We start from the raw sequence: 57,150 nt of genomic DNA on the forward strand, positions 1-57,150 counted from the left end.
GGGCCAGCGCCGGCGCATCGTGCAGGTGCTGAGCGGCCACCCGCCCCAGAAAGTGCAGGAAGTCGGCAAAGGCCTGGTCCATCAGCAGCGGCACGTGCCCGAAGATACCGTGGAACAGATCCGGCTCCTGGATAAAGTCGAACTGCTCCATCGAGCGAATCCAGACGGTGGCGGGAAACTTACGCTGGGCCAGCAGGCCAAAGAAGGTAGCATCGTCGAGCATGCCGTTGACGGGCTCCAGCTGCCAGCCGGTGGCTTTCTGCAGGCGCTTGCTAATCTCCTCGAACCGAGGCAACGCGTTGCGGTGCAGGCCGGCCTTTTGCAGGCCCACGCTGAATGCAGCCGCGGCGCGCTTGTGCAGCAAAGCCGTTTGGCGGTCAAACAATACCTTCCAAACCAAATGGTCCTGGGTGGTGTACCGGTCGTAGTGTTGCGTTACCATGACGTGAGGCATAAAAAAAGGCCCGGCTCCTGGGAGGAGTCGGGCCTTGACGATTTTCAGAGGGTTAGTAGCATGTGCTTCTAGCTTCCGTACCGGCAATACAGCCCAACTCCGTCCACGACGGGACGAATATTTAGGCAGAAGCATTTCGCGGTTTGGTTCATCATACTGGAAGCAAATATAGGAAAATAAAAATAAGTTGTATCCGTAACAGGGCTCTTTTTTTCATACCCCCTTACCCATACTTACTCTATTGTTAACCATATACCCCTTTTCGGTAAGGCCATTACAACAAAAAACTAACAAATATTGTCTTTACCCCCTTCATTTTTGCAGTCACCAATCAATCAATTTTATCTAAATCAAAGAATGCTGGCTTGCAAAAAGGGGCCGGAAGAAATATTTGCCAAAATTGCCCGACCGGACTTTTCTGCTCTGTAGCGAGTTGATCAGTAGTCGACCTGCTTACAGAGGATAATCTTGTTAAGGCCGTAGCATGCGGTTACAACTGCCCGTTGGGCTCGTAGGTCATGCTCAGCTTGGTGTCGCCGGTGACGTGCAGCCGCACATTGGCCGTTTGGGCGGAAGGGTTCAGCAGCACGGCCGAGGAGCCGGCCAGGTAGCGGAGCGTGGCCGTTTGCCCGGGCTGGAGCGTGGCGCGGCCAAAAATACCGCCGCCCCGGGGCCGCTCCTTGAACTCGACGGGGACCTTGCCCACATTGCGGGCCACAACTTTGAAGGCCCCGGGCTGCCCGCCACCCAGGATGAACTGCTTGCCCGGCTCAATGAACAGGTTGGAGTCGAGGCCGGCGCGGCAGAAGGTGAAGGCCGCGCTCAGGCCAAGCAGCAGGCACAGCGCGGACAAAGCCCGCCGGATAGAAGAGAAACGCATGGCAATGAGGCTGAGTGAAACGATGTCTCAAAGGAACCGGCTCTTGCGGCCCCAAACGCCCCGATTTACCGTTTGGGACGTCCCACCTTATAGTTTGGCACCTGCTTCCCTGCTACCGGGGCCGCTCCACCTCGCCGGGGGTAATGCCGCGCAGCTTTTTAAAGACCCGGTTGAAGGTCGACTTGGAATTAAAACCTGCTTCGAGAGCCACGGCCAGCAGCGTGTAGTGCCGAAACTGCGGGTCGCGCAGGCGCTGCTCGGCCTCGCGCACCCGGTACTCGTTGATGAAGTCGTTGAAGTTCTGCCCGCAGCCCGTGTTAATTACTCTTGACAGCCAGGAGGTGTTGGTCCGCAGCTGGGCGGCCAGCTCCCCCAGGGTCAGCTCGGGGGCCAGGTAGGGCCGGGCGGTTTCCAGGTGGCGCAGCAGGCGCGTGGTCCAGCGGGACAGCTCGGTATCGGCGGCAGGATCTGGCGCGGGTTCAGCGGCGGGCAGCGCTGCCCCGGCAACCGCCGCGGCACTTTCGGAAACAGAAGCTAGCACCGATTCCGGCGTGGGCTCCACCACGGCTGCTTCGGAGACGGGCTGAAACCGCAGGCCGGCCAGCTGGTGGCCGGTAAGCAGGCCGGCAATACTCAGGTAATAAATGAGCAGGCCGGTGAACAGGTAGTCGTACCAGGCCTCGTAGTAGCTGAGCGGGCTCACAAACGCGTTGATCAGCCCAAATCCCAGCATTACGCCCGTGCCGACCAGCACGGCCACCAGCACGTTGCGCAGCCAACGGAAGCGAATCTGGTCGGTATCGGAGAAGTTGTCGTTGAGGTAGCGGGCGTAGGCGCGGTATTCGCGCAGGGTGCGCAGGGCGTAGAAGCCGATGAGTAGGTAAGCCGCCACGCCAAGGCAGTATTCCAGCGGTAGTTGGTCGAGCTGCTGCGCCAGGGGGCCTTTGGTACCGAAGTGGGCCGGCAAGGGCCGGCCGCGCAGGCCGTGCCACCAGCCGATGTCGTAGAGAAACACGCCCAGCCGCCCGGCCAGATACGCCGCCGCCGGGGCCAGATGCCCCCAGTACTGCCGCGTAAAGCGAAACTCCTGGTTGGTCAGGCTGCGGAAGTAGAAGTACAGCGCCGGGCCCACCGCCAGCCAGTTGCTGAACGGGAAGTAAAACATGAAGGTGCTGTAGGCATCGTGCGAATCGTACCAGCCGGCGAAGCCCAGCATCCACTGAGCCAGCCGCAGCGCGTGCAGCACCAGCAGCACGGCCAGCCAGAGGTCGGCCGCGCTGCCGTAGCGCCGGCCGCGGCCCAGCAGCACTGCGCCGACCACCACGCCCTGCACGAAAAACGGCAGCAGCAAAGCACTGTAGACGTTAAAAATGAATGACATAGCGGTGAGTCTGGCAGGGCAAAAAAAGGCTCAGCCCCCGCCCACAGGCAGAAGCTGAGTCAATAACCAACAACGGTTGCTCAAAACCAACCCGCTACTCCAGCTCCTGACGCAGGGCGTACACCTTGCGCAGGTTCCGGATCAGGCGCTCCGACTCGGCGAAGTTCAGGGTTTGCTGGCCGTCGGAAGCGGCCTGCTCGGGGGTTTCGTGGGCTTCGTAGAGGATGCCGTCGGCGCCGGCCATTACGCCGGCCAGGGCCATCGGAGCCACAAACTCCCGGATGCCGATGCCGTGCGAGGGGTCGACGACGACGGGCAGGTGAGTTTTCTCCTTGAGAATTGGTACGGCGTTCAGGTCCAGCGTATTGCGCGAAGCCGTTTCGAAAGTCCGGATGCCCCGCTCGCAGAGAATCAGCTTTTCGTTGCCGCCCGAAAACACGTACTCGGCCGAAGAGAGCAGCTCCTCAATCGTGCCCGAAATACCGCGCTTGATCATCACGGGCTTATCCACGCCGCCCAGCGCATCGAGCAGGTTGAAGTTCTGGGTGTTGCGGGCCCCCACCTGGAACACGTCCACGTAGTCGTGCATCTCCTCGACCTGCGACACCTGCATGACCTCGGTCACGATTTTGATGCCGCGGGCCCGGGCCATCTGGTGAAACACTTTCAGGCCATCCATGCCCAGGCCGCGAAACGAGTAGGGCGACGAGCGGGGCTTGAACACGCCGCCGCGCATCAGGCGCACGTCGTTTTCCACGAGGTGGTCCATAATTTTTTCCATCTGGGCCTCGCTCTCAATGCTGCACGGGCCGGCGGCAATGCTCAGGGAGCCTTCCCCGATGTAGACGCCGTCGCCGAGGTCGAGTACGGTGGGGCGCACTCTCCACTTGCGGCTCACCAGCTTGTAGTCGTCCGACACGCGGTGAATGTCCAGAATGCCGGGCAGCTGGCCCAGGGTGCGCAGGTCCACGTCGGCCTTGCCGATGCCCACCAGGTAGCTGGCGCGCTGCGTGTCGACCTCCGTCACTTTGAACTTGGCGTCCTGGACGTGGGAAATGATGTCGGCTTTCTGTTCGGCCGAGGTGTTTTTTTCGAGTTGAATAATCATGGGTAGGTGAAACGGGTCAGCTGAAAGAAATAACGGCTAACTGATTTAGGATAAAATAGATGAAACAAAATTTTTGGCTGCTGCCGGCGCGTCGGCGGTGTCTTCCAGGGCCCGAATAAAGGCCGAGCCGATGATGGCCCCGTGGGCGTACTGCGAAGCCCGCTGAAAGGAAGCCTTGTCGCCGATGCCGAAGCCAATGAGGCGGGGGTTGCGCAGATTCATGGCCGCAATCCGCTCGAAGTACGCCTCCTGGGTGCCGGCGTCCTGGGTGTTGGCGCTGCCCGTGGTGCCCGGCCCCGACACCAGGTACAGGAAGGCATCAGTGAGGGTATCCATGTGGCGGATGCGCTCCGGCGCCGTCTGGGGCGTAATCAGGAACACGGGCTGCAGGCCGTACTGCTTGAAAATGGCCTGGTACTCTTCCTCGTACTCCACCAGCGGCAGGTCGGGCAGAATCAGGCCGTCGACGCCGGCGGCGGCAGCTTCGCGGCAGAAGTTTTCCATGCCGAACTGCATCAGCGGGTTCAGGTAGCCCATCAGCAGCAGGGGCGTGTCAGGCACCTGCCGACGGATGTCCTTGAGCTGCTCGAACAGCACGTACAGGTTCATGCCGTTGGCCAGAGCCACCGAGCTGCTCTGCTGGATAACCGGCCCGTCGGCCAGCGGATCGGAAAACGGCATGCCGATTTCAATCAAATCGGCGCCGGCGGCGGTGAGGGCCTGAATCAGGGGCACGGTGTCCTGCAGCTTGGGGTAGCCGGCCGTGAAGTATACGTTGAGCAGGTTCTGGCCTTTTTTGGCAAAGGCCTGTTGAATACGGTTCGTCATGTTACTTAAGCTGGTCGGCGTACTTCATGTAAGTTTCCAGGTCTTTGTCGCCGCGGCCGGAGAGGTTTACCACTACTACGTCGTAGGGGGCGGCACCCAGCTGCCCCAGCGCGGCCAGGGCGTGGGCCGTTTCGAGGGCCGGAATAATGCCTTCCAGGCGGCTCAGCTCGGCCACGGCCCGCAGCGCCTCGTCGTCTTCGATGCTGATGAACCGGGCCCGGCCCGAAGCGCCCAGGTGGGCATGCAGCGGCCCGATGCCGGGGTAGTCGAGGCCGGCCGACAACGAATACGGCTCCGTAATCTGCCCGTGCTCGTCCTGCATCAGCAGCGTGCGGCTGCCGTGAATGATGCCCGGCGTACCCAGCACCGAGGTGGCGGCCGAGTGCCCGGAGTGAATGCCGTGGCCGGCGGCTTCCACGGCTACCAGCTGCACCGAGGGCTCGTCGAGGAAGTGGTAGAACGCGCCGGCCGCGTTGGAGCCGCCGCCCACGCAGGCTACCACGTAGTCGGGCAGCTCAGTGCCGACTTTCTCCAGCAGCTGCTTGCGCATTTCCTCGCTGATAACCGACTGCAGCCGCGCCACCAAGTCGGGGTACGGGTGCGGGCCCACCACCGAGCCGATGATGTAGTGCGTGTCCACGGGGTTGCTGATCCAGTCGCGGATGGCCTCGTTGGTGGCATCTTTCAGGGTCTGGCTGCCGCTGGTTACGGCCACCACCTTGGCCCCGAGCAGGCGCATGCGCTCCACGTTGGGCCGCTGCCGCTCGGTGTCGGTTTTGCCCATGTACACGATGCACTCCATGCCCATCAGCGCGCAGACGGTGGCCGTGGCCACGCCGTGCTGGCCGGCGCCGGTTTCGGCAATGATGCGCGTTTTGCCCAGCCGCCGGGCCAGCAGAATCTGACCGACGGTGTTGTTGACTTTGTGGGCGCCGGTGTGGCACAGGTCTTCGCGCTTGAGGAAAATGCGGGTGTTGTAGCGCGCCGACAGCCGTTTGGCTTCGAACAGCGGCGTGGGCCGGCCCACGTAGTCGCGCAGCAGCTGCTGCAGCTCCTGCTGGTAGCCGGGGTCGGCCATGATCTGCACGTACTGCTCGCGCAGCTCCTCCACGTTGGGGTAGAGCATTTCCGGAATGAAAGCTCCCCCAAATTCGCCGTAGTAGCCGCGGGCATTGGGTTGAAAGGTCGTATTCATGTTGGGTTTGCAGGGGTTGCGCAGCAGGTTCTGCCGCGAGGATGCGTAAGAAAGAAGAGAAATCAGGTGCGGAGCTGCCGGAGCATGGGCGCCAGGCGGGCGGCGTCTTTCAGGCCGGGCTGGGTTTCAAACCGGCTGTTCAGATCCACGGCGTACAGGCCCGGCAGGTTCAGCTCCCGCAAGGCCGGCGCGTGCTCCAGATCCAGGCCGCCGGCCAGAAAGTAGGGCACCGGCAGGGTGTAGCCGCGCAGAATATTCCAGTCGAAGGCCGTGCCGTTGCCGCCGGGCTGCTCCCCTTTCGTGTCAAACAGAAAGAAGGAGCAGCTGGGCACGTAGGGCAGCAGCGCGGCGAAATCGAAGGCGGCATCCACCGAAAACGCTTTGATAACCGGAATGCCCGCCGCTTGCAGCTCAGCGCACTGGGCCGGGGTTTCGTGGCCGTGCAGCTGCACCAGATCCAGGCCCAGCTGCGCTACTTTCGCCCGGATATTCGCCGTCGACTCATCCACGAACACGCCCACCGTGCGGCAGCCGGCCGGCAGCGCCGGCAGCTCGGTAAGCGTGGCGGGCACCTGCCGCTTCGACTTCGGGTAGAAGATAAAGCCCAGGAAATCCGGTTCCAGCGCCCCGACGGCCGCAATGTTTTCCGGCTGCCGCATCCCGCACACCTTGATTCGCAGGGGGGCGGCGGAAAAGTTCATGGCTGGCAAGGCGGTAAACCCGATTAAATCAGCGTGATGGGCTCGGTGGCGTGCAGCTCCTGCACCAGCGCGTAGCAGGCTTTTTCGGGGCGGCTGCTGCGCATGAAGGCTTCCCCGATCAGGAAACCCCGGTAGCCGAAAGCCCGCAGCTCGGTGATGGCCGCCGCCGACGTCAGGCCGCTTTCCGTCACTTTCACGAACTCGGCCGGAATCTGCTCGGCCAGCTCCTTGGAAGTGTCGAGGCTCACGCTGAAGTCGTGCAGGTTGCGGTTGTTTACACCCACCAGGTTCACCGCGTCGGGGTGCAGGGTGCGGGCCAGCTCCTCGCCGTCGTGCACTTCCAGCAGCACTTCCAGGCCGAGCGAGCGGGCCAGCTGGCCAAAGCGCAGCACCTCTTCGGGCGTCAGCACGGCGGCAATCAGCAGAATGGCGTCGGCCCCGATGCTCTTGGCTTCCAGAATCTGGTACTCGTCCACTACGAAATCCTTGCGCAGAATCGGGCAGTAGTTAAAGCGGCGGGCAACAATCAGGTCCTCGTTTTTACCGGCAAAAAACTCGGCGTCGGTCAGCACCGACAGGGCCGAGGCGCCGGCCTGCATGTAGCCCAGCGTGGTGCGCTCCACCGGCGCGTGCTGGTTGATCCAGCCTTTGGAGGGCGACTTGCGCTTGAACTCGGCAATGATGCCGCTCAGGTCGTCGCGCTGCAGGTATTTGCGCAGCGACAAAGGCTGGCTGTTGAAGTACAGGCTGCGCTCAAGCAGCTTGGCGGGCACCAGGCTCTGGCGCTCGGCTACTTCACGGCGCTTGTGCGCCACGATTTTGTCCAGGATGGTGGTCATTGTGGAAGTGGTTGTCATAAAAGTGAATCGGAGGTGGCCCCTACTGGAACCGTTAGGAAGTGAAAAAAGTAACAGAATTGATGTCAGCCGAGGCGTAAAAGACTGACCACTAGTAATTGAAAAACACGAAACATCAGGTAGTAAGAAGCTTGTTGAAAGCCCGGCCGGCCCGGCCCGAGTCGAGCGACTCCCGCGCCTGGGCCAGGGCTTCGGCAAAGGTGAGCGTCGGCACCACGCACTGAATGCCCAGCGCCGCGTTGGCCGTCACCACGTCGCGCTGCGCGGCCGTGGCCCGGCCCTCCAGCACCCCGCGAAACAGCGCGGCCGACTCGGCGACGGTGCTGCCGCCGGCCAGCTCCTCGGGGGCGTAGGTAGTCAGGCCCAGATCTTCGGCCGTGAAAAACTGCTCCCCCCGAAACGAACTGGTTTTGGCGGCTCCGGTCAGGGAAAGCTCGTCGTAGCCATCCAGGGCGTGCACCACGGTGTAGCTGGTGGTGGTTTGCTGAAACAGGTAGTTATAGAGGCGCAGCAGCTCCAGGCTGAACACGCCCGCCAGCTGGGCCTTGGGCCGGGCCGGGTTTACCAGCGGACCGAGGATGTTGAAGAAGGTGCGCACGCCCAGCTCCTTGCGCACCGGGGCGGCGTGGCGCATGGCCGGGTGAAACGCCGGGGCGTGCAGAAAGCAGATGCCGGCCTCGTCGAGCTGCCGGCGCAGCGTGTCGGACGAAGCCTCGAAGTCGTAGCCGAAGTGGGACAGGATGTTGGACGACCCACAAATGGACGACACGCCGATGTTGCCGTGCTTGGCCACCTTGTAGCCCGCCCCGGCCACCACGAAGCAAGCCAGCGTGGAGATGTTGAAAGTATCTTTGCCGTCGCCGCCGGTGCCCACGATGTCGAGCACGTCGCGGGTGCCCAGCTGCGGGTCGCGGCACAGGTCGAGCAGGGCGTCGCGGAAGCCGGCCAGCTCGGGCACCGTGATGGGCCGCATGCGGTACACGGTCATGAAGGCGGCGGTTTCGGCCGGGTTGGCCGCGCCCTGCCCCAGCTGCGACAGGGCCTCGTGGGCTTCGTCGCGGGTCAGGGTTTGCTGGTCGAAGAGGGTGGTGAGAAACTGTTTCAAGGAGAAGGAATTGCGAAAGGAGGAAAACGGACGGGCTGGTGAAAACGGGTGCGGAGCCAAGCCCCGCCGACGGAATCTTACCCTTCCAGCCAGTTTCGCAGCATCTGGTGCCCGTGCTCGGTCAGGATGGATTCGGGGTGAAACTGCACGCCGCGCACGTCGTAGGTGCGGTGGCGCAGGGCCAGAATCTGCCCGTTGGCGTCGCGGGCCGTTACTTCCAGCTCCTCCGGAAATCCCTCGGGCGTCACCACCCAGGAGTGGTAGCGGCCCACCTTAAACCGCGTGGGCAGCCCGTTGAACAGCCGGTCGTTGCCGGTCACGATGTCGGCGTCGGTGGCAATGCCGTGGAGCACGGCCGGCAGGTTATACAGCTCCCCCCCGAAGGCTTCGGCAATGCCCTGGTGGCCCAGGCACACGCCCAGCATGCGCTTGGTAGGGGCGTAGCGCCGGATAACTTCCGGCATCAGCCCCGCCTCCGACGGCACGCCCGGGCCGGGGGAAAGCATAATGGCGTCGTACTTTTCAATGTCATCCAGGGCAATCTTGTCGTTGCGAATGACGTCGGTAGTGGCGCCGTAGCCTAGCTCACGCAGCAGCTGCACGAGGTTGTAGGTAAAGGAGTCGTAGTTATCGAGAACGAGAATTTTCATGGCTGTTGGGGTAGATCATGTCGAACATCCTGCGCTTCAAGCAGAATGTTCAACATGACGTTCTTTTCTGATTTGTATGCCCTGCCGCTCTACACAGCGGCCGTCAGCTTCTCGCCCACGGCCTCGGCGGCTTCCAGGGCTTTGCGCAGCGCGGCCAGCTTGTGGTGCACCTCGTTCAGCTCCGAGTTGATGTCGGAAGCGGCTACCACCCCGGCCCCCGCCTGGAAATACAGCTGGTTGCCGGTGCTCAGAAACGAGCGAATCATGATGGCGTGGTTGAAGTCGCCGTTGAAGCCCAGGTGGCCCAGGCAGCCGCCGTAGTAGCCCCGGCCGGTGGGTTCGAGCTGGTCGATGAGCTGCATGGCCCGGTGCTTGGGCGCGCCCGAGAGCGTGCCGGCCGGGAACGTATCAGCTACTACCTGCAACGAAGCCGCGTTGGGAGCCAGCAGGGCGTTTACTTCGCTCACGAGGTGAATCACGTGGGAGTAAAACTGGATTTCGCGGAACACCTTCACTTTCACCTCGTCGCCGTGGCGGGCCAGGTCGTTGCGGGCCAAATCCACCAACATCACGTGCTCGGCGTTTTCCTTGGGGTCGGCGGCCAGCTTCTGGGCCAGCTCGGCGTCCTGGGCATCGTGGCCGGTGCGGCGGAAGGTGCCGGCAATGGGAAACAGGCTGGCCTGCCGCCCTTTGATCAGCAGCTGCGTTTCGGGCGAGGAGCCGAAAATCTTGAAGTTGCCGTAGTCGAAGTAAAACAAGTAGGGCGACGGGTTCACCGACCGCAGCGCGCGGTACACGTTGAACTCGTCGCCCACAAAACCCTGCTGAAAACGCCGGGACAAGACAATCTGGAATACGTCGCCGCGGCGGCAGTGCTGCTGTCCGGCCGCCAGCGCGGTCAGAAACTCCTCGTCGGTCTGGTTGGTTTGCTCCTGGCCCACCAGCCCGAAGCCAAACTCCGGCAGGCTGGGGTTGCGAATCAGGTTTACCAGCCGCGTGAGGCCGTCGTGGTCGGTGGGCTCATCCGAGGGAGAGTGCTCGAACACGAACAGCTCATTGCGGAAGTGGTTGATGGCAATGACGTAGCGGTAGGTGCCGTAGATAATGTCCGGAATCTGGCCGGCGGCTTCCTTTTCCGCGTTCAGCGTCAGGTCTTCGAAGTACTGCACGCCCTCGTAGCCAATGTAGCCAAACAAGCCGCCGGTGATAAAGTCGAAGCCGGTTTCCTCAGCCCGAAACGAGTCGGCAAACTCCTGCAGGCGGGTTAGCGCCAGGCGGGGCTGAGCCAGGGTTTCGGTCGTTACGGAGCCATCCACCAGCGTCTGGCGCAGCTCGCCGCGGCTGACCTCGAAGCGGGCCAGGGGCTCGAAGGCCAGGTAGCTGAAGGCGTTTTGCTGGCCGTGGTAGTCGGCGCTTTCCAGCAGCAGGCAGTTGGTGTATTGGTCGCGCAGGCGCAGATACAGGCCCACGGGTGTCACCGTGTCAGCTAGCAGCCGGACATGGCGGGTTTTGAGATGAACTTGCTTCATTCGCTTTGCCCACGAACAGCGGGCGGGTTACAGATAAAGTGATAGGAAATAGCGGCACTAGATATCGAGCTAAAATAAAAAGCCCGGCTAGTGGCCGGGCTTTCCTTTATGATTGATGCAAGGTGAATGACCTTACCGCACGCACAGGGTTTCCCGTCCAGAGTTCCGGAAAGGCCACCACCATGCTTGCTGAGTTGCTTGTACTTGACAGGTCATCATGACGGGGGTACTTCTTTCCTTTTTTCGGGCTCTAATGCTGCAAATATAAATGGGTTTTGGTTTTTCCCAACAGTTTTTCACTTTTTCTTAGTGAATTTGCAGACGGCATCCGCCGCCACTGGCAAATTCCCAGAAAAGCGCCCGGTTTCTTACGACTTCTACTCCTTTATTAAAGCCTGACTGCCGGTTTGGGGCCCCGCGCTGAGCCGGAGCAGGTAGTGACCCTTGGCCAACTGACTCAGATTGACGGGCTGCCCGGCTTTCACTTTGCTTTTCAGCACCACCCGGCCCGTCGTGTCGAGTATTTCCAGCCGGGCTTCTTTCACCGTGGCCGGCAGCTGGATAGTCAGCGCGTCTTTAGCCGGCATGGGGTAGGCACTGAAAGCCAGGGCCACCTGCGGCCCGCGGGCGGCCGTCACGCTGCCGGGCGCCATCAGCCACTGGTAGGCCGCCCCAAACTCGCGCTTCCAGAACCACTCGGCATGCTGACCGTCGGCGCGGGTGGTATAGCGCAGGTTAGCGGCCGGCACTCCCCCACCCTGTAGCGCGTCGCGCATCTGCTGCATCAGCGGCACCATCGTCTGGCTTTCCTGGGTGCCGCTCACGAGGTAAAAGCGCGTGTCGGGGTGGGCCGGGTGCTGCTGCACGTACTGAAACAGGGACTGCTCGGCAAACCAGAAGGCCGGCGAAAACACGCCCACCTTGCTGTACACGCCGGGATATTTCAGGGCGGCGTACACCGAAATCAGGGCGCCCATGCTGGAGCCGGCAATGCCCGTGTACTCGCGGCCCGTGAGCGTGCGGTAGTTGGCATCAATATAAGGCTTCAGCGTCTGGACCAGAAAATCGGCGTACTGGTCGCCCTGCCCGCCGCCATACGCGGGGTTGTTCCAGGGTGAGTATTCGTTTAGCCGCTGGGTGCCGTCGTTGTCCACGGCCACCACGATGCTGCCGCTCACGTCCTGGCCCGCCTGCTGCAATTGGCTCAGGGTTTCATCTACGCCCCACTCGCCCGAGAAGCTGGTGCAGTTGTCGAATACGTTCTGGCCGTCGTGCATGTACAGCACGGGGTAGCGCTTGGCGGGGTTGGTGGCGTAGTCGTTAGGCAGATACAGCCACACCCGCCGGGTGCGCCCCAGCTGCGGCATAGCGAAGCTGGTGGTCATCACGCGCACGTTGGAACTCAGGGCCGAGGACTGGCAGCCGCCGCCCCCGGCCAGGTCTTCCCAGTTCAGTACCGTGTGCGTAACCACGGCCGGCCCCGCCGGGAAGGTGTAGCTGCGGTTGGGCACCGCCCCGTTGGCTGCGTTGGTTTCCACGGAGGCCCAGGAGCCGCGGGTAAACTTATATTCTATCGTGCCGCTTTGGGCTGGCAGCGTGATTTGGTAGCTGCCGTCCGCGTTCCGCAGCAGGGCGTGGGCCGGGCTACCCGGGTTCCAGCCGTTGAAGGAGCCCGCCATGTAGAGCGTGGCCGCCGCCGGCGTGTTGGCGGGCACGCCCGTCAGCTTGAACGTTACCTGGGCCCGGGCAGTGCCCACGACGAACAGCAGCAGGAAAGCAAAGAGTTGTTTCATTCCCTAAAGTATCAGAGTTGAGGCCGAAAACCCTGCCCGAGCCGGCCCAGACAGTTTTCCGGCGGGCTTAAGATCTTCATAGCCTTGCGAATACGAGAACCACCCGGCAGCGCAAAATTTTCAGCCTGCTAAATTGTATTCCGCATTCGTCGGCCGCCGGGCGGAACCTGGGCTGTTCCCCGGGTCGTAATTTACGTCTTTTCAGGGTTTCGAATATAGGACAAAAGCAAGACAATTGATTTTACAAAATAGGCGGCGCAGCGGGTAGTTGGTGACTGCGCACTTACCGGGAAGGGTGTTTTCACACTCACTCCTGAAAATGAATCCGAATTATTTACGCGTCTCAGCACCCCTTCAGGGGGCATAACGGCACAATTGGGGCTTGTGCAAACCTTTGCACTGAAAATAGTCTGAAAACTATTTCCGAGACGGAATTATCCTGCCTTGTATTTGTGGTTTTCAAAACTTTATCTTGCGTAGTTTATTAACGAGAAAGATGATGTTGTACCGAGACAAAACCGGACGAAATCGTGTTTACAGACATGGTATCGTTTCCAGGCTCTTCCCGGCGCGGCAACATCCTACCACTGGCCCGGCCAGCTAAAAAATTCCCTCTCCTAACCCATTCTCAATGAAACACACTTACCTAGCGAAACTACTGTTTCTGCTACTCTTCGTTTGTGCCGGCTTCACCGGCGCATTCGCCCAAACCGGCGCCGTGAGTGGCCGCGTACTGGACGAGAAAAGCCAAGGGGTACCTGGTGCAACGGTTCTGATTGAAGGAACCACGCTGGGCAGCTCGACGAACTCGGACGGCACCTACCTGATTCAGAACGTGCCGGCCGGGCCGCACACGGTGGTTAGCTCCTTCGTGGGCTACAACGCCAAGCGGGTTCCCGTGACCATCACCGCCGGCCAGACGACGGCCCTGGGTGACATCTCCCTGACCGAAAACACCACGTTGCTCAGCGAGGCCGTGGTAGTAGCCTACGGCACCCAGCGCCGGCAGGACGTGACTGGTTCGGTCGAGCAGATTTCCGAAAAGCAGTTTGTGAAGGGCCAGGTAACGAACCCCGAACAGCTGGTGCAGGGCAAAGTAGCCGGTCTGCAGATTACCACCGGCGGTGCCCCCGGCGCCAAGTCGGAAATCCGCATTCGGGGCGGTTCCTCGCTGAATGCTTCCAACGATCCGCTGATCGTAATTGACGGCGTACCCGTGGATAACAGCACGCTGAAAGGCGCCAGCAACCCCCTGTCGCTGATCAACCCCAATGATATCGAGAGCGTGACCGTGCTGAAAGATGCCTCGTCGACGGCCATCTACGGCTCGCGTGGCTCCAACGGCGTTATCATCGTCACGACCAAGCGCGGCTTGCAGGGTGAGGCCCTGCGCGTGAACGTCAACACCCAGTTCTCCATTGCTACCCCCGCCGACTACGTACCCGTGCTGAACGGCGACCAGTTCCGGGCCCTGGTAAACCAGAAAGGCACGGCCGCCCAAAAGGCTGCCCTCGGCACGCAGAACACCGACTGGCAGCGCGAAATCTACCGCACGGCCTACACCACCGACAACAACGTCAGCCTGTTGGGCTCGGCCGGTAAAGTACCGTTCCGCGTATCGGCCGGCTACCTGGGCCAGCAGGGCCTGCTGCTGGAAAACACCCTGAAGCGCTACTCGGGCTCGGTTGGCGTTTCGCCGCTGCTGCTCAACGACAACCTGCGCGTTGACATCAACATCAAGGGCACCCAGATTGAGAACAACTTCTCGGACCAGGGCGCGGTGAACTCGGCCGTTTTCTTCGACCCGACCCAGCCCATTACCTCCAACGACCCGCGCTTCACCCGCTACGGTGGCTACTTCGAGTTTGTGGACGCCGCCGGCAACCTCAACACCCTGGCCCCCCGCAACCCGGTGAGCTCCATCAAGCAGCGCAGCGACCTGAGCACCGTGCGCCGCAGCATCGGCAACGCCCAATTCGACTACAAGCTGCCCTTCCTGAGCGGCCTGAGCGCCAACCTGAACCTGGGCTACGACATCCAGCGCGGCAAAGGCACCACCAACGTGCCCATTACGGCCGGTTCGCAGTTCAACCGCGGGGGCCTGAGCCAGCAATACCGCCAGGATCTGAACAACCAGCTGCTCGAAGCGTTGCTGAAGTACAAGCGCGACTTCGGCTCGGCCAAGTTTGACATCCTGGGTGGCTACTCGTGGCAGGAATTCCAGAACAAGAACTACTTCTTCGACGACCTGCGCGCCAACGGTACGGTGTACCAGACGGCCGAGCAGACCTACGACAAGAAAAACCAGTACACGGACCAGTACAACCTGCTCTCGTACTTTACCCGGGCCAACCTGAACATCAACGACAAGTACCTGCTGACCGCCACCGTGCGGGCCGACGGCTCGTCGCGCTTCAGCAAGGAAAACCGGTGGGGCTACTTCCCCTCGGCAGCCGTGGCCTGGCGCATCAAGGGTGAAGAATTCCTGAAAAACTCGAAGGCCTTCTCCGACCTGAAACTGCGCGTGGGTATCGGCCAGACCGGCCAGCAGGACTTGGGCGGCAACTACTACGGCTACCTGCCCTTCTCGACGCTGGGCGTTACCTCGGCCCAGTACATCATCAACGGGGTGCCGTACCGCACGCTGCGCGGCGACTTCTACAACCCGAACCTGAAGTGGGAAACCACCACGACCTACAACGCCGGTATCGACTACGGCTTCTTCGATGGCCGTCTGTACGGCTCGGTTGACATCTACCAGCGCGACACCAAAGACCTGCTCAACGAAGTACTGGTAGCCGCCGGCTCCTACCCTTCCAACGGTGGTACCCTGAACGTAGGCTCGCTGACCAACAAAGGTCTGGAAGTAACCGCCAACGTGGACGCCGTGAAGAGCGACAAGTTTAACCTGTCGGTGAACGCCAACGCTACATTCAACCGCAACAAGCTCACCAAGCTGACCGCCAGCGACGACGTGCAGTCGGTAGACTTCCTGACCGGTGGCATCAACAACTTCGACAACGTCGGCAACGGCGACATCCAGGTGAACTCGGTGGGCTACCAGGCCCAGTCGTTCTACGTGTACCAGCAGGCCTACGGCGCTGATGGCAAGCCAATCGAAGGCGTGTTCGTGGACCGCAACGGCGACGGGCAGATTACCCTGGCCGACCGTTACCGCTACAAGTCGCCCCGTCCGCAGGCCGTGCTGGGCTTCGGCTCGAACATGAGCTACGGCAAAGCCAGCCTGGCTTTCACGATGCGGGCCAACGTAGGTAACTACGTGTACAACAACATCCGCTCCCGCTCGCTCTACGTACCTACCAGCGGCTTTAACCGCAACTCGACGACGGAAGTACTGGAGACGGGTTTCGGCACTTCTTCGGCCAACCAGATCCTGTCGGACTACTACGTGGAGAACGGCTCGTTCCTGCGCATGCAGAACATCACCGTGGGCTACGATTTCGGCAGCCTGGTGAAGCAGAATTCGAACTTGAGCCTGTCGTTTGCTGTTCAGAATGCATTCCTGATTACGAAGTATAAAGGCCTGGATCCGGAAATCGACAATGGCATCGACAACACGGTTTACCCACGTCCGCGCACCTACACTGTTGGGCTGAATTTCGGCTTCTAACCCTTACCTCAAATTCCCCATGAATACTTCATTTACCCGTAGTCTGGGCACTTTCGCTCTCGCTGCCTCGCTGTTCACCAGCGTATCCTGCACCAAAGACCTGGACCAGAAGCCCAGCTACCGTGCCAGCGCCGACGTTATCTACAGCGACCCCGCCCAGATTTTCCAGGTGCTGGCCCGCCTGTACTCCGGTCTGGCCGTAGCCGGTCAGGGTCAGGTAGGCTCGAGCACGGAGCGTGGCGACCTGGTGAAAATCAACGCCGACTACTCCAACTACGTCCGTAACTACTGGAACCTGCAGGAAATCACCACCGACGAGGCCACGCTGGCCTGGGGTGACCCCGGCATTCCGGACTTCAACACGCTGACCTGGAACGCCGACAATCAGTTCGTGCGGGGCATGTACGAGCGTTTCTACTTCCAGATTTCGGCCTGCAACGAGTTCCTGCGCCAAACGACTGCCGACAAGCTCGCGGAGCGCGGTATTTCTTCCAACAGCGAAGTAGCCAACATCGGCCAGTACCGGGCCGAAGCCCGTTTCCTGCGCGCCCTCAGCTACACCCACCTGATGGACCTCTACGGCAACGTGCCGTTCACCACGGAGGCCTCCGTCATCGGTGATTTGCCCCCGCAAAAGTCGCGCGCCGAAATCTTTGCTTTCGTTGACTCGGAGCTCAAGGACATCGAGGGCAGCCTGCTTGCACCCCGCACCCAGTACGGCCGGGCCGACAAAGGTGCCTGCTGGGCCCTGCAGACGATGGTGTACCTGAACGCGGAAGTATACGCCAAAACCAACCGCTACACCGATGCCATCACGGCGGCGAAGAAGCTCCTGACCACGGGCGGCTACTCGCTGGCGCCGGAGTACCGGTCGCTGTTCCTGGCCGACAACCACGAGGGCGCCGCCAAGAACGAAATGATCTTCCCTGTCGTGTTCGACGGGGTATTTACCCAGAACTACGGCGGCACCACTTTCCTGGTGCACGCCTCGGTGGGCGGCTCCATGGATGCCGCTCAGTTCGGCATCAATGGCGGCTGGTACGGCCTGCGGGCCAAGAAGAACCTGGTTGACCTGTTCCCCGGCGGCGCTACCAGCACCGACAAGCGGTCCATGTTCTACACCAAGGATCAGTCGAAGGAAATCACCAACTTCGGTGACTTCTCTCAGGGCTACCCCGTTACGAAGTGGCGCAACGTGAAACTGGACGGCACTCCGGGCTCGTGGTATCCGAAGCCCGACGGCAGCGGTGGCAACGGTGACTTCGTGGACACGGACTTCCCGCTCTTCCGCCTGGCCGACGTGCAGTTGATGTACGCTGAAGCCGTGCTGCGCGGTGGCACCGGCGGCGATGCCGGTCAGGCCCTGACCTACGTCAACGCTATCCGGGCCCGTGCTGGCGCGACGCCGCTGGGCGCTATCACCCTGGACGACATTCTGGCCGAGCGTGGCCGGGAACTGTACTGGGAAGGCCACCGTCGGACGGACCTGATTCGTTTCGGCAAGTACACTACCGGTGCCTACGTATGGCCCTTCAAGGGTGGAGTAGCCGAGGGCCGGGGCGTTGCCGACACCCGCACGCTGTTCCCCATTCCTACTTCCGACCGGATTGCTAACCCCAATCTCAAGCAGAACGACGGTTATTAATCGAAGCGGGACCACTGAAGACCGGCGCCTTATCGTACCGGTCTTCACCCCTACTTTTTTGGTACTTCACTTTTACTTTCGTTGTATGAAATCTCGGTTTACTCAAGTAGTTCTGGGTTTATTTGCCCTGGCTACGGTTACGCTCGCTTCATGCGAAAAAGACGAGGTCCGGGCTACCGTGACTCCGGACAATGCCCCGGCATTCTCGGCCTCGACTAATGCCGTGGTGCTGCAGCAGGCTAACAGCAGCGACAATGCTGTTACGTTTACCTGGTCGCCCATCAAGTCGTTTACCTGGTCGAATGCCGACCACCCTTACAAGCTGGACACCAAGTACACCTTCCAGATTGACAAGAAGGGCAACAACTTCGCCGCGCCGATTTCGGTGGATGCCGGCAATGGCCCCACTACCAGCCTCACGGTAGAAAAGCTCAATGAGAGCCTGATCCAGCTGGGTCTGGCTCCCAACGTGGCTACTCCGGTTGAAATCCGGTTGAAGGGCAGCTATTCGCCCAGCAGCCAGATGTATTCGCCCGTTGTCTCGATGACGGCCACGCCCTACAAAGTGTGCGTAGCGCCAACGTCCGACGTATGGGGTGTAGTAGGCTCAGCGGCCATCAGCTGGGATACTGACGCCATCATGACCTACGACTGCGACTCGAAAACCTACAAGCTGACCCGCGCTATGGGCGTAGGTGAGTTTAAATTCCGGGCCAACCGCGCCTGGACCGTGAACTACGGTGACGACGGTGCCGACGGCACGCTGGAACAGGACGGCAAAAACATCAACGTTGCTACCGCCGGTGTTTACACCATCACGCTCGATCTGGCCGCCAAGAAGTACACTATCGTTAAGTAAGGTAACCTCCGCTTAGCGCCAAGAAAAAAGGAGCCGCTCTAGTAGAGCGGCTCCTTTTTTCTTGCTGGCAGGTTGTAGTCTGCTTAGACACCGAAGCCGGTTAGAAAGTCTGATAGAACAACTCAACCCGTCATGCTTCGGCTGCGCTCAGCACGACGTGCTTTCGACTTTCTAAATAGCTTCACCATAAAAAAGGCGAGCCGCATGGCTCGCCTTTTTTATTTCGTAGTGGTAGCAGACTATTGCACGAATACTTTGCGGGTGTCGGTCTTGTCGCCAATCTGGAGGCGCAGCAGGTAGGTACCCGTGGCCAGGCTGGCGGTGCTGAGGGCTTTGCTTTGCAGACCGGCCGGGCTCAGCCCGTCTGCCAACACCTGCACCGGGCGGCCCAGAATGTCGGTCAGCACGATCTTCACCTGCTCGGCCCGGCTCCCGACGTTGTAGACGACCGTGGTAGCACCTTTAGCCGGGTTAGGATACACGCCCAGCGCCAGCGCGGCGGCATCGGCGGCTTTATTGGCCAGCACCGTTACGCCCGTGGAGCTGCCCACTACTACCGTAGCCGACTGCGTACCGGGAATGGTGCGGAAGTCGGGGTCGGTGCCCAGGTTGGGCGCGGCGGGGAAGGACGAGGGCAATGGCCCCGCGTTCTGCGGAATAAAGTCGCTGGAGACGTAGCCGCCATCCTGGTTGTTTTGCAGGCCGAAAACGCGCACCGAGCCCCCGGCGGCAGCCAGGGCAATAGAAGCGCGGCTGATGGCTATTTCGAGGCCGAAGGCAGGAACAGCGCCCGAGCCGGCCGTACCGTAGCCGGGGTTGCTGTTCAGGTTAGCGGCCGTGCGGTACGCTACCCGCGCCCCGTTGAACACCGCCAGGTTACCCGTTTGGCCCGAAATAGTGGCCACCGTGCCGTTAGCGGCCACTCCGGTAGCGCCGCTCAGCACCGCCGAAGTGGCGCTGGGCGTGGTGCCACCGGTATACACTACGCCGTCAACCTGAAATTGCGCGGCCGTGCCGTTGCCCTTGATGCCGATGCCCATGTCGCCGATCTGGTCGAGGTAGGGGCTGAAATTCTGGAAGGAGTTGCTGCCCGAGGGTTTGGGCAACTTCGTGCCCACCGGTACCCCGGTGACACCAGGCCGGGCCACCAGCAGCTGTAGGGAGTTGGAAATGGTAGCGGGGTTGCCGTCGTTTTGCAGGGTAGCCAGCAGAAAGAAATACAGGTTGCTGGCGTCGGCGGCGGCGTACATGGCAATCAGGCCGGCGTCGTTGGTGGCCGAGGGCGCGAAGCCGCGCGGCCCCGTGTCGCGGCCGACCAGGGTGTAGCCGCTGGCGCTTACTTCGGCGGCCGTGAGCTGACCATCGACCGTTACCTGAGCCTGGGCGGCAGCGGAGGTGAGCAGCCCGAGGGTTGCGAGGGTAAAGATTTTCTTCATGAAGTGGAAATTGGGGGTGTGGTGAAAGAGAAGTACACGAAGCAGGCGCGAAAAAAAACGAATTTCCCGAGCGGCATATAGCAAATATACTACGCAACTTATAAAATAAAAGAGCCGTGAGTTATTACTCACTATTAACCAGTTAAAGAACCAGAAAAACCCTTCTGCACTGCTAAAAACAGGTCTCTCCGCGCCTGCTTCGGCCGCTTTACTTCCCGACTCAGGCGGGGCGAGCCGCAGAATGTCGGGCTCCGGTGCCGTTCGTTTCGGCGAACCTGCTAGCTTCGCAACCGAATAGCCGGCCCGCAGGGGGCGGCTGGCCGCCGCAACCGGGCGCGCTGACGTCCTTCTCGGCTTTGCTGAAGCGGGCCGGACGGCGGTGGTCCGGGTTCGGTCTCTCTCCACTACCTTTTCTCTTACCGTATGATTCTCATTGCCGACGGCGGCTCGACCAAGAGCAGCTGGTGCCAGCTCGACGAGACTGGCAACCGGGTGTACTTCAACACTGAGGGCTACAACCCCGATTTCATCAAGACGCCCGCCATTGCGGCCTCGCTCGACAAAAACCTGCCCGAAACCCTGCCCCGCGACCAGGTGCGCGAGGTGCACTACTACGGCGCGGGCGTGTCGTCGTCGAAAAAGGCCGACGTCATTGCCCAGGCCATGCGGCAGATTTTCCCCAACGCCAACGTCACCGTCGACCACGACCTGCTGGCGGCGGCCCGCGCCCTGCTGGGCCGCAAGCCGGGCTTCGCGGCCATTCTCGGCACGGGCACCAACTCCTGCCTTTACGACGGCGAGAAAATCATTTACAACGTCGACTCGTTGGGCTACTTCCTGGGCGACGAAGGCAGCGGCTCGTTTATCGGCAAGCGGCTGATGCGCGACTACCTGCGCGGCCTACTGCCCGACGGCCTGCAGGACATTTTCAAGGCCGAGTTCAACCTCACCCGCGAGGATATTCTGGACCGGCTCTACAATCAGCCCTTGCCCAACCGTTTCCTGGCCAGCTTCGGCAAGTTTGCCTACGACCACAACAACATCAGCTACTGCCGGGAAATCGTGCTGCAGGGCTTTGAGACGTTCTTCGAGAACATCGTGCTGCACTACCCCAACTACCAGGACTACACCTTCAACTGCGTGGGCTCGGTGGCTTACAACTTCCGCGACGCCCTGACCCAGGTGGCCCGGCAGCACGGCATGGAAGTCGGCAAGATCATCCGCTCCCCCATCGACGACCTGGTAACCTACCACGAGCAGGAAGCTTAGTGCTTAGTGCTTAGTGCTTAGTGCTTAGTGCTTAGTGCTTAGTGCTTAGTGCTTAGTGCTTAGTGCTTAGTGCTTAGTGCTTAGTGCTTAGTGCTTAGTGCTTAGAAGTGTAATGTTCTTCTGACATTGGGTTACGAAAAAGGCCGATTTCCTCGCGGAAATCGGCCTTTTTTTGTTGCCGGTTAATTCGGCACTAAACACCAGGCGCTAGGCACCAGGCACTACCATCTATCCTTAGTGCTGTACTACGAGGCGAGTGGTCTGGGTCTGCTCGCCGGTGCTCAGGCGAATCAGGTAGATGCCGTTGGCCAGGTCCTGCACCGGTACGGCCAGCTCGTGGGCTCCGGTGGGCTGCTTGGCTCCGGCGTGGAGGGTGCGCAGGGTAGCGCCCAGCAGGTTCTGCACCGTTACGGTCACGGCGGCGGGGGCCGTCAGCTCGTAGTGCAGGCGGGCCGTGCTGCTGGTCGGGTTCGGGGCGGCCGTCAGGCGGAGCGCGTCGGTGGCGCGGGCCTTGGTGCCGAGCACCGTGGCTTTCTTGATCAGGCGCGAGGTGTACACCGCGTACTGGCCGGGCTGCAGCGTCATCGGGGCCGTCGTGCTGCTGACCACGATACTGTCGCCGGTCAGGTAGTTGTACCACTTGCCGGTTTGCTGGAACTCGGGGTTCACCGGCTGGGCCGTCACGTCGAAGTTACCCACGACCGTCACTTTCAGGTTGGCATCCGAGAGGTGAATGGTCTTGGTGGCCCCGGCCAGGTTCTGGGTGAACGTGCCGGTTTTGAACACGGGCTGGGTTTTCTTCAGGGCAATCAGCTCCCGGTAGGTGTTGTAGAGCTTGCGGCGGTTGGCCTCCTGATAGTAGTTCCACAGGATAGGCTTGTTGCCCACGCGGCCGTTCTGGTCGATGCTGATGTCGTAGCCGACTTCGCCGAACTGCCAGATCATCTTGGGGCCGGGCACGGTAAAGAAGAAGGCGGCGGCGGCTTCGTTGCGGGCCAGGGCAATGGCGGGGTTGCGCACGTCGTAGGCGGGGTTGGCCTGGTTGCCGTACGTGATGTTCTTGAACATCAGGCGCTCCTCGTCGTGGCTTTCCATGTAGGTCACCACGTTCGGATTTGCCCAGCCCCGGGCGCCGTAGTAGCCCCAGCTGAAGTCCGATTTGGCCAGGTAGCCCATCGTGGCCTCGTTGTAGTTGAAGTTCAGGTTGCCCCACAGCATCATGCCGTAGTCCGACAATACCTTCTCCTCCGAGTTGTCGGCGAAGTGCTCCAGGATGCAGTACACGTTCGGGTCTACCGTCTTCATGTAGTCGTAGTAGTCCTTCCAGATGTTGATGCGCGACTGGTCGTAGGCGCCCCAGGCGTTTACGTCGTTGGGGTTGTTGCGCTGGGTGAAGCCCTTGCTCAGGTCGAAGCGGTAGCCGTCCACCTTGTATTCGCGCAGCCAGAACTCCATCACGCGCTTCGAGAAGTACTTGGTGAAGGGGCTTTCGTGGTTGAAGTCGTAGCCCACGTTGAAGGGGTGGGTAGCGTCGGGGTTAAACCAGGGGCTGTTGGGCGCGGGCTTGTCGTTCTGGAAGTAGAGCTGCACCATCGGCGACTGGCCGAAGGAGTGGTTCAGCACCATGTCGAGCACCACGGCCATACCGCGGCGGTGGCACTCGTCGATCAGGCGCTTCAGCTCGTTTTTGGTGCCGTAGTACTTGTCGGGGGCGAAGTAGAACGAGGGGTTGTAGCCCCAGCTTTCGTTGCCCTCAAACTCGTTGATTGGCATCAGCTCCACGGTGTTGATGCCCAGGCGCTGCAAGTAGTTCAGCGTGTCGCGCAGGGTCTGGTAGTCGTGGCGGGCCAGGAAGTCGCGCAGGTGCAGCTCATACACCACCATGTCGGTGCGGGCCGGGCGGGCGAAAGTCGTGGTCTGCCACTGGTAAGCCGGCTGGTTGGTTTGCAGCACCGAAACGATGCCCGTGGTCAGATTCACCGGGTAGGGCTTCAGGCTGGGGTAGGTCACCGACGGAATGTAGGGGTCGTTGGTTTGGTCGAGCACCTTTTCCGCGTAGGGGTCGGCCACGCGCAGGGTGCCATCCACCAGGTACTGGTAGGCGTACTCGCGGCCGGCGGTCAGGCCGTTGATCTGCACCCACCAGTTGTTGCCGTCGGGCGTCTTGTTCATGTAGCCGGCCTCGGTGGGCTGCCAGTTGTTGAACTCGCCGATGACGTAAGCAAACTGCTTGCCGGGGGCCGTCAGGTTCAGGATAACCGAGGTGCCGCCGTTCAGGTAGGTAATACCGTCTTTGGCGCCGGCGGGCAGGGCCGCTACCGTCACCGCGGGCCGGATAACGAAGATCAGCGAGTCGGATACGGTGGTAGCACCGCTGGTGGCCGTCAGGCGAATCACGTTGCGGCCGGGCTGGGTGGCCGTGATGGTGCCGCTAAGCGTAGTGGCGTTGGTTTGCTGGGTCACTACGGCCTTGTTCAGGGTCAGCACCAGCGTGGAGGCGGCCGAAGCCGTGCCCGTCACGCTGATCTGGGTGTTGGCATTCACGAACAGCGGGTTGCCGCCGGCCGGCGCGACCGGGGCGGTAATGCGCACGGAAAGAGCACCCTGGGCTACGTCGACGAAGATGTCGCCGCCGCCGGTAGCCCGGCCCACGACGCTGCCGTCGCCGCTCTTGAAAATCATGGCCAGCTTCTTAACCTGGTCGGTGGCGGCCACGCCGTAGAAGGTGCGGGGCGTGAAGCTGATGGTGTACAGGTTGGGGTTGTTGGTGCTGCGCGTCATCAGCGCGGCCGGGTCGGGCTGGTTGAAGGACGGGCTCTTGACGTACTTCCAGTCGGAGTTGGAAGTGCTTTTGTCGGTGATAACGCCGGTCCAGATGTAGACCGGGCCGGTGAAGCCCGCCAGCGCGCCGTTGCCCTGGGTGGCGTCGAAGGTCAGCGTAACCTGGTCGGTGTCGCGGAAGAAGGTGGGCTGGGCCGTAACGACCTGGGCCTGCGCCGACGTAATTCCGCCGCACAACAGGAGCAGGATCAGCCCCAATAGCAGTCGAAGTTTTCTCATTGATACTGTGGGAATTGGTGAAAGGTCAGAAACCGTGAAAACATGAAAATACTACGCAAGTTAAACACGATCCTGACGTGAACAAACCCCGCCAGAATTATCCCCGGGCCGCGCCCCGTCGCCGGCCGTTGGCAGCATTTGTTCGTAGCTTTGTCGCCCCGCCGCCGGGGCCGGTTTCCCCTTCTGCATGACGTTTTCTTTCCGCTCGTTAGCGGCCCTTGCCAGCTCCTGCCTGCCCCTGCTGCTCAGCCTATTGCTCAGCAGCCCGTCGGCGCGGGCCCAGCAGCTGCCCCCGGCCGCCACCCCGCCCGCCCGCCTGGCGGCCCCCGCCGACTCGGGGCGGCTGGCGCGCCGCCTGCCCGTGCTGGCCGGGGGCCTGGCCGTGAGCTACACTGGGGCGCTGTACTTGCTCAGCCAGGGCTGGTACACGGGGCCGCGCAGCCGCTTCCACTGGTTCAACGACCTGCCCGAGTGGCGGCAGATGGACAAGGCGGGCCACTTCTGGGGCGCGTTTCACGAAAGCCGGGGCGCGGTGGACATGCTGCGCTGGGCCGGCCTGCCCGACCGCACGGCCCTTTGGTACGGCGGCTTCGTGGGCTTCCTGCTGCAAAGCCCCATCGAGCTGCTCGACGGGCGCGACCCGGCCTACGGCGCGTCGGCCACCGACCTGGCGGCCAACTTCCTGGGCTCGGCGGCTCTGATCGGGCAGCAGCTGGCCTGGAACGAGGTGCGCATCATGCCCAAGTACTCGTTTCACACCACTTCCTACGCCCGGCTGCGGCCCAACGTGCTGGGCAAGTCCCTGGCCGAGCAGCATTTGAAAGACTACAACGGGCAAACCTACTGGCTGTGCGCCGACCTGGCGGCCTGGCTGCGGCCCCAGAGCAAGTGGCCCAAATGGCTGCAGCCCGCCGTGGGCTACGGGGCCCAGGAAATGGTGTTCAACGACCCCGACGCCAACGCCGCGCTGGGCCTCCACTCCTACCGCCAGTACTACCTGAGCCTGGACGTGAACCTGCGCCGCATCCCGACGCGCAGCAAGCTGCTGAAAAGGGTGTTCTACGTGGCCAGTATCTTCCACCTGCCCGCCCCGGCCCTGGAGTACAGCTCCCGGCGCGGCATGGTGCTGCACGGCCTGTATTTCTAGGGACGTTTACGGCCCGCCGCGTGTTATACAGCACCGGGCTCTGAGGCCCGCAACGGGCTGCGGGCCAATTCTGCGTACCTTGCCGCCTCGTCCTGGCTGCTTAGCGGGTGGCGGCCGAGCAGCTATAGGCTCCGCCACCCCACCCGACAGCCCTTATTCTTAACCACCCACGCACCTAACCTTTCCGATATGAACGTAGGAGACCGGGTCCGCTTACTGACCGGCCGCGAAGAAGGCATCGTTACCCGCCTGCTCGATAATGAGCTGGTCGAGGTAGCCATTGATAACGATTTCACCATTCCCGTGCTGCGCCGCGAGGTAGTGGTGGTAGCCGCCGAGGAAACCAAAACGTTTGGCCTGAGCGCCAGTGCCGCCGCGGCCGAGAAGAAAGCGGCTTCCAGCGGCGCTTCCCGGGCCGCCAAAGCCGCCGGCGTGGCCCAGCCCGCCCCGGCCAAGAAAACCGAAGGCCCCGAAGCGCCGGCCGCCCCCAAGGCCGCGCCGGTGCAGAAAGGCCTGTACCTGGCCCTCACCCACCAGTCGCCCGAACTGCTGTCGTTGCACATCATCAACCACACCGACCGGGACGTGCTCTTCACCTACGGCGAGGAAACCGCCGGCCAGTACCGGGCCCTGTACGCCGACAAGCTCAAGGCCAAATCGGTGAGTGCCGCCCTGGGCCACTGGCACCTGAAGGACTTCGACAAGTGGCCCGCCCCGGTGATGCAACTGCTGCCCCACCTGCTGAACGACACCACGGCCTACGAGCTGCTCACCAAGCGCGTGCAGTTCAAGGCCAACAGCTTCTACACCAGCCGCCAGGCCAACGTGCCGGTGTTGCAGCGCGAGGCCTACCTGTTCCAGCTCGACGAGAAGCCCGCCGCCCCGGTGGCCGTAGCACCCGAGAAGCTGGCCGAAACCCTGCAGCAGCAGCTCAGCGGCAACGCCCCCGCCAAGCCTGCCGCCGTGGCCCCCGCGCCCGAGCCGGCCAAAGCCCTGGTAGCGCCCCCGCACGAGGTGGACCTGCACCTGGAAGCCCTGGACGCCGAAGCTGCCAAAGCCGAGCCGCCGCTGAGCAACACGGCCATCCTGAAGCTGCAGCTCGAAGCCTTCGAGGACACGCTGAGCCGGGCCCTGGCGACCAACATGCACGAAATCATCTACATCCACGGCTCGGGCAACGGCACTCTGCGCAAGGAGCTGCACAAGCTGCTGAGCCGCAACAAGGACATTAAGTTCTTCGAGGACTCGCAGAAGGAAAAGTTCGGCTACGGTGCCACGCTGGTGCGGCTGAAGTAGTTTTTGCTTTTTCCTCCGTCTGTCATCCTGAGCTTTGCGAAGGACCTTATTACGATTGAACGAGTCGTTGCTACGCTCGTCGTTCCTATCCTACAAGGTCCTTCGCAAAGCTCAGGATGACAGACGTTTTTTCTTGTATTCCTACTTGTCCCATGCCTGCCGTGTTTGCCCAGTCTACGCTCGTCACCCTGCCCGACCAGCGCCGCTTGGAAATACTCCGCTACGGCGACCCGGCCCACCCCGCGGTGCTGTTTCACCACGGCTACGCGTCGTCGGGCCTGAGCATTCCGCCCAACGCCGAGCTGCTGAGCCAGCTGCAGCTGCAGATTCTGGCGCCCAACCGGCCCGGCGTGGGCCACTCCGACGTGCACGCGGCCATGAGCCTGGAGTCGTTTGCCGCCGACGTGTTTTTTGCCCTCGACGCGCTACGGGTTGCCGGCCCGGTGACGCTGCTGGGCTGGTCGGCGGGGGGCCTGTATGCCCAGGCCCAGACGGCGCTGTTCCCCGGGCGCGTGGCGGCCCTGCACCTGCTCAATACCTGCCTGCCGCTGGGGGAGCCCGAAACGTACCAGGCCCTGCCCCGGCGCTGGAAAACCATCAAGTTTCTCAACGACTACGCCTCCTGGCTGGCCCGGCCCCTGGCCCGCCGCCTCAGCCAGCAGTGGACCCGGGAGCCGGACCGCATGATTGACCGGTTTATGCAGCTGCTGGGCCCGGCCGAGCAGCAGGAAGCCCACAACCCCGTCTCGCGCATCGTGCTGCGCGACGCGGCCCGGCACGGCTTCACCCACCGCGGCCAGGGCGTGTACTACGACGGCCGCGCCCTGTGCCGCCGCCCCGGCTTTCCGCTGGCCGCCATTCAGGCGCCCACCACCATCTGGCACGGCACCGACGACTTTATCTGGCACCCCGCCCCCATTCGGTACCTGGCCTCGCGCCTGCCCCACGCCACGCTGCGCATGCTGCCCGGCGAAGGTCACATGCTGTTTCTCAAGTACTGGCGCCAGATTCTGGAGCAGGTGCGGGCGGAGCTGAAGTAGTTGGAGTAGTTGCTCAAATCAACAGAACGTCATTCCGAGCGAAGTCGAGGAATCTCGCGTGCTGACGCATGATTAGTAATCAAACGACGCCACGCGAGATTCCTCGACTTCGCTCGGAATGACGTTCTTTTCCCAACCACGTCAGCACGCAAGATTCCTTACTTCATTCGGAATGACGTTCTTTCTATTCTAATAAGCACCCTATGCACTACGACCTTATCGGCGACATTCACGGCCACGCCGACGAGCTGCGCCAACTACTGGCCAAGCTCGATTACACCGAACAACACGGCGTGTACCGCCACCCTTCGCGCCAGGTGATCTTCGTGGGCGACTTCGTGGACCGGGGCCCGAAAATCCGGGAGACGCTCCAGCTTGTGCGGGCGATGGTCGACGGCGGGGCGGCGCGGGCCGTGATGGGCAACCACGAGTACAACGCCATCTGCTTTCACGAAAAGCACCCGCGCGGCGGCCACCTGCGGCCCCACATGCCGCGCAACATCTTGCAGCACCTGCGCACCCTTGAGGAGTTCAACGGCCGGGAGCTGTTTCAGGAGTGGCACGACTACGTTCAGTGGTTTAAAACCCTGCCCCTGTTTCTGGACCTGGGCGAGCTGCGCGTGGTGCACGCCTGCTGGGACCCGCGCCACATTGAGTTGCTGAGCTCGGTGCTGGTGAACGGCTGCCTGACCGACGCGGTGCTGCTGCGCGCCACCGACCGCGCCACGCCCGAGTACCACGCCATTGAGGAAACCCTGAAAGGCAAGGAAATTACGCTGCCGCCCGGCCTGAGCTTCCGCGACAAAGACCAGAACGAGCGCACCAAGATGCGCATCCGCTGGTGGTGCAACCCGCAAAGCTGCACCTACGCCGACTACTACCTGGAGCGGATTCCGGCCCTCGACCCCCACCCCGTCGACTCCGCCAGCCTGCCCGATGCCTACCACTACGCCGAGGAAACGCCGGTCTTCTTCGGCCACTACTGGCTGCGCGGCACGCCCCAGATTCTGCGCCCCCACGCCGTCTGCCTCGACTACAGCGTGGCCCGCGGCGGCGAGCTGGTGGCCTACCGCTGGAGCGGTGAAAAGGAGTTGCGGGCCGAGAACCTGGTGACGGCCTGAGTGCCGGTTGCCAGCGGCGGCCCCGTGGTAAGCAGCTACCCTACCATTTTGTGACAACTTGTTCTGTGACAACTTTTTTTGTCACAGAACAAGTTGTCACAACGTTTTGACGCGGCTGGTCCGCGCGTTACAGTTCTCACTGGCCAGCGGTGAGGCCCCAAAGCCGGCCTTTATCGATTCTCTACGCAGCCTCGCGCCCAACCTCGTTACTTTGCAGAAATCCTCTGCCTCGTTATGCCCCTGAACTTCTCCCGCTCCCTGGCCACGGCCTGCCTGCTGCTGCTGGGCACGGTGGCCGCCGCCCAGCAACCCCTGCCCGTTCCGCTGAACCTGCAAAAAACCTACGCCCAGGGCACCCGCGCCCAGAGCGGGCAGCCCGGCCCCAAGTACTGGCAAAACACGGCCGACTACGACCTGCAAGTCAGCTTCGACCCGCAGAGCCGCCTGGTGGCCGGCACGGTCAGCATCAGCTACGTCAACAACAGCCCCGACTCGCTGCGGCAGCTCTGGTTTAAACTCTACCCCAACCTCTACCAGAAAGGCGCCCCCCGCAGCTCTGCCTTCAAGCCGGAGGACCTCCACGACGGGGTGAAGATTGCGGCCCTGAGCATCAACGGGCAGGCCTTCGACGTGAAGAAGCTGCGCATCGACGCCACCAACCTGCCGGTGCCCATCAAGGGCCTGGGCACCGGGCAAACGGCCAAGGTGGTCATCAGCTACTCCTACACCCTCAACAAAGGCTCCCACATGCGCACCGGCGAGATTGAGCCGGGCGCCGACTTCGTGGCTTACTTCTTCCCGCGCATTGCCGTCTACGACGACATCGACGGCTGGAACCGCTTTGCCTACAACGGTAGCCAGGAGTTCTACAACGACTTCGCCAACTTCAAGGCCGCCATTACCGTGCCCCGCAACTTCGTGGTGTGGGCCACCGGCGATTTGAAAAACGCCGATAAGGTGCTCACGAAAAAGTACGTGAAGCGCCTGGCCGACGCCGAGCAGAAAGACGCCGTGGTTCACATCATCGACGAGAGTGACCTGAAGCGCCAGGACATAACGACCCCCAACGCCCAGAACACCTGGCTTTTTGAGGCCAAGAACGTGACGGACTTCGTCTTTGCCACCGCCGACCACTACGTGTGGCAGTCGACCAGCCTGGTGGTCGACCCCACGACCAAGCGCCGCACCCGCGTCGATGCCGTCTACAACACCAAGCACGCCGACTATAAGGAAGTGGTGCACTTCGCCCGCCGCACGGTGGAAGCCATGAGCTACACCTTCCCCCGGTGGCCCTTCCCCTACGCCCACGAAACCATCTTCGACGGCCTCGACCAGATGGAGTACCCGATGATGGTGAACGACAACCCCGTGGCCACCCGCGAGGACGCCATTACCCTCACCGACCACGAGATTTTCCACACGATGTTCCCGTTCTATATGGGCATCAACGAAACCAAGTACGGCTGGATGGACGAGGGCTGGGCCACCATCGGCGAGTGGATCATCAGCAATATCATCGACCCCAAGCTGGTGGACGACTACGGCGTGGAGCCCTACGCCCGCGCCGCCGACTCGGAAAACGACCTGCCCATCATCACGCTCACCACCCAGCAAAACGGCACGCCCTTCTTCCTGAACTCCTACCCCAAGCCCGCTATGGGCTACTACTACGTGCGCGACCTGCTCGGCGACGAGCTGTTTACCAAGGCCCTGCACACCTACATCCGCAACTGGAACGGCAAGCACCCGATGCCCTACGACTTCTTCAACTCGATGAACGAGGGCGCGGGCCAAAACCTGAACTGGTTCTGGCAGCGCTGGTTTTTCGACAACGGCTACCCCGACCTGGCCCTGCAAAGCGTAACCCCGCAAGCCGTGGTAGTCGAAGCCAAAGGCAGCAAGCCCATGCCCGTGGATTTGCTCGTCACCTACGCCGACAACTCCACCCAGCAGCTGCACCGCACCATCGCCGTGTGGCAGGACGGCAGCAAAACCACCACGGTGCCCCTGGATGGCAAGAAAGCCGTGAAGAAAGTGGTATTGGGCAGCACCTACACGCCCGATAACGACAAGAAGAACAACGTGTGGGAGGCCAAGTAAACTATGCTGTACGGCCTGATGCCGGAGAGTCGGCCAGACTTGAAAAGGCCTGCCAGGAAATGCAGGAATGGTCCGACCAGCTTTTTGAGCAGAAGCAAGAGCTGCTGCGTAAGACTGCGGACGAAGACAGCCCCCTGCGTGATGCTGTAGGCTGTTTAAGCTCGTTAAAAGCGGTGGTCGGCTACGGAGCCCACGTTATCGGGTTAGCCGCCAGCGTATTTCACCTTTCGACGCAGAAGGATAAAACCTGGAGTGATTGGCTGAATCTTACCGGCTACAGCATGGGCGTCGTCCGCAATGCCCGGCTGATTCCCTTCCGGGTGATTCAGTTGCTGGATAATGCCCAGCCTAAAGTAGGCGTCTATTCTCATCTCCCCGATTTCGAGGAGATGAAACGGCTTATTAGCGCTGTTAATACCCAAGCCCGGGAGTCTCAGCCTCTTTACGCACTGTGCCACCCGCTGGGCCAGCACTACCGGGCCCATATAGAAAACCCGGTGGTTGGCTCCTTGGAACCAGATACGGATATCCGGTATGATATGCTGTATGCCATCGTCAACCACGTGCTAGAGGTATTCCAGTCCATATTTATACTGCTTAAGCTGGTAACCGCCGCGAATGAAGCACTGGTAAGAGAATTACCAAATCCGGTAGTCAGGTTGCCCAGCAGAAACTTACCAAGCTGATTGGCCGCTGCTTTTGCTGTGGTACGCAGGAAACAAAATAACCCTTAACTCAATCTTTCCGATGTATCTACTATCACGATTCCTTATTGTAAGCGGCGTTTTGGCTGGGTTGAGCAGCACTGCCTTTGCATGCAAATGCGCTACGCAAAGCAAAAAGCTCAAGCCGGCGGCTACCACTTCTACCCTGCTATTTGCGGGCAAGCTTGTCCGGAAAAAACAACTTTCACCGCAAGGTATAGCACCCGAAACCCCGGTGTATTCCTACACGTTCGTCCCCATCAAAATCTGGCGGGGCACTGCCCAAGCCGACAGCATTATCATTACCAGCGGCCACACAAACTGCGGTATAAATCTGCCGCCGGGAGGCAGTTACGTAGTGTATACTACGCCTGGTCAGGACCTCAGCATTTGCAACCGGATTGTAGGCCGTAGCATCGAAACCGAAACCGCCAAGCTTGATAAGTTCTTTCAAAAGCCACGTTTTCGGCGGCTCCTGGCAACAAAGTAGTACCTTTGCCCTAGTGATGGGTCGCCCCACCGCGGCAAGGGAGGCAACTCCGGCGACGAGGAAAGTCCGGGCAACGCAGAGCACCCTGCTTCCTAACGGGAAGGACTGGTAAGCGTAAAGTGAACCAGGACAGCCAGTGCCACAGAAAAGTACCGCCAGGCGGTGAAGTGGTGATTTAGCGAATTAGTGAGTTGTCGTTCTGAGAACTCACTAAATCACTAACTCACTTATTCACCATTGGTAAGGGTGAAAAGGTGCGGTAAGAGCGCACCAGCGGCTGGGCAACCAGGCCGGCTGGGTAAACCTCAGGGGTTGAAAGACCAAATAAGCTGGTACGCGGGCCGCAAGGCCTGCACCGGGCGGCTCGTCCGGCGCCAGCGGGTAGGTTGATGGAGCCTTTCCGCGAGGACTGGCCTAGATAAATGGTGGGGCCGTGGCAACACGGACAAAACCCGGCTTACAGACTCATCACCGGCTTACAGACGGCCGCCGCAGCTTCGGGTGCGGCGGCCGTTTTTGTGTCGTGTGGGTATTGGCAGTCAGCATCCTCACTGCTCGAAAACAAATGGTTTTAGCCAGTGAGGCGGCCTCACTGCCCGAAAACAATCGTTGGAAGACCGTGAGGCCGCCTCACGGCCTATATTTTTTTGTTTTTGCCCGGTGAGGCCGCCTCAACGCTTAAAAACAATCGTTGGAAGACAGTGAGGCGGCCTCACGGCTTACAAACAAACGGTTTCGGGCAGTGAGGACTTTATGGGACCGGCGCCGAACAGGCAGTAGCACGAACTGTAGCTTCGCTACTGGCCGCCGTTTTTCGCGTAGGTATGCACTGCGCGGCTCACTCTTTTCGTTACATTCGCCCCCCTACACCTGCCCCAACCCTATGCCCAGAATCCTGATTATTGACGACGAAAAAGCCATCCGGAACACCCTGAAAGAGATTCTGGAGTACGAAAGCTACACCGTCGACCAGGCCGAGGACGGCCCCACCGGCCTCGACATGCTGATCAAGAACAAGTACGACGTGGTGCTCTGCGACATCAAGATGCCCAAGATGGACGGCATCGAGGTGCTGGAGCGGGCCCAGATTGTGGCCCCCGACGCGGCCTTTATCATGGTATCGGCCCACGGCAACATCGACACCGCCGTGGATGCCACCAAGAAGGGCGCGTTCGACTTCATCCAGAAGCCGCCAGACCTGAACCGCCTGCTCGTGACCGTGCGCAACGCCCTGGACCGCACCAAGCTCGTCACCGAAACCAAGACGCTCAAGAAGAAGATTGCCAAAAGCTCGGAGATGATCGGCTCCTCGGCCGAGCTGGAAGCCGTGCGCAAGCAGATTGCCAAAGTGGCCCCCACCGACGCCCGCGTGCTCATTACGGGGCCCAACGGGGCGGGCAAGGAAATGGTGGCCCGCAACCTGCACGAGCTCAGCAACCGCGCCTCGGGCCCGATGATTGAGGTCAACTGCGCCGCCATTCCGTCCGAGCTGATCGAGTCGGAGCTGTTTGGCCACGAGAAAGGCTCGTTCACGTCGGCCGTGAAGCAGCGCATCGGCAAGTTTGAGCAGGCCGACGGCGGCACGCTCTTCCTGGACGAAATCGGCGACATGAGCCTCTCGGCCCAGGCCAAGGTGCTGCGGGCCCTGCAGGAAAACAAGATTACCCGCGTGGGCGGCGAAAAGGAAATTTCGGTGAACGTGCGCGTCATTGCCGCCACCAACAAGGACCTACAGCAGGAAATTGCCGACCGCAACTTCCGCGAAGACCTCTACCACCGCCTCTCCGTCATCCTGATCAAAGTACCGGCCCTCAACGACCGGCGCGACGACATCGGCGACCTGGTGCAGCGCTTCCTCCAGGACATTGCCCGCGACTACGGCGACAAGCCCAAGAAAATCGACGACAAGGCCCTCGACTACCTCAAGGGCCTCGACTGGCGGGGCAACATCCGCGAATTGCGCAACGTGGTCGAGCGCCTCATCATCATGAGCGACGACACCATCACCGAAGCCGACGCCCGGGCCTTTGCCGGCAAGTAATTTCCCTTCCCTGTCATTGCGAGGCACGAAGACATCCGTCCTCTGCTCGTGACAAACGCTCTTCACCCGAAAATCCATGATGGGTGAAGAGCGAAGTGCCACTTCGCGCGGCGGGCGCGCCATCACAACGATACTCGTTCAACGCCGCGCGAAGTGGAACTTCGCGGTACAGCACAAAGCCCTTTCCCGCGCGAGCAGGAAAGGGCTTTTCACTTAGGGAAGCTCAGCATATTTCAGCGGGCGGATTGCTTCGTCGTCCCGCCTCGCAATGCCCCGGGGTTTCTACTTGATAAACTTGCGGGCCAGCTCCGGAGTCATCAGCCAGCACTCGGTAGCCTGGCCCAGCAGGCGGTAGCGGTTGTTGGCCACGAAGCTGTAGCAGGCGTCGCGCAGGGCCCGGGGCAGTACCACGCCCAGCCGGAGCAGCTTCCAGGGGTAGCCCAGCTCCCAGCCGATGCGCATTACCGCATCCGACTTGGTCCAGGCCTGCCGGTCGCCGTCGACCAGCACGATGGTCGACAGGGCTGTGGCGTCCAGGCCGTGGTGGCCCAACAGCCGCCGCCCGGTTTCGGACTGCAGCGTGGCAAACGTGAACCGATTGTTCGTGTCGTGCTTGATGACGAACTGCACGAAGCCGTTGCAGAGGTTACATATTCCATCGAAGAGAATAGTCATGATCGGGCAGGTGAGCGGGTAAGAAAAGGCCAGGGCCGCCGGGCGGGCGCTATTGCAGCTCCAGCACGGGCTTTTTGGTCAGGTACTTGGCAATGCCCACGGCCAGGGAATTGGCCAGCAGGACGAAAACGGCAATGGTCACGCCGTTCTGCATCAGGAAGGGCAGCTCGGCAAAGGCCTTGATGGTGGCCTCCTTCATGGCGCTGCTGCTTTGGTCGAAGGTACCGAGGGCCTCGGCGTAGTTGCTCGACAGCGAGCTGTCGGCCAGGTAGAAGAACAGCGCGTCGATGGCAATCAGGGACACGGTGACCAGGCCGGTGGTGCCCAGCAGCAGCTGCCACCACTTGGCCGGCTCGATGCCCTGGGCGCGGCACTGCCGCAGGTATTTGGTCAGGCAGGTGCTGATCAGGGTCAGCGAGATGGCGAAGGTCAGCAGGCCCGGCAGCAACGCCAGCCAGATGATTTCGCCCTGGCTGAAGCCGTCGGCGCTCCAGCCGTAGGCCAGCGTGTAGATGGTGAGCAGGCAGATGACAGCGCTCAGGAGCGAAAAGTCCAGTATCGGACGGAGATTTTTCATTTCTTTCGGATAAGAGTATGCTGGATAAATTCTAAGATTTCCCGCCGGATAAGAAGCATGTAAAAGTGCGGGAGCAGCAGGATAACACTATTGCTTTCGGCGCGCACGTGCAGTAGCAGGCAGAGCGCCGCCCCCAGCGCGTAGGGAAGAATAACCCGCGTGGCCAGGGTGCTGAGGTAGATGCGGACCAGGCCGGCGCCGGTGAGCACCGAAGTCCGCTGGGGCGGCCGGCTGAACCTGGTCCGGACCAGGTTCAGCAGCAGGGCCAGGGTGATATGAATTACGAGTGCCATGCGGTAAGGCGCTGCTGGAGACGGCCGGGCAGCGGCAGCCGGTTAGCCACTTTCCCTAGCCCCCGCCGGGCCAGGCTCAGCATCGACTGGTATTCGCCGTTGGTGATGAAGACGAAGTAAGTGCCGAGCATAATCCAGGAGAAGTTGTCGATGCGCATGAAGAGCCAGATACCCACGTGCAGCATCACCCCGCAGAGCAGAATGGCATACTTGGTCTTGCGGAACCACACCAGGAAGGCAAAGGCCTGCTCCCAGAACAGGGTGAAGTAGGTGGAAAGCACCACGAAGAAGTAGTTGGCCGTCAGCGGCACGTTCCAGTCGGTGGCCCGGAACTCCTCGACCCGCATGGTGTAATAGGTGGCCGTGCCGTTCTGCCAGAGCTTGCCCTGCGCCTTTTCCAGGCCGGTGAAGAAGTACACGTAGCACACCTGAATCAGCAGACCGTAGACGGCCATTTCGGCTATCGGCTGGTACCATTTACTCAGCAGGGCGGCCCATTTGCCGGGCGCCGCGCCGGAGCGTTCCGCGTAGCGGAAGTACTCGTAGGAGTTGGCCAGCAGCAGAAAGGGCATGGTCACCTGAATCACGTTGTCGGAACCGTCCAGGATCAGCTCGTTGCGGGCCTTCAGAATCAGGATCAGCACGTAGAGCAGCAGGCCCACGCCCCGCCCCCCGATGGCCAGGATAAACAGGCTGGCCGTGGCCATCATCAGCAGCAGGAAGGCCTGCGGGGCGTAGGGGGCGTAAAACGGATAGATGAGGTAGCGCAGCAGACTGCTGTTCATGTCCGTCAGGTAGAGGCCGTAGTCGTAGATGGCGTTGCGCCCGAACAGCGCGTCGGCCATGGGGAAGTAGAAGATGCAGTTTTTCAGCACCAGCACCCCCAGAATCACCCGGAAGATGGACAGGCCCAGAGTGCGCGCCTTGCGCAGCGCGCCGCCTTCGGCAGTAGCGAGGTTAGAGGATACGGTATTCATGGGTCCGGATTTGAGAATACTGATAATTGTTTAGGTTAAAGTGGTCGAGGTTTCTTTTCGAGAAACGCGGAAACTTGGATTCGATAACCCGGTACATCACAAAGGACGAGTCGGGCTGGGCCATGTGATTCTTGCCCATGTAGTTGTTGTGCGCAAACTTGGCGTAGCTCAGAATAGCTTTGTGCCCGGCAGATATATCGATGGCCTTTTTGACGATTCCGGCGGATTTCACGCTGTCTTTGGCCGCAAATTCTTTGTGAACGTATTCGTAGGCCTTCGAGCGGTTTTCGAGCAGGTTCATCACCGAGCCGCTGAAGGTTTTTAGAATGCGCTGGGAGGGTGACCAGAAATTACTGCGTCGTTCCTGAATCAGGGGCTGGCAGATATCCAGCCACTGTGATGGGGTAGCTTTACCGTTCTTGTAATCCTGAAATTGAATCAGAATGGACAAGTTGCTATTAACCGGATTGGGAGCAAACAGCTTCCAGGATTGACCGAAATACGGAAATACGTAGTGCCGGATTTCCGTGTCGTACCGATGCTTGATCGGGTTATCGGGCATCAAATGCATGCCAACGATGGCAAAATGCACGGTCAGACCAGCAATCAACACGAGCCGAAATAACTTGAGCCCTAAATTTGTCGTTTTATTGTCCATATTTATTTCGCGTTCCATGTGATTAAATGTTCAAACATGCAGGAATATTAAAAATAAAGAATCCAGCCTAGTAGGGAAAGAAACAGCCATTGTAGTAACAGCCGTTTCTTTCCGAACTTATCACTTACTCCAGGCTGGTTTAATTGTCAAAAGACGAAAAGTCGTTGCTGTTGTGCTGGACGCCGTAGACTTCTACTTCGCTGCCGCCATTCACGGCCGACTGCCGCTCGTAGTAGCCATTGACGGCTCCGATAACGAAGGCGCCAACCACAATCAGGCCGTAGGCTACGGCGGGGAAGGCGGCTTCTTCCTGCAACTGCTGGGTCTGGTTGGGCAGCGACGTTGCTTGGTACGTACCCAGGGCCGAGGCATTGCTGTGGGCGGCCGACACGAAGAAGATAATCAACAGGCCCAATGAAAGGGCTTTGAGATGTTTACGCAGAGTGTTCATAGAAATAGTTGTTGTAAGGATTAGATATCGAATTTCGAAAAGTCATTGGCGTTTTCGCCGCCACCCAGCACGAGCGTCATTTCCACTTCCTGGCCCGAGTGCGAGATGTTGTAGATGAACTCACCCACAACTTTACCAGCGTAGTAGGCGCCGGCAACCCCGGCCGCCAGCAGACCTACCAGGGCCGTCGGATCGGCCATCACGTCCTCGGTGTACTGCCCGATTTCGTGGCTTTCGGCCTGGTAGCTACCGATGGAGCTGGCGTTGGTAAACGAGCTGGTGAAGAACATGCCGACCATAGCCAGCAGCACGAATGGTTTAGAGAATTTCTTTCTCATGATAAAAAATAGTTAAGGTTAAAAAAAGATTATGGTGAGTAAGTGATGTTTGTTATTATTTGATTTTTGCTGCTTCGAAAATTCAGAACTACTCTCATAGTCAGTTATCTTTCTCAGTTAAATTTAAATTAATAACTCTCTCTGCTAAATAATTATTTACAAATATCAGCACAACCAATACGCGGTAGTGCGGCCATAAATAATTACCGATTTTGTATTAAACCCGCCTGTCAAAGAGCGCTCAGCTGCAGGTAGCTGCTTTGCTTGTAACAATTATAAAAAGCCGAATATTTATTCCGAAGAATATTACACCAATCAATAGTTTGTAAGGATGAATCCACCGTTTCGAAGTGCTTAGCCCGGCGCACCGGCCCCCGGCAGGCATCGCAGTAGCCCCGGCACCCGGGCGGCGCGCCCGGCTCCCCGAACCGGCCCAACCTGGCAATGAATTGGTTAGCGCGAGTCGGGCCGGGTGAAGGGCCGGGGTATCTCACGCCCGGCCCCTACCCCCGGGTGCCGGCTCTCCCTGGTCTGCGCGTACCAAACTGCCGTTGCCCGGGCATGCGAAACCAGGCGCCCGGAAGGCAGCGGTTAACCGAAGACAGAATTTAGCGGCCGGAGGTGAGGTTATACCATCTGGTTGCACCCCCGCACGTCGGAGTTATCCATGCGGCCCAGCACTTCAAACGAGCCGTCGGGATATTGCCGGGCCAGGTCCTTGGTTTCGATGAAAGCGCAGGAATCCACGTTGGCCAGGTCGATGACGTTGATGGCGCCGTCGGGGCGGGCGCGGGACGCGGAGAACGGGTCGGCGGGGTCGCGCAGCAGGATGCGCAGCGGGGCCGGGCAGTGGAAGCGGCCGTCGCCGAGGCTGTAGGCCTGCGACAAGAGCTCCGTCATGCCGTATTCGGAGTGGATGCCGGCGGGGCCGAAGGCCCGTTGCAGCTCGGCGTGCAGCTCCTCCCGAATCATCTCGCGGCGCCGGCCCTTCATGCCGCCGGTTTCCAGCACCGTAAGGCCCTGCAGCTCGGGTGCCGCGCCATACTCGGCCACCAGGTCCAGCAGGGCATACGACACGCCGATGAGCATCACGCGCCGCGTAGAATCCTGCTTGGCCTGGGCCAGGGCCTGGAGCAGGGCGGCGTGGTCGTGCAGGAAAAACGCGGGCTGGGTCTGCCCCGACTCTTTCGCGAAATAGTCGACCATAGCCACCAACGACGACTGGCCCTGCTCCAGATACGACGGCAGCAGGGCCAGAAACGTCCAGCCGGTCAGCGGCGTACCGTAGACCTGCTCGAAGATGCGGGCCGCGTTGCGGCGGTACAACTGTGGGTCGCGCACCAGGTGGCGGCTGCGCTGCTGCTGGGTGGTGCCGCTGCTCAGGAACACTTCCCGCGGCTCCCACCGCGCGGGCTCGGTGCGGACTTCGTGGGTTTTGAAGAACTCGATGGGCAGGAAGGGAATTTCTGCCAGGTGGGCTACGTGCTCCACCTGGCAGCCCAGCGCGTGCAGCCACTGCTGGTAAGGTGGGCAGTGCCGGGCCTGGTGCCGGAACAGGCGCAGGGCCAGGGCCTCGAACGTGGATGAGGAAACGGCGGAAAGCTCCGCCAGGTAGGTGTCGCGGAAACTCATTAGAAGGCGGCGGGGTTAGCGAAGTAGTATAACAAACGCGGCGGCTCTTCGTTGAGAAGTTGTACCTTCCCTCCCCGGATTCGCCCTTTTCTACGCCCTCTATTGCTGCTTGCTATGACCATATTTCGTACGCTTAAGAATGCAACCCTCCTGGCCGTAACGGCCGCGGGCGGGCTGCTGACTTCCTGCATCGAGGCGCCGGACTACCCCGATACGCCCCGCATTGAGTTCAAGGAAATGACCGTGGAGCGCTACCGGCCCGGCCCCTCCCCCATTGCCCCCATTGATTCGGTGAAGATTACGGTGGACTTCACCGACGGCAACGGCGACCTGGGTTTGGATGCCTCCGAAAACTCGCCGCCGTACGACAGATTCCGCAATGGTGTTTACAACCGCAACGGCGACAACTACTACGTCACCGTATATCGGCGCAGTGACCCAAGCAAACCGTTTGAGATTTATCCCGGCAACGGCCCGCAGGGCTATAACAGCCGCTACCCCAAATTATTCACCGACGGCGACAAAGAAGGCCCGCTGAAAGGCACCCTGACCTTCTCAATTGAGCTTCTCTATGATGCGCCATTCGTAGCCGGGGAAGAGCTTCGTTTCGACATCAGCATTGCGGACCGCGCCCTGAACGAAAGCAACAAGATAACCACTCCCAGCATTATCATTCAGCCCAAATAAGCTAGGCTGACAATCTGGAAACTCATTAAAAAGCCGGCCGGACGCAGACGCATCCGGCCGGCTTTTTTGGTAGTAGCGGGCTAGTAAATAGCCGGGAAGCGCTTGGGGTCGGCTTCGTGCATCAGCTCGTACACGGCGTCGAACACGTCCTCGGCGTTGGGCTTGCTGAAGTAGTCGCCATCCGAGCCGTAGGGCGGGCGGTGAGGCTGCGCGGCCAGGCAGCGGGGCTGCGAGTCGAGGAAGCGGTAGCCCTGCTGCTCGTCGAGCACGTGCTGCAGCATGTAGGCCGTGGCCCCGCCGGGCACGTCTTCGTCGGCGAAGAGCACCCGGTTGGTTTTGCGCAGGCTGTCCACAATCAGGTGGTCCACGTCGAAGGGCAGTAAGGACTGCACGTCGATGATTTCGGCCGAAATGCCGACTTCGGCCAGCTGCTTGGCGGCATCCTGCACGATGCGGCACATCGAGCCGTAGGTCACGATGGTTACGTCCTGGCCTTCGCGCAATACCTCGGGCACGCCCAGGGGCAGGGTGAAGTCGCCCACGTTCTGCGGAATCCGCTCTTTGAGGCGGTAGCCGTTCAGGCACTCAATTACCAGCGCCGGCTCGTCGGAGCGCAGCAGGGTGTTGTAGAAGCCGGCGGCTTGCGTCATGTCGCGCGGCACCAGCACGTGCATCCCGCGGATGCTGCTCAGAATCATACCGATGGGCGAGCCAGAGTGCCAAATGCCTTCGAGGCGGTGGCCCCGGGTGCGCACGATCAGCGGGGCTTTCTGGCCGCCCTTGGTGCGGTACTGCAGGCAGGCCACGTCGTCGCTCAGGATCTGAATGGCGTAGAGCAGGTAGTCGAGGTACTGGATTTCGGTGATGGGCCGCAAGCCGCGCAACGCCGCCCCGATGCCCTGCCCGATGATGGTGCACTCCCGGATGCCGGTGTCGGTCACGCGCAGCTCGCCGAACTTCTCCTGTAAACCCGCGAAGGCCTGGTTCACGTCCCCGATTTTGCCCACGTCCTCGCCGATGGCGAAGATGGTCGGGTCGCGGCGGAAATTGGCCTCGAAGCAGGCCTGCAGCACCTCCCGGCCATCGACCTGCGGGGCGTTGGGCGCAAATTCGGCCGGCACCACGTCGATATTCAACGCGGCCTGCTCGCTCTGGCTGTAGAGGTAGGAGTTGTAGCGGTCGGCGTTTTCGGCCAGGGCCTGCTCCAGGTAGTTCTGCAGGTTGCGGCGGGCGCCGCTGCGGGTTTCGCGCACCAGGCGCAGGGCCCGGCGCACCGTGCGCACGATGTCGGCCCGGATGGGCGTCGGGTTGTGGCGCAAGAGCTCCACCATCTCGTGCAGGCTGTTTTCCTGACCGGTTTCCGTCACCAGCGTTTCCAGCAGGGCCACGGCTTCGTCGCGCTCCTGCTTGATGGGGTTGAAGAAATCGTCCCAGGCGGCCACGCGGGTCTTTTTCACCAGGTCTTTGGCGTCATTCTCAATCTGGTCGAGCTCTTCGGCCGTGGCGTAGCCTTCGCTGAGCAGCCACTCGCGCATCTTGCGTAGGCAGTCGTGCTCTTCTTCCCAGCTCAGGCGCTCCTTGCTCTTGTAGCGCTCGTGCGAGCCGGAGGTGGAGTGGCCCTGGGGCTGGGTTACTTCCGTCACGTGAATCAGCACGGGCACATGCTCGCGGCGGCACACCTCGGCGGCCCGCAGGTAGGTATCGACCAGGGCGGGGTAGTCCCAGCCTTTCACCACGAAAATCTCGAAGCCCTGCTCGCCGGGCGCGTTGCGCTGGAAGCCGGCCAGAATCTCGCTGATGCTTTGCTTGGTGGTCTGGTACTCGGCGGGCACCGAAATGCCGTAATGGTCGTCCCAGACCGAAATCAGCATCGGAATCTGGAGCACGCCGGCGGCATTGATGGCCTCGAAGAACATGCCTTCCGAGGTGCTGGCGTTGCCGATGGTGCCGAAGGCTACTTCGTTGCCGCTCACCGAAAATTGCGTCAGCTCGTGCAGCTCGGGGTTTTGGCGGTAGAGCTTGGAGGCGTAGGCTAGGCCCACGAGGCGGGGCATCTGGCCGGCGGTGGGCGAAATGTCGGCCGAGGAGTTTTTCAGCGCCGCCAGGTTTTTGAAGTTGCCGTCCTCGTCGAGCAGGCGGGTGGCGAAGTGGCCGTTCATGGCGCGGCCGGCGGTGGCGGGCTCCGCGTCGGCGTCGGGGGTGGCGTAGAGCTGGGCAAAGTACTGCTGCAGAGTCAGCTCGCCGGCGGCCAGCATGAAGGTCTGGTCGCGGTAGTAGCCGGCGCGGAAGTCGCCGGGCTGGAAGGCGCGGGCCATGGCCAGCTGGGGCAGCTCTTTGCCGTCGCCGAAGATGCCGAACTTGGCTTTGCCCATAAATACTTCCTTGCGGCCGGCCAGGGAGGCCTGCCGGCTTTCCCAGCCCAGGCGGTAGTCGCGGAGCAATTCTTCTTTGCTAAGGGCGGCCGTGGCCGCTACAAGGGATTCAGCAGTGGACATAAGGAAAGAAAGTAGGCGGGAATTAAAGGGCAAAACAATCGGGTGGGAACGGGCCGACTCGGAAGTGGGCGCTCAAAAGTACGGATTTGGGCGCGAGCTTTCACGAAGCGGCTTTTTGGCACCCCTACGCAACAGGCGCGTTTTTGTCTATCTTTGGGTGGGCTAGGCCTGGCCGCCCGCTATTTTGCGCCTGATTTGTATTTACCTACTTCCTATGAAAAACCTTGTCTCCTTTTTCCTGGCCGTAGTCCTCGGCCTGCTTCAGCTCGGGGCCCGGGCCCAGGGTGTGATGACCTTCGAGAAAGATCTGCACGACTTCGGCAACGTAGCCGAGGGCACGATGGCCACCCACGAGTTTAAGTTTAAGAACACCGGCAACCAGCCCATTATCATTGCCAACGTGCAGGCCAGCTGCGGCTGCACCACCCCCGACTGGACCAAGACGCCGGTGCTGCCCGGCAAGAGCGGCATCATCAAGGCCATGTACAGCAGCGCGGGGCGGCCCGGCATTTTCAACAAAACCGTGACCGTGACCAGCAACGCGGCCACGCCCAGCGCGGTGCTCACCATCAAGGGCAACGTGCTGAACAAGGACGAGGTGAAGGCTACGCTGACGCCGGCCCAGCTGGCGCAGTCGCCCCGCCTGGTGCTGGACCGCACCACCCACGATTTCGGCAAGATGGAAGCCGGCCAGCAGCCAGTCGCCAAGTTCACGGTGAAGAATACCGGCAAGCAGGACCTGGTGCTGGGTACCCTCACCTCGAGCTGCAACTGCGTGGGCTACCGGGCCACGCCCCAGGCCATCAAGCCCGGCCAGAGCAGCACCGTGGAGCTGATCTACGCCCAGCGCCAGCTGGGCAAAATGGCCGATGCCGTTACCATTGCCTCCAACGACCTGAACGGCGACACCAAGCTCACGCTGAAAGCCACCGTGGTGCGCGACCTGAACGCGGCCAGCATGGTGAAGGAAAGCGGCGTGGCCGTACCGTTCAAGTAACAAGCCATTTTGCGGCTGTCAGCTTCCAGCTGGCACACGCACCGCAGGAGCCAGCCAGCCAGCAGAAAAAAGCCCTTTACCACCGATGTGGTAAAGGGCTTTTTTCATAGCATCAGGGTTGTCACTCCGGAGAGGAAGGTCGTTTACTACACTTCGTTTCGCGCAGGATGACCGACGGGAAAGAAGAGGCTTGCTTGCCAATAATGCAACCCGGCGGAACCTTCCTTGTCAATAGCCGCATTTTACACCCGTCGAAGCCGGCTTCTTTTGTATCTTTGCGGCCGTTTTCAGCAAGAGTATTTCTCCACCCCACCTTTAGCTTCTGCCATGATCATCGGCGTACCGAAAGAAATCAAAAACAACGAAAACCGTGTTGGCCTCACCCCTGCTGGCGTAGCCGAGTTCCGCAAGCATGGCCACGACGTGTTCGTGCAGGCCACGGCCGGTGAAGGCAGCGGTTTTGCGGATGCCGAGTATGAGCAGGCCGGCGCTACCGTGCTGGCGACCATCGAGGAAGTGTACGCCAAGGCCGAAATGATTGTGAAGGTGAAGGAGCCGATTGCCTCGGAATACCCGCTCATCAAGGAAAACCAGCTGCTGTTCACCTACTTCCACTTTGCCTCGGGCGAAGAGCTGACCCACGCCATGATTGAGCGCAAGGCCGTGTGCCTGGCCTACGAAACCGTGGAGCTGCCCTCGCGCGCCCTGCCCCTGCTCATTCCGATGAGCGAAGTGGCCGGCCGCATGGCCCCGCAGGAAGGCGCCAAGTACCTGGAGAAGCCCATGAAAGGCCGCGGCATTCTGCTCGGCGGCGTACCCGGCGTGAAGCCCGCCCACGTGGTGGTGCTCGGCGGGGGCATCGTGGGCACCCAGGCGGCCAAAGTAGCGGCCGGCTTCGGCGCCCAGGTGACCATCATGGACATCAGCCTGAACCGTCTGCGCGAGCTGGACGACATCATGCCCAAGAACGTGGTGACGCAGTATTCGAACGAGTACAACATCCGCGAAGCCATCAAAACCGCGGACCTGGTGGTGGGGGCCGTGCTGATTCCCGGCGCCAAGGCTCCCCACCTGATTACGCGCGACATGCTTAAGACCATGCGCCCCGGCACGGTGCTCGTGGACGTGGCCGTGGACCAAGGTGGCTGCATCGAAACCTGCACGCCCACGACCCACGAAAACCCGACCTTCATCATCGACGACATCGTGCACTACTGCGTGGCCAACATGCCCGGGGCCGTGCCCTACACCTCGACCCTGGCGCTGACCAACGCTACGCTGCCCTACGCCGTGAAGCTGGCCAACCTGGGCTGGCAGGAAGCCTGCCGCCGCGACGCCTCGCTGCGCCTGGGCCTGAACGTGGTACACGGCGAAGTAGTGTACCCCGGCGTAGCCGAAGCCTGGAACCTGCCGCTGGTGAGCGTGGATTCGGTGCTGGAAACCGCTACTGCCTAAGCTTTACCTCACGTAAAAAAAGCCTTCCTGACGGAGCCGTCGGGAAGGCTTTTTTGTACTGTACTCCATGAAAGGAATTCTGTATACCGGCGGCGAGCTGACCGACCTCGTGAGCTTTGCCCGCCTTCCCTCCTATTTGCAGGCCTTTCTGCGCGAGCAGAACGGCGTGGTGGCCTACTTCGGCGGACTGCACCTGCGCGGCTGCGTCAGTGAGCCCAGCTGGCACGCGCTGCAACCCGCCTGGCAGGGCGAAGCCGCCTTCTGGCGCACCTACGAGGCGGTGCTCGAAACCGACGTTCCCTTTGCCCAGGACTGCGTGGGCAACCAGTTTCTGCTGCGCGGCGACGCGGTGCTGTTTCTGGACACCGAAACCGGGGAGCTGGCCGATCTGGAAGTCGACTTCAAGCACTTCCTGTTCGGCATCGAGAAGTTTCCGCTGGATGCCCTGGGCATGGAGCCGCTGCGCAGCTTTCAGCAGCGGGGCGGGGCGTTGCAGCCCGGCCAGCTGCTGAGCGTCTATCCGCCGGTGTGCATTGCCTCCAGCGAAAACAAGGCGCGCCTGAAGCCCCAGCCGGCGGCCGAGCGGCTGGCCTGGCTGGCCGACTTCTACCGCCAGATCAAGGACTTGCCCAGCGGGCAGCGCATCCACCTCAAGCCTAGTCAGGACTAACGTTTCTTTGCCCGCATGATTCCCCCGCTGTTGCGTTTGCTGTTGCGCCGCCTGCTGCTGCTGATGGGTGCCTACGTGTTTCTGCGCCTGGGTTTCTATCTGGCCAACCGGGTTGCTTTTCTGGAGGCCGGCACCGACCAGGTTCTGTGGGCGTTCTGGCACGGCTTCCGGTTCGATATTTCGGCCATTCTGCTGCAGAACATTCCGTTTCTGCTGCTTTCCCTGGTGCCGGCTTTCGGCCTGGGCTGGCAACGGTTTCTGCGGGGCCTGTACCTGGTGCTGAACGCGCCGGCGCTGGCCGTCAACATCATCGACAGCGTGTATTTTAAGTTTATCGGGCGTCGCACCTCCGATGAGCTCTTCACCATCACCGGCGACATTCAGCGGCAGGCCGGGCAGCTGGTGGGCCACTACTGGTTTCTGCTGCTGCCGTTCGGGCTGCTGGTTGCATTGCTGTGGTATTTCTACCCGCTGCCCACGGCCCGGGACGCGGAATACTACGCCCGGGAGCCGCGCACCATCCGGCGCTTTGCCCGCCAGGCCCTGGAAGTGGTGCTGCTGGCCGCCCTCACGGTGCTGGGCATCCGGGGCGGCCTGCAGCTCAAGCCCCTGCGCACCGGCCACGCTTTCATGCAAACCTCGCCGCCGATTCTGGGCCACGTGGCGCTGAACAGTACGTTTACCTTCCAGAAAAGCTTCGGCTACGAGCCCGTCGAGCGGCGCCACTACTTTGCCTCGCCGGCGGCCCTGCGCGCGGCGCTGGCCGTGCACAAGCCCCGCCCGCGCCCCGGCGCCCCGCGCGACAACGTGGTGATTCTGCTGGTGGAAAGCTTTGCCTCGGAGTACAACGGCGTCGAAAACGGCGGCAAGGGTTACACCCCGTTCTTCGATTCGCTGGCTACGCAAGGGCTGCTGTTCCGGGACCATTACGCCAACGGCCGCCGCTCCATCGAGGCGCTGCCGGCGGTGCTGGCGGGCCTGCCGGGTTTGATGGAAAGCCCATTTATCACCTCCAACTTCCAGACCGACGAGCTGCACGGCCTGGGCGAGCTGCTGGGCCGCCACGGCTATTCCACCTCGGTGTTTCACGGGGCCGAAAACGGCACGATGGGCTTCAACACCTTCAGCGGCATTGCCGGCATGCAGCGCTACTACGGGCTGAACGAATATCCCGGCGGAGCCAAAAGCCCCGATTACGACGGGCACTGGGGCATTTTCGACGAACCCTACCTGCGCTACTTTGCCCGGGAGCTGAGCCAGCAACGGGAGCCGTTCTTGTCGACGGTATTCACGCTGACTTCCCACGAGCCGTTTCCGGTGCCGGCCCAGTACAAGGGGCGGTTTGCGGCCGGCGAGCTGCCGATTCACGCCTCCATCGGCTACACCGACTTTGCCCTGCGCCAGTTTTTCAAGGAAGCCGCCCGGCAGCCCTGGTTTAGCCGCACGCTGTTTATCCTGCTGGCCGACCACACCTCCCAGACCCTGCGCCCCGAGTACCAGAACGTGCTGGGCTCGTTTAAAACGCCGCTGCTGCTCTACCGCCCCGGCGGGCCGCTGCCGGCCGCCGACGTGCACCGCATCACCCAGCAAGCCGACGTGACGCCCACGGTCATCGACTATCTGGGCATTGCGGCCGACCGGCAGCTGCTGCCCTTCGGCTACTCGGTGTTCGACTCGACGACCACCGGCCGGGCCATTTTTCTGCGCGACAACTCGCACTTTCTCGTGCACCAGGACTACGTGACGGAGCTGACGGCCACCAACGAGCTGCGGCTCTACCCCTACCAGACGCACAGCATGCCCGCCGAGCCAATCAAAAACCCGGACCCGCAGAAGCTCAAGCAGTACGGCGACGAGCTCAAGGCCTGCCTGCAATTGTTTACCAACGGCCTGCTCGACAACTCGCTCTATAAGTACTAGGTTGCCCGCTGGCGGCGGCTACTCGCTGGCCTCATCGACCAGCTGCGAGTGAATAGCCCGGATTTCCTCGCTGTCGATGGGCTTGTGAATCAGGCCGGCTACCAGGTCGTACTCGCGGGACTTTTCCAGATCCGATAGGGCCAGGGACGAGGTGAGAATGTAGATGTGGCAGTGGCCGCGCAGCTCTTCGCGGTAGGGTGCCAGGGCATCCAGAAACTGCCAGCCGTTCATCAGGGGCATGTTCAGATCCAGGAAAACCACGGTGGGGTCGGCCTTTTCTTTTTCCTGCACCAGCTCCCGCAAGGCCTCGGTGGCCGACTGAAACGTGCAGATCGTATTCGAAAACCCTTCGGCGCGCAACAACTGCTCAGTCAGGTAGATACCTAGGTCGTCGTCGTCAATCAGGTAGGTTTTCATCAGCGGCATATTGGCTAAAGTAGAGAATAAATTGGGTTCCCACGTTTACCTGGCTTCGCACGGTTATTTGCCCGTGCATCGATTCCACGTGGGCCTTCACCAGAAACAGCCCGATGCCCCGGCCCGGCTTGGTGGGGTGAAAGCGTCGGTACAGCTGAAATAGCGCGTCGCCGGCCTGCTCCTGGTCGAAGCCGGAGCCATTATCGGCCACCACGATGGTCGTATCCTGGTCCGGGCCGCGCGTGCCGGTAATGGTGATGCGCAGGGGCCGCGCGTCCGAGCGGTATTTGATGGCGTTGGAAAGCAGGTTGTGAAAGATGCTGTGGAAATAGGCCCGGCTACCCAGCACCCGCAGCTCTTCGGGCACGTCGATGCGCAGCTCGCCGCCGCACTCCCGCAGCAGCTCCTCCAGCCCGTGCAGGGCCTGCCGGCACACGGCGGCCAGGGCCACGGGCTCGGGCCGGTAGCCGTGCTGCCGGTCGCGCACCGAGAGAATGTTGTTGACATCGGTCAGCACGTCATCGAGCTTGTGCAGGCTGGTGCGCAGGTTTTTCAGCGAATCGTCGAACACCGCGGACTGCTTTTCCACGCGGGCCAGCAGGTCGGCGAAGCCCAGGGCGTTGGCCAGCGGGGCCCGCAGGTTGTGCGACACGATATAAGTAAACTGCTGCAAGTCGGTGTACTGGGCCAGCAGCTTCTCGGCCATCTGCTGCTGCCGCTCCTCGGCTTCCGTGCGCTCGGTAATGTCCTGCATGGCCCCGATCATGCGCAGTGGCCGGCCCTGCTCGTCGCGCAGAATGTAGCCCCGGTCGAAGACCACCGACCAGGAGCCGTCGGCCCGGCCAAACCGGTACTCTTTCTGCCAGAAAGTGTTGGTGGTGGCAAAGGTTGTTTCGCGCAGCCCGCCCACTACCCGCTGCTGGTCTTCGGGGGCTACGTGCTCGGCCCAGAAGCTGAAGGGCGTGGGGTTTTCGGCCAACTGGTGACCGAACAGCGCCTCGAATCCTTCGCCCCAGTACAGCGTGTCGACCGTCACGTTCCAGTCGTAGAGAGCATCGGTGGTGGCTTTCAGCGCGTACTGAAACCGCTCGTTGCTGAGGCGCAGCTTTTCCTCGGCCTGCTGCTGCGGGGTCAGGTCGTGCACGATGCCCACCAGCCGGCAGCAGGCCCCGGTATCGTCCAGCACCGGCGTCACGCTGACTTCGCCCGTCACCCGCCCGGTTGGGTAGTCGGAGGTTTCCAGCCAAACCACCCGCTCCCGGCTGGTCAGGGCCTCCCGGTATTTTTGCAGCACCAGACTCAGCGAAGGTTCCGGAATGACGTCGTGCACGTAGCGGCCCACCACCTGTTCCACCGGCAGGCCCGTGGTTTTGGCAAAGGCCCGGTTGACGAAGCCAAACCGGTAGCGGCCCTCGCCTTCCACTTCGAGCACAAAGGCCACGTCGGCCATGTTGTTGAATATCACCGACAGGTATTGCTCCCGCTCCAGCAGCGGCGTCGGGGCCGAAACCGGCACCACGGGCCGCACCAGGCCGTAGATGCCCGCCCCGGTGCCGTCGGCGGCCCCGGGCAGCGGCAGCAGCGTTACCGATACGAGCTGCGGCTCGGGCTGCCCCAACTGCACCCTTGCCTCGTAGCGCAGCTCTCCACCGGCGGCCACGTGCGCCAGCGCCGGGCCGGCCCCGGCGGGCGGCAGCAGCTCCGGCAGCCGGGCGGCGGTGAGGGGTCCCAGCCAGGCGGTCAGGCCCGGCGTAGCGTGCAGCAACTCGCCTTGCGCGCTCAGCACAAAGGCGGCGGTGGCCTGGTTTTGCTCGGCGGGCGTGCTGTCCAGGGGCGTGGCAGGGTTCATCATAGCCGGAAGATAAGTTTTCTAGCTCAACGCTATACTGTTGGGTCGGGCGCTGGCAGCAACCGGGCCAGCCGGGAAGCGGAGGCAAGGCGCAGCCTCCGCCGGCTTAAGCCGGAGGGGCCACGGCCTCGGTATACGAGGGAATGGCGCCGAGCCGCTCGTTGGTGCGCTCCGCGAAATGTACGCGCCAGCAGTAGTGCTGCAACCCGTTGGTGAGCAGCAGCAGCGGGGCCCCGATGGTCTGGTTATAAGTGGCCGCCTGGTGGGCCACGGCCGCCGTGATGGGCACCGAGGGCGCCTTGCACTCGACCAGCAGCAGCGGCTTGCCGGCCGCGTCGAAGGCGCACAGGTCGGTGCGCTTCTGGCGCTGGTTGTAGGCGTGGCCCCGCTCCAGGCTGAGCAGCCCTTTCGGATAGCCCAGATGGTCAATCAGATAATGCACCACGTGCTGGCGCACCCATTCTTCGGGCGTCAGCACCACTTGTTTGCGGCGCAGGATATCCCAGATTAGCAAATTTTCGCCGGATTGGGTAACTTTGTACTCGAAAGGCGGCAGACTCAGTTCTTGCATCACCTACAAAGGTACGGCCCGGAGCCTCTGCTACTGCTTTTCGTCCGGGTACCGTCGTACAGTTGTTCGACGGTTTTTTTGTACCCCAGCGGTGAGGTGGTGAGTTAGCGACTTAGTGAGTCTGTTGTTTAATGACTCGTTATTTTCTCTATTTCACCGAGCCAATCACTCACTAAATCACCAACTCACTAAATCACCAATTCACCGTATGAAAACCAAAGCCGACATTGTCGAGAACTGGCTGCCCCGCTACACCGGCGTGCCGCTGGGCGAGTTTGGCCAGTACATCCTGCTGACCAACTTTATCAACTACGTGACCATGTTCGCCGAGCAGTTCGGCGTCGAAATCCGGGGAATTGATAAGCCCATGCAAACGGCTACGGCCAACAACATCACCATTATCAACTTCGGCATGGGCTCGCCGATGGCCGCGACGGTCATGGACCTGCTGGGCGCCATCAAGCCCAAGGCGGCGCTGTTTCTGGGCAAGTGCGGCGGTTTGAAAAACAAGACCAAGCTGGGTGATTTGATCCTGCCCATCGCTGCCATTCGCGGCGAGGGTACGTCGGATGACTACCTGCCGGCCGAAATTCCGGCCCTGCCCTCGTTCCGCTTGCAGCGGGCCGTGAGCAGCATGATCAAGAAGCACGAGAAAGACTACTGGACCGGCACGGTGTACACCACCAACCGGCGCGTGTGGGAGCACGACGAGAACTTCAAGGACTACCTGCGCCAGATCCGGGCTATGGCCGTGGACATGGAAACGGCCACGATTTTCACCGTGGGCTTCGTCAACGAAATTCCCCACGGCGCCCTGCTGCTGGTGAGCGACAACCCGATGACGCCCGAGGGCGTGAAAACCTCCGAGAGCGACAAAAAGGTGACGTCCGACTACGTGACCTCCCACCTGCAAATCGGTATCGACTCGCTGATTGAGCTGCAAAACTCCGGCGAATCGGTGAAGCACATGCGCTTCGAGTAGGCAAAACGGCTGCTACCGACGAGTTTACGAGTCGAAGTAACTTCGCAAAAATCCCCGGTGCCGCCCTCGGTGCCGGGGATTTTTTGTAATCTGCGGCCTCAATCCCGCATTCCGCCCCCTTCCCGACCACTCATACCTGCCCGCTTATGCCCGTGTTTGCTACTCCTTACCTGGAAATCTACCACGACGCGCCCCGGCAGATACTCACGGCCAAGTGGCTGCGCGGCGTGATGCCCTTCGAGCTGCACCGGGGCTACCACGCCCTGCTCGACCAGGCCGTGGCGCACGACTGCCGCTTCTGGCTGCTCGACATCCGGCGCCGCGCCGGCATCGACTCCGCCGACGTGCTCTGGACCCTGAACGAGTTTTTGCCCCTGGTGCAGCCCCGGCTGAAGCGCACCACGTACCTGGCCTTCCTGATGGCGCCCCACCACCTGGCCGGCGACCTGGCCGACGGCCGCGTGCCCGACGCCACATACTACGATAAGCGGCCCTACCGCAACGAGCGGTTTACCGACAAGGAACCCGCCCTGGAGTGGCTGCAGCACTGCCAGCAGCTGGAGACCGTAACCGGCTAACCGGGGCTCTGGCAGAACAGCAGCCGGTGCGTACCTTCGCCCCATGACTTCGATTCTGCGCTCTTCTCTGCTGTTGCCGCTGCTGGGCCTGGCAGCTTCCTGCTCCTCGCCTTCCGCGCGCCAGCCCGCCGACCTGCTGGTCTACAATGCCACGGTCTACACCGTCGACTCCACCTTTTCCCAGGCCCAGGCCTTTGCCGTGCAGGATGGCAAGTTTGTAGCCGTGGGCCCGGCCGCCGAGCTGCGCCAGCAGTTTCAGGCCAAGCAGGAAGTCGACGCCCAGGGGCAGTTTATCTACCCCGGCTTTTATGATGCGCACTGCCACTTCTACCGCTACGCCCTGGGTTTGCGCGACGCCAACCTGGTGGGCACCGCGTCGTGGGCGGAGGTGCTGGACAAGCTGCGGCAGCACCGCCGCCAGTACCCGCAGGCCGCCTGGCTCACGGGCCGGGGCTGGGACCAGAACGACTGGGCCACCAAGCAGTTTCCGACCAAAGCCGAGCTGGACCGCCTGTTCCCCAACGTGCCGGTGTTCCTGATTCGGGTGGACGGGCACGCCGCCCTGGTCAATCAGAAAGCTCTGGACCTGGCCGGCGTTACGGCCCGCACGCCTATCAGCGGCGGCACCATTACCAAGGCCGCCGACGGCCAGCTTACCGGCCTGCTCGTGGATAACGCCGTGGATCTGGTGTCGGGGAAGATTCCGGAGCCGACGCCGGCCGAGGCCAACACCCTGCTGCTGCAAGCCCAGCAGCAGTGCCTGGCCGTGGGCCTGACCAGCCTCGCCGACGCGGGCCTCGACAAAGCCAACATCGACCGGCTGGCAGCCTTGCAGCAGCAGCACAAGCTCAAGCTGCGCCTCTACGCCATGCTCAACCCCACGGCGGCCAACAAGGCGTTTTACTTCCAGAACGGCCCCGTTTTTCAGGACCGGCTCACGGTAAATTCCTTTAAAGTATACGCCGACGGCGCCCTGGGCTCCCGCGGGGCCTGCCTGGTAGAGCCCTACCACGACCGGCCCAAGGAAACCGGCTTTCTGCTGTCTACCGAGCAGGAATACCGGCAGCTGGCTAAGGACATTGCGGCCAGCAAGTTCCAGATGAACACCCACGCCATCGGCGACTCGGCCAACCGGATTATCCTCAACATCTACGGCGAGGCCCTGCGCGGCGACAAAACCCGGCGCTGGCGCATCGAGCACGCCCAGGTGATTACCCCGGCCGACATGCCCAAGTTCGCGCAGTTCGGCATCGTGCCCTCGGTGCAGCCTACCCACGCTACCTCCGATATGTACTGGGCCGGCGAGCGGCTGGGCCCGCAGCGCCTGAAAACGGCCTACGCCTACGAGGAGCTGCGCAAGCAGTACGGGCAGGTGGCGCTGGGCTCCGACTTCCCTGTGGAGGATATCAACCCGCTGTTCGGCTTCCACTCGGCCGTGGCCCGGCAGGATGCCAAGAATTACCCCAGTGGCGGCTTCCAGATGGAAAACGCCCTGAGTCGCCCCGACGCCCTGCGCGGCATGACCACCTGGGCCGCCTACGCCGCCTTCGAGGACCGGCAGAAAGGCAGCATCAAGCCCGGCCAGGCCGCCGACTTCGTGATTCTCAACAAAGACTTACTGAAAGCCCCCGCCAATGAGCTGCGCGGGGCGCAAGTGCAGCAGACGTGGATTGCCGGCGAGCAGGTGTATAAAAGGTGATTTTTTAATGTGCTCAGGTGCTAATGTGGGGAATGTGCTAATCGTCTACCATTGCGAGGCGTCAGCCATTCCGCGCCGCAAGCGGCGTCAATCCATCCTCTGCGCAGGTAGTCACGCCTTTTACCAGAAAGCCCTTTATTCCTGCCGGAGTAAAGGGCTTTCTGTTGTAACGCGAAGTTTCACTTCGCGAGGCGTCGGAGCCGGCTGAACGACCGTCGTTCAACGACTCGCGAAGTAAAACTTCGCGTTACACGGGTCAGGCATCAGGGCTTTTCACATAAGGAAGCTCGGCCCATTTCAGCGGACGGATTGACGCCGCTTGCGGCGCGGAATGACTGACGCCTCGCAATGACAGAACCTCCTTTAGCACATTCAAAACACATTAGCACCTGAGCACATTAAGCAGCGGGTCCTTCGTCGGCGGAGCTGCCGTAGATGGCGGGCACGGGAATGTCGAGCAGGCGTAGGTAGACGCTGAGCTGGCCGCGGTGGTGAATCAGGTGGTTCAGGACCAGGGTGCGGGCCACGGCCGTGCGGGGCAGCTGCATAATCGTCTGCTCGCCGCGGCGCAGGGTCCACAGGTCGTGGAAGGTGGCATCGTCGACGTCGGCCAGAGCTTTGTGGATGTTCTCGGCGTTGAGGTCGAAGCGGCGCAACACTTCGTCGGTATCCGTGGGCGAAGGCGGCGCCTGCCGGGTCAGCATGTCGGTTTCGGGGCCCTGCAACGACATTTCCAGAAAGCCGACCAGGTTGGCTATGTGCGAAGCCAGCGTACCGAGCTTCATGGATTTGGGGTGGGGCTGCCAGCCAAACTGCCCGGTGGGCACGCGCTCCAGCAGGCGGCGGGTGAGTTGCAGCTCGCGCTTCAGCTCCTGGCTCAGGGCGGTTTGCAGGGTGGGTTGAGTGGTCGTGTCGGCCATCGGAAACGGGGTTGGGGTGGAAACTAGGGTTGGTTTACAAGCTGAATCACGCCGAAAAGTTAGCCGCCGGCCGGTAAATAAAGCACCAAAGCCCCACCGGGGGGCGGGGCTTTGGGCAGGATGCCGGGGCGGGCTACTTGGTGGTAGCCGGCATGCCCACATTGGGCGTGGCGGGCGGTGGGCCCACGGCCGGCGTGGTAGTCTGCGGCTCGTCGCGCAGCTTGCGGCCGCGCAGCGTGAGCAGGAACACTAGGCCCAGCACGAAGAACACGATAAGCGAGAGAATACTGTTGCGCATCGAGCCCGTAACCTGGGCAATGACCCCGAACACGGCCGTGCCAATCACGATGCTGAGCTTCTCGGTCACGTCGAAGAAGCTGAAAAAAGCGGCGGTGTTGGGCGTGTTTTCCGGAATAATCTTGGAATAGGTGCTGCGCGACAGGCTCTGGATGGCGCCCATCGTGAGGCCGATAACCGAGGCCAAGGCGTAGAAGCTCCAGCCGGCCTGCACGTAGTAGCCGGCCACGCAGATCAGCATCCAGATAAATACCGACCAGCTCAGGGCCCGGGTGTTGCCGATGCGCTCCGAGAGTTTCGAGAACAGGTACGCGCCCAGAATACCAACCAGCTGGAGCAGCAGAATGGTCAGAATCAGGGCCGAGCTTTCCAGCTTCAGCTCCTCGTCGCCGAAGATGGTGGCCACGTACATCACGGTCTGCACGCCCATGTTGTAGGTGAAGTAGGCCAGCAGGAAGCGTTTCAGGTTGGGCAGGTGCCGGAGCTGGTCCCAGACCTTGCCCAGCTCCCGGAAGCCGTTCAGCAGCCAGCCGGCCTCATCGTCGGCGCCGGCGGGGCGGCCGGGGTCGGCGGGCAGGGCAAAGAAGGGAATCTGGGCGAAGCCGGCCCACCAGAGGCCGGTCAGCAGAAAGGCCAGGCGGGTGGCAAAGCCTTCCTCCAGCCCGAGCTTGTCGTGGCCCATAATCAGGCCTAGACAGATGACCAGCAGCAGCACCGAGCCGATGTAGCCCATCGAAAAGCCCCGGGCCGAGAGCGAATCATACTTTTCCTCCGACGAAATCAGGGGCAGGTAGGAGTTGTAGAACACGATGGAGCCCGAAAAGCCCACCGTGGCCGAAATAAAGATGAAGGTGCTGGCCGTGAAGGTATCGGGGGTGAAGAAGAACAGCGCCGCGCAGGACGCCGCCCCCAGGTAGCAGAAGATCTGCATGAACAGCTTCTTACGACCCGAGAAGTCGGCCAGCGAGGTGAGGAAGGGGCTGATCAGGGCAATGACGAGAAAAGCGGCCGATATGGCGTAGGTCAGCAGCGAGGAGCCCGGCACCTGGAAACCCAGGAAGTCGACCGGGCTTTTGCCGCTGTCGGTGTGGGTTACCTGCTTCACCATCGCGCCCCAGTAAATGGGGAAGATGCTGGAGGTAATGACCAGCGGATACACCGAGTTGGCCCAGTCGTAGAAGGTCCAGCCGCGGGTGATGCGCTTGTCGTCCTTGGGAATGTCGGAGAAGGAAGCGTCGGGCGCGGCGGCCGGAGCAGAGGAAACGGTCGTCATGAAAGCGGAAGTTGGCAGTGTGGTGCTGGGCAAGATAACGGGAATTTGGCGTTGCCGTTGCCGGGCTTGCTTTTCTGGCCGGGGTGGCGGGCCGGCCGGGCCCAGCGGCCAAGCCCCGCGGCGAGTCGGCCGCCGGTCCTGGTAACAGTTTGGTGACAAAAACAAGACCCAGAGTTTCCTTCGGCCCGGGCGGCGGGTGCCACCTTTGCAACGGAAAACGGAAGTACCCCGGCCCCGCGGCCGGACACAGTTGTTTCTCTTGGTTTATTTCACTCCCCTCTCCCTTTCTGCGCTATGAAAAAGAACCTGCTTTCCGCCGCCCTCTTCGCGTCCCTGGCGTTGGCCGCCGCCCGCCCCGCCGCCGCCGATACTCCCGGCCAGCCCGTGTGCCTCCAGCAGCTGGACTCGGTGCGCTACCT

48 protein-coding genes and 1 other RNA gene (2 of these 49 only partly in view) are annotated in these 57,150 nt (G+C 61.5%); 21 read left to right on the forward strand and 28 right to left on the reverse strand.

Features of this window, described 5'->3' with window-relative positions:
- From E5K00_RS06840 to E5K00_RS06895, 12 genes are all read right to left on the reverse strand, one after another.
- A protein-coding gene (locus tag E5K00_RS06840; protein WP_135462492.1) for a phenylalanine 4-monooxygenase crosses the window boundary here: on the reverse strand, nt 1-454 show its 5' portion. It extends 290 nt beyond the left edge of the window; the window shows 454 of its 744 coding nt (coding positions 1-454); the start codon lies at nt 452-454; the stop codon falls past the left edge of the window.
- A gap of 490 nt (nt 455-944) precedes the next feature.
- Nucleotides 945-1,334, reverse strand: coding sequence for a hypothetical protein (locus E5K00_RS06845; protein WP_135462493.1), 390 nt, complete (start codon nt 1,332-1,334; stop codon nt 945-947).
- Nucleotides 1,335-1,446: 112 nt separating this feature from the next.
- Nucleotides 1,447-2,715: a helix-turn-helix domain-containing protein gene (locus E5K00_RS06850; RefSeq protein WP_135462494.1), complete on the reverse strand. Its 1,269-nt coding sequence runs from the start codon at nt 2,713-2,715 to the stop codon at nt 1,447-1,449.
- 94 nt (nt 2,716-2,809) lie between these two features.
- Nucleotides 2,810-3,823 (reverse strand): 3-deoxy-7-phosphoheptulonate synthase, encoded by a 1,014-nt coding sequence (gene aroF, locus E5K00_RS06855; RefSeq protein ID WP_135462495.1) that lies wholly within the window; start codon nt 3,821-3,823, stop codon nt 2,810-2,812.
- A gap of 45 nt (nt 3,824-3,868) precedes the next feature.
- Entirely contained in the window at nt 3,869-4,651 is a 783-nt protein-coding gene (gene trpA / locus E5K00_RS06860; protein ID WP_135462496.1) for a tryptophan synthase subunit alpha, read from the reverse strand.
- 1 nt (nt 4,652) lies between these two features.
- Nucleotides 4,653-5,846, reverse strand: coding sequence for a tryptophan synthase subunit beta (trpB, locus tag E5K00_RS06865; RefSeq protein ID WP_135462497.1), 1,194 nt, complete (start codon nt 5,844-5,846; stop codon nt 4,653-4,655).
- A 62-nt stretch (nt 5,847-5,908) separates the two neighbouring features.
- A complete protein-coding gene (locus E5K00_RS06870) occupies nt 5,909-6,547 on the reverse strand; it encodes a phosphoribosylanthranilate isomerase (protein ID WP_245328227.1) in 639 nt (212 codons plus the stop codon).
- Between the two features lie 23 nt (nt 6,548-6,570).
- Nucleotides 6,571-7,386, reverse strand: a complete 816-nt coding sequence (gene trpC, locus E5K00_RS06875; RefSeq protein WP_135463691.1) for an indole-3-glycerol phosphate synthase TrpC — start codon at nt 7,384-7,386, stop codon at nt 6,571-6,573.
- A 133-nt stretch (nt 7,387-7,519) separates the two neighbouring features.
- On the reverse strand, nt 7,520-8,509 hold the full coding sequence (gene trpD, locus E5K00_RS06880) for an anthranilate phosphoribosyltransferase (protein ID WP_135462498.1): 990 nt from the start codon (nt 8,507-8,509) through the stop codon (nt 7,520-7,522).
- A gap of 77 nt (nt 8,510-8,586) precedes the next feature.
- Nucleotides 8,587-9,159 (reverse strand): anthranilate synthase component II, encoded by a 573-nt coding sequence (locus E5K00_RS06885; RefSeq protein ID WP_135462499.1) that lies wholly within the window; start codon nt 9,157-9,159, stop codon nt 8,587-8,589.
- An 89-nt stretch (nt 9,160-9,248) separates the two neighbouring features.
- Complete coding sequence (locus E5K00_RS06890; protein WP_135462500.1) at nt 9,249-10,688, reverse strand: anthranilate synthase component I family protein; 1,440 nt, start codon at nt 10,686-10,688, stop codon at nt 9,249-9,251.
- Between the two features lie 377 nt (nt 10,689-11,065).
- Complete coding sequence (locus tag E5K00_RS06895) at nt 11,066-12,481, reverse strand: alpha/beta hydrolase-fold protein (RefSeq protein ID WP_135462501.1); 1,416 nt, start codon at nt 12,479-12,481, stop codon at nt 11,066-11,068.
- 631 nt (nt 12,482-13,112) lie between these two features.
- Here E5K00_RS06895 and E5K00_RS06900 point away from each other — a divergent pair.
- From E5K00_RS06900 to E5K00_RS06910, 3 genes are all read left to right on the forward strand, one after another.
- The gene (locus E5K00_RS06900) at nt 13,113-16,112 is read left to right on the forward strand and encodes a SusC/RagA family TonB-linked outer membrane protein (RefSeq protein WP_135462502.1); all 3,000 of its coding nucleotides are present in this window, start codon (nt 13,113-13,115) and stop codon (nt 16,110-16,112) included.
- Between the two features lie 19 nt (nt 16,113-16,131).
- Nucleotides 16,132-17,757: a RagB/SusD family nutrient uptake outer membrane protein gene (locus E5K00_RS06905; protein ID WP_135462503.1), complete on the forward strand. Its 1,626-nt coding sequence runs from the start codon at nt 16,132-16,134 to the stop codon at nt 17,755-17,757.
- Nucleotides 17,758-17,842: 85 nt separating this feature from the next.
- Nucleotides 17,843-18,616 (forward strand): SusE domain-containing protein, encoded by a 774-nt coding sequence (locus E5K00_RS06910; RefSeq protein WP_135462504.1) that lies wholly within the window; start codon nt 17,843-17,845, stop codon nt 18,614-18,616.
- Nucleotides 18,617-18,855: 239 nt separating this feature from the next.
- Here the strand turns inward: E5K00_RS06910 and E5K00_RS06915 are convergent, their stop codons facing one another.
- The gene (locus E5K00_RS06915) at nt 18,856-20,052 is read right to left on the reverse strand and encodes a T9SS type A sorting domain-containing protein (protein ID WP_135462505.1); all 1,197 of its coding nucleotides are present in this window, start codon (nt 20,050-20,052) and stop codon (nt 18,856-18,858) included.
- Between the two features lie 423 nt (nt 20,053-20,475).
- On the opposite strand from E5K00_RS06915, the gene E5K00_RS06920 reads away from it, so the two are divergent.
- Nucleotides 20,476-21,321: an N-acetylglucosamine kinase gene (locus E5K00_RS06920; RefSeq protein WP_135462506.1), complete on the forward strand. Its 846-nt coding sequence runs from the start codon at nt 20,476-20,478 to the stop codon at nt 21,319-21,321.
- Between the two features lie 234 nt (nt 21,322-21,555).
- On the opposite strand, the gene E5K00_RS06925 is transcribed toward E5K00_RS06920, so the two are convergent.
- Nucleotides 21,556-24,381 (reverse strand): DUF4961 domain-containing protein, encoded by a 2,826-nt coding sequence (locus E5K00_RS06925; protein WP_135462507.1) that lies wholly within the window; start codon nt 24,379-24,381, stop codon nt 21,556-21,558.
- A gap of 187 nt (nt 24,382-24,568) precedes the next feature.
- Here E5K00_RS06925 and E5K00_RS06930 point away from each other — a divergent pair, with 187 nt between their 5' ends.
- The 8 genes from E5K00_RS06930 (at nt 24,569) to E5K00_RS06965 (ending at nt 34,320) form a co-directional block, all read left to right on the forward strand.
- Nucleotides 24,569-25,528: a DUF2279 domain-containing protein gene (locus tag E5K00_RS06930; protein ID WP_135462508.1), complete on the forward strand. Its 960-nt coding sequence runs from the start codon at nt 24,569-24,571 to the stop codon at nt 25,526-25,528.
- Between the two features lie 189 nt (nt 25,529-25,717).
- Nucleotides 25,718-26,824: a Smr/MutS family protein gene (locus tag E5K00_RS06935; RefSeq protein WP_135462509.1), complete on the forward strand. Its 1,107-nt coding sequence runs from the start codon at nt 25,718-25,720 to the stop codon at nt 26,822-26,824.
- A gap of 152 nt (nt 26,825-26,976) precedes the next feature.
- Nucleotides 26,977-27,864, forward strand: coding sequence for an alpha/beta hydrolase (locus E5K00_RS06940; protein WP_167856778.1), 888 nt, complete (start codon nt 26,977-26,979; stop codon nt 27,862-27,864).
- A gap of 203 nt (nt 27,865-28,067) precedes the next feature.
- The gene (locus E5K00_RS06945; RefSeq protein ID WP_135462511.1) at nt 28,068-28,985 is read left to right on the forward strand and encodes a metallophosphoesterase; all 918 of its coding nucleotides are present in this window, start codon (nt 28,068-28,070) and stop codon (nt 28,983-28,985) included.
- 234 nt (nt 28,986-29,219) lie between these two features.
- On the forward strand, nt 29,220-31,085 hold the full coding sequence (locus E5K00_RS06950; RefSeq protein WP_135462512.1) for a M1 family metallopeptidase: 1,866 nt from the start codon (nt 29,220-29,222) through the stop codon (nt 31,083-31,085).
- Nucleotides 31,070-31,771 (forward strand): hypothetical protein, encoded by a 702-nt coding sequence (locus E5K00_RS06955; protein ID WP_135462513.1) that lies wholly within the window; start codon nt 31,070-31,072, stop codon nt 31,769-31,771. The genes E5K00_RS06950 and E5K00_RS06955 overlap by 16 nt, the downstream gene beginning before the upstream one ends.
- A gap of 521 nt (nt 31,772-32,292) precedes the next feature.
- Nucleotides 32,293-32,755: RNase P RNA component class A (gene rnpB, locus E5K00_RS06960), an RNA gene on the forward strand.
- Between the two features lie 407 nt (nt 32,756-33,162).
- Complete coding sequence (locus tag E5K00_RS06965) at nt 33,163-34,320, forward strand: sigma-54-dependent transcriptional regulator (protein ID WP_135462514.1); 1,158 nt, start codon at nt 33,163-33,165, stop codon at nt 34,318-34,320.
- A gap of 282 nt (nt 34,321-34,602) precedes the next feature.
- On the opposite strand, the gene E5K00_RS06970 is transcribed toward E5K00_RS06965, so the two are convergent.
- From E5K00_RS06970 to E5K00_RS07005, 8 genes are all read right to left on the reverse strand, one after another.
- Nucleotides 34,603-34,995: a thiol-disulfide oxidoreductase DCC family protein gene (locus tag E5K00_RS06970; protein ID WP_135462515.1), complete on the reverse strand. Its 393-nt coding sequence runs from the start codon at nt 34,993-34,995 to the stop codon at nt 34,603-34,605.
- Between the two features lie 49 nt (nt 34,996-35,044).
- Nucleotides 35,045-35,572, reverse strand: a complete 528-nt coding sequence (locus E5K00_RS06975) for a hypothetical protein (RefSeq protein WP_135462516.1) — start codon at nt 35,570-35,572, stop codon at nt 35,045-35,047.
- Complete coding sequence (locus E5K00_RS06980; RefSeq protein ID WP_135462517.1) at nt 35,569-35,865, reverse strand: hypothetical protein; 297 nt, start codon at nt 35,863-35,865, stop codon at nt 35,569-35,571. Before E5K00_RS06980 ends, E5K00_RS06975 begins: the two co-directional genes overlap by 4 nt.
- The gene (locus E5K00_RS06985; RefSeq protein WP_135462518.1) at nt 35,853-36,842 is read right to left on the reverse strand and encodes an HTTM domain-containing protein; all 990 of its coding nucleotides are present in this window, start codon (nt 36,840-36,842) and stop codon (nt 35,853-35,855) included. Before E5K00_RS06985 ends, E5K00_RS06980 begins: the two co-directional genes overlap by 13 nt.
- A complete protein-coding gene (locus E5K00_RS06990) occupies nt 36,823-37,518 on the reverse strand; it encodes a DUF5819 family protein (protein ID WP_135462519.1) in 696 nt (231 codons plus the stop codon). The genes E5K00_RS06985 and E5K00_RS06990 overlap by 20 nt, the downstream gene beginning before the upstream one ends.
- 121 nt (nt 37,519-37,639) lie before the next feature.
- The gene (locus E5K00_RS06995; RefSeq protein ID WP_135462520.1) at nt 37,640-37,951 is read right to left on the reverse strand and encodes a hypothetical protein; all 312 of its coding nucleotides are present in this window, start codon (nt 37,949-37,951) and stop codon (nt 37,640-37,642) included.
- Nucleotides 37,952-37,971: 20 nt separating this feature from the next.
- On the reverse strand, nt 37,972-38,289 hold the full coding sequence (locus tag E5K00_RS07000) for a hypothetical protein (protein ID WP_135462521.1): 318 nt from the start codon (nt 38,287-38,289) through the stop codon (nt 37,972-37,974).
- A gap of 627 nt (nt 38,290-38,916) precedes the next feature.
- A complete protein-coding gene (locus E5K00_RS07005; RefSeq protein ID WP_135462522.1) occupies nt 38,917-39,921 on the reverse strand; it encodes an acyl transferase in 1,005 nt (334 codons plus the stop codon).
- A gap of 114 nt (nt 39,922-40,035) precedes the next feature.
- Here E5K00_RS07005 and E5K00_RS07010 point away from each other — a divergent pair, with 114 nt between their 5' ends.
- A complete protein-coding gene (locus E5K00_RS07010) occupies nt 40,036-40,608 on the forward strand; it encodes a hypothetical protein (RefSeq protein WP_135462523.1) in 573 nt (190 codons plus the stop codon).
- 80 nt (nt 40,609-40,688) lie between these two features.
- On the opposite strand, the gene E5K00_RS07015 is transcribed toward E5K00_RS07010, so the two are convergent.
- Nucleotides 40,689-43,103 carry an alpha-ketoacid dehydrogenase subunit alpha/beta gene (locus tag E5K00_RS07015; protein WP_135462524.1) on the reverse strand — a complete coding sequence of 805 codons (2,415 nt, stop codon included), beginning with the start codon at nt 43,101-43,103 and terminating at the stop codon, nt 40,689-40,691.
- A gap of 214 nt (nt 43,104-43,317) precedes the next feature.
- Here E5K00_RS07015 and E5K00_RS07020 point away from each other — a divergent pair, with 214 nt between their 5' ends.
- From E5K00_RS07020 to E5K00_RS07035, 4 genes are all read left to right on the forward strand, one after another.
- Nucleotides 43,318-44,100, forward strand: coding sequence for a DUF1573 domain-containing protein (locus tag E5K00_RS07020; RefSeq protein ID WP_135462525.1), 783 nt, complete (start codon nt 43,318-43,320; stop codon nt 44,098-44,100).
- 327 nt (nt 44,101-44,427) lie between these two features.
- Nucleotides 44,428-45,555 (forward strand): alanine dehydrogenase, encoded by a 1,128-nt coding sequence (gene ald / locus E5K00_RS07025; RefSeq protein ID WP_135462526.1) that lies wholly within the window; start codon nt 44,428-44,430, stop codon nt 45,553-45,555.
- 67 nt (nt 45,556-45,622) lie between these two features.
- The gene (locus E5K00_RS07030; RefSeq protein ID WP_135462527.1) at nt 45,623-46,225 is read left to right on the forward strand and encodes an SMI1/KNR4 family protein; all 603 of its coding nucleotides are present in this window, start codon (nt 45,623-45,625) and stop codon (nt 46,223-46,225) included.
- A 15-nt stretch (nt 46,226-46,240) separates the two neighbouring features.
- On the forward strand, nt 46,241-48,145 hold the full coding sequence (locus tag E5K00_RS07035) for an LTA synthase family protein (RefSeq protein ID WP_135462528.1): 1,905 nt from the start codon (nt 46,241-46,243) through the stop codon (nt 48,143-48,145).
- An 18-nt stretch (nt 48,146-48,163) separates the two neighbouring features.
- Here the strand turns inward: E5K00_RS07035 and E5K00_RS07040 are convergent, their stop codons facing one another.
- The 3 genes from E5K00_RS07040 to E5K00_RS07050 form a co-directional block, all read right to left on the reverse strand.
- On the reverse strand, nt 48,164-48,571 hold the full coding sequence (locus E5K00_RS07040) for a response regulator (protein ID WP_135462529.1): 408 nt from the start codon (nt 48,569-48,571) through the stop codon (nt 48,164-48,166).
- Entirely contained in the window at nt 48,543-50,414 is a 1,872-nt protein-coding gene (locus E5K00_RS07045; protein ID WP_135462530.1) for a PAS domain-containing sensor histidine kinase, read from the reverse strand. Before E5K00_RS07045 ends, E5K00_RS07040 begins: the two co-directional genes overlap by 29 nt.
- Before the next feature lie 103 nt (nt 50,415-50,517).
- Nucleotides 50,518-50,925, reverse strand: a complete 408-nt coding sequence (locus tag E5K00_RS07050) for a type I restriction enzyme HsdR N-terminal domain-containing protein (protein WP_317128874.1) — start codon at nt 50,923-50,925, stop codon at nt 50,518-50,520.
- Nucleotides 50,926-51,190: 265 nt separating this feature from the next.
- Between E5K00_RS07050 and E5K00_RS07055 the strand changes: the two genes are divergently transcribed.
- The 3 genes from E5K00_RS07055 to E5K00_RS07065 all read left to right on the forward strand — a co-directional run bounded on the left by E5K00_RS07055 (nt 51,191) and on the right by E5K00_RS07065 (nt 54,241).
- Nucleotides 51,191-51,964, forward strand: coding sequence for an AMP nucleosidase (locus tag E5K00_RS07055; RefSeq protein ID WP_135462532.1), 774 nt, complete (start codon nt 51,191-51,193; stop codon nt 51,962-51,964).
- A 146-nt stretch (nt 51,965-52,110) separates the two neighbouring features.
- Nucleotides 52,111-52,542 (forward strand): hypothetical protein, encoded by a 432-nt coding sequence (locus tag E5K00_RS07060; RefSeq protein ID WP_135462533.1) that lies wholly within the window; start codon nt 52,111-52,113, stop codon nt 52,540-52,542.
- A 43-nt stretch (nt 52,543-52,585) separates the two neighbouring features.
- A complete protein-coding gene (locus tag E5K00_RS07065) occupies nt 52,586-54,241 on the forward strand; it encodes an amidohydrolase (protein ID WP_135462534.1) in 1,656 nt (551 codons plus the stop codon).
- 398 nt (nt 54,242-54,639) lie between these two features.
- On the opposite strand, the gene E5K00_RS07070 is transcribed toward E5K00_RS07065, so the two are convergent.
- Together E5K00_RS07070 and E5K00_RS07075 are read right to left on the reverse strand one after the other, a co-directional pair.
- Nucleotides 54,640-55,161 carry a DinB family protein gene (locus E5K00_RS07070; RefSeq protein WP_135462535.1) on the reverse strand — a complete coding sequence of 174 codons (522 nt, stop codon included), beginning with the start codon at nt 55,159-55,161 and terminating at the stop codon, nt 54,640-54,642.
- Nucleotides 55,162-55,294: 133 nt separating this feature from the next.
- Complete coding sequence (locus E5K00_RS07075; protein ID WP_135462536.1) at nt 55,295-56,731, reverse strand: MFS transporter; 1,437 nt, start codon at nt 56,729-56,731, stop codon at nt 55,295-55,297.
- Between the two features lie 294 nt (nt 56,732-57,025).
- Between E5K00_RS07075 and E5K00_RS07080 the strand changes: the two genes are divergently transcribed.
- Nucleotides 57,026-57,150, forward strand: the beginning of a protein-coding gene (locus tag E5K00_RS07080; protein ID WP_135462537.1) for a hypothetical protein. 253 nt of this gene lie beyond the right edge of the window; the window shows 125 of its 378 coding nt (coding positions 1-125); the start codon lies at nt 57,026-57,028; its stop codon lies off the right edge, out of view.

The organism is Hymenobacter aquaticus (genome assembly GCF_004765605.1).
GTDB lineage: Bacteria > Bacteroidota > Bacteroidia > Cytophagales > Hymenobacteraceae > Hymenobacter > Hymenobacter aquaticus.

Excerpts from the sequence above, each read along its gene's own strand:
- E5K00_RS06845 (WP_135462493.1), bottom strand. The coding sequence starts at position 1,334 with ATGCGTTTCTCTTCTATCCGGCGGGCTTTGTCCGCGCTGTGCCTGCTG.
- E5K00_RS06850 (WP_135462494.1), bottom strand. The coding sequence starts at position 2,715 with ATGTCATTCATTTTTAACGTCTACAGTGCTTTGCTGCTGCCGTTTTTC.
- aroF (WP_135462495.1), bottom strand. The coding sequence starts at position 3,823 with ATGATTATTCAACTCGAAAAAAACACCTCGGCCGAACAGAAAGCCGAC.
- trpA (WP_135462496.1), bottom strand. The coding sequence starts at position 4,651 with ATGACGAACCGTATTCAACAGGCCTTTGCCAAAAAAGGCCAGAACCTG.
- trpB (WP_135462497.1), bottom strand. The coding sequence starts at position 5,846 with ATGAATACGACCTTTCAACCCAATGCCCGCGGCTACTACGGCGAATTT.
- E5K00_RS06870 (WP_245328227.1), bottom strand. The coding sequence starts at position 6,547 with ATGAACTTTTCCGCCGCCCCCCTGCGAATCAAGGTGTGCGGGATGCGG.
- trpC (WP_135463691.1), bottom strand. The coding sequence starts at position 7,386 with ATGACCACCATCCTGGACAAAATCGTGGCGCACAAGCGCCGTGAAGTA.
- E5K00_RS06885 (WP_135462499.1), bottom strand. The coding sequence starts at position 9,159 with ATGAAAATTCTCGTTCTCGATAACTACGACTCCTTTACCTACAACCTC.
- E5K00_RS06890 (WP_135462500.1), bottom strand. The coding sequence starts at position 10,688 with ATGAAGCAAGTTCATCTCAAAACCCGCCATGTCCGGCTGCTAGCTGAC.
- E5K00_RS06895 (WP_135462501.1), bottom strand. The coding sequence starts at position 12,481 with ATGAAACAACTCTTTGCTTTCCTGCTGCTGTTCGTCGTGGGCACTGCC.
- E5K00_RS06900 (WP_135462502.1), top strand. The coding sequence starts at position 13,113 with ATGAAACACACTTACCTAGCGAAACTACTGTTTCTGCTACTCTTCGTT.
- E5K00_RS06905 (WP_135462503.1), top strand. The coding sequence starts at position 16,132 with ATGAATACTTCATTTACCCGTAGTCTGGGCACTTTCGCTCTCGCTGCC.
- E5K00_RS06910 (WP_135462504.1), top strand. The coding sequence starts at position 17,843 with ATGAAATCTCGGTTTACTCAAGTAGTTCTGGGTTTATTTGCCCTGGCT.
- E5K00_RS06915 (WP_135462505.1), bottom strand. The coding sequence starts at position 20,052 with ATGAAGAAAATCTTTACCCTCGCAACCCTCGGGCTGCTCACCTCCGCT.
- E5K00_RS06920 (WP_135462506.1), top strand. The coding sequence starts at position 20,476 with ATGATTCTCATTGCCGACGGCGGCTCGACCAAGAGCAGCTGGTGCCAG.
- E5K00_RS06925 (WP_135462507.1), bottom strand. The coding sequence starts at position 24,381 with ATGAGAAAACTTCGACTGCTATTGGGGCTGATCCTGCTCCTGTTGTGC.
- E5K00_RS06930 (WP_135462508.1), top strand. The coding sequence starts at position 24,569 with ATGACGTTTTCTTTCCGCTCGTTAGCGGCCCTTGCCAGCTCCTGCCTG.
- E5K00_RS06935 (WP_135462509.1), top strand. The coding sequence starts at position 25,718 with ATGAACGTAGGAGACCGGGTCCGCTTACTGACCGGCCGCGAAGAAGGC.
- E5K00_RS06940 (WP_167856778.1), top strand. The coding sequence starts at position 26,977 with ATGCCTGCCGTGTTTGCCCAGTCTACGCTCGTCACCCTGCCCGACCAG.
- E5K00_RS06945 (WP_135462511.1), top strand. The coding sequence starts at position 28,068 with ATGCACTACGACCTTATCGGCGACATTCACGGCCACGCCGACGAGCTG.
- E5K00_RS06950 (WP_135462512.1), top strand. The coding sequence starts at position 29,220 with ATGCCCCTGAACTTCTCCCGCTCCCTGGCCACGGCCTGCCTGCTGCTG.
- E5K00_RS06965 (WP_135462514.1), top strand. The coding sequence starts at position 33,163 with ATGCCCAGAATCCTGATTATTGACGACGAAAAAGCCATCCGGAACACC.
- E5K00_RS06970 (WP_135462515.1), bottom strand. The coding sequence starts at position 34,995 with ATGACTATTCTCTTCGATGGAATATGTAACCTCTGCAACGGCTTCGTG.
- E5K00_RS06975 (WP_135462516.1), bottom strand. The coding sequence starts at position 35,572 with ATGAAAAATCTCCGTCCGATACTGGACTTTTCGCTCCTGAGCGCTGTC.
- E5K00_RS06980 (WP_135462517.1), bottom strand. The coding sequence starts at position 35,865 with ATGGCACTCGTAATTCATATCACCCTGGCCCTGCTGCTGAACCTGGTC.
- E5K00_RS06985 (WP_135462518.1), bottom strand. The coding sequence starts at position 36,842 with ATGAATACCGTATCCTCTAACCTCGCTACTGCCGAAGGCGGCGCGCTG.
- E5K00_RS06990 (WP_135462519.1), bottom strand. The coding sequence starts at position 37,518 with ATGGAACGCGAAATAAATATGGACAATAAAACGACAAATTTAGGGCTC.
- E5K00_RS06995 (WP_135462520.1), bottom strand. The coding sequence starts at position 37,951 with ATGAACACTCTGCGTAAACATCTCAAAGCCCTTTCATTGGGCCTGTTG.
- E5K00_RS07000 (WP_135462521.1), bottom strand. The coding sequence starts at position 38,289 with ATGAGAAAGAAATTCTCTAAACCATTCGTGCTGCTGGCTATGGTCGGC.
- E5K00_RS07005 (WP_135462522.1), bottom strand. The coding sequence starts at position 39,921 with ATGAGTTTCCGCGACACCTACCTGGCGGAGCTTTCCGCCGTTTCCTCA.
- E5K00_RS07010 (WP_135462523.1), top strand. The coding sequence starts at position 40,036 with ATGACCATATTTCGTACGCTTAAGAATGCAACCCTCCTGGCCGTAACG.
- E5K00_RS07015 (WP_135462524.1), bottom strand. The coding sequence starts at position 43,103 with ATGTCCACTGCTGAATCCCTTGTAGCGGCCACGGCCGCCCTTAGCAAA.
- E5K00_RS07020 (WP_135462525.1), top strand. The coding sequence starts at position 43,318 with ATGAAAAACCTTGTCTCCTTTTTCCTGGCCGTAGTCCTCGGCCTGCTT.
- ald (WP_135462526.1), top strand. The coding sequence starts at position 44,428 with ATGATCATCGGCGTACCGAAAGAAATCAAAAACAACGAAAACCGTGTT.
- E5K00_RS07030 (WP_135462527.1), top strand. The coding sequence starts at position 45,623 with ATGAAAGGAATTCTGTATACCGGCGGCGAGCTGACCGACCTCGTGAGC.
- E5K00_RS07035 (WP_135462528.1), top strand. The coding sequence starts at position 46,241 with ATGATTCCCCCGCTGTTGCGTTTGCTGTTGCGCCGCCTGCTGCTGCTG.
- E5K00_RS07040 (WP_135462529.1), bottom strand. The coding sequence starts at position 48,571 with ATGCCGCTGATGAAAACCTACCTGATTGACGACGACGACCTAGGTATC.
- E5K00_RS07045 (WP_135462530.1), bottom strand. The coding sequence starts at position 50,414 with ATGATGAACCCTGCCACGCCCCTGGACAGCACGCCCGCCGAGCAAAAC.
- E5K00_RS07055 (WP_135462532.1), top strand. The coding sequence starts at position 51,191 with ATGAAAACCAAAGCCGACATTGTCGAGAACTGGCTGCCCCGCTACACC.
- E5K00_RS07060 (WP_135462533.1), top strand. The coding sequence starts at position 52,111 with ATGCCCGTGTTTGCTACTCCTTACCTGGAAATCTACCACGACGCGCCC.
- E5K00_RS07065 (WP_135462534.1), top strand. The coding sequence starts at position 52,586 with ATGACTTCGATTCTGCGCTCTTCTCTGCTGTTGCCGCTGCTGGGCCTG.
- E5K00_RS07070 (WP_135462535.1), bottom strand. The coding sequence starts at position 55,161 with ATGGCCGACACGACCACTCAACCCACCCTGCAAACCGCCCTGAGCCAG.
- E5K00_RS07075 (WP_135462536.1), bottom strand. The coding sequence starts at position 56,731 with ATGACGACCGTTTCCTCTGCTCCGGCCGCCGCGCCCGACGCTTCCTTC.